This is a genomic window from Enterobacter cloacae complex sp. OE43NF, assembly GCF_023544405.1.
Lineage (GTDB): Bacteria > Pseudomonadota > Gammaproteobacteria > Enterobacterales > Enterobacteriaceae > Enterobacter > Enterobacter cloacae.
In genome coordinates this window covers 1-55829 of record NZ_JAMJFW010000007.1, presented here as the reverse complement: position 1 = coordinate 55829, position 55829 = coordinate 1, and the positions used below count along the sequence as shown (strand labels likewise).

The window sequence follows — 55829 nt, the reverse complement described above, 5'->3', positions numbered from 1 at the left end:
CTGGCAGATCCATCAGTTTAACCGCGCGTTTGACGCCCTGTGCCAGAAGGGCCGCGTGGGCGTCGGGCGCTCCGGGGGGCGCTTTAAACCGCGCGTTGTGGTTGCAATTGCGCTGGATGAACAGAATCGGGTATGCGACTCCCTCATCATGCGCGGGATGACAGTGTTTGCCCGCCCGGTGAAAATTCAGGCAATTAACGGCATATCGTTGCAGGCATTACAGCCTGATGTGATCTTCCCCCACGATCCACTCTGTCAGAATGCACTATCATTAGCGCTTAAATTGAAACATGGATAATTTCGTTGTGAACGCGATAAGCTTGCGAAATTATCATTTCGCAACGTAAGGAACGAAGCGCCTATGAAACCTCGTCAGCGGCAGGCGGCCATTCTTGAGCATCTGCAAAAGCAGGGAAAATGCTCAGTAGAAGAGCTGGCCCACTACTTTGACACCACCGGCACAACGATACGCAAGGACCTGGTATTGCTCGAAAACGCAGGCGCGGTCATTCGAACCTACGGTGGGGTGATGCTCAACAAAGATGAAGCCGACCCACCTATCGATCACAAAACCCTGATCAACACCCACCAGAAAGCGCTGATAGCCGAAGCCGCGGTGAAATTTATCCATGATGGTGACTCCATTATTCTTGATGCGGGCAGCACCGTCCTGCAGATGATCCCGCTGCTCAACCGCTTTAACAACATCACGGTGATGACCAACAGTCTGCACATCGTCAACGCCCTGGCAGAGTTCGACAGCGAACAAACCATTCTGATGCCCGGCGGTACCTTCCGTAAAAAATCGGCGTCCTTTCACGGCCAGCTGGCGGAAAATGCCTTCGAACACTTCAGCTTTGACAAACTGTTTATGGGCACCGACGGCATCGACCTGAACGCTGGTGTTACCACGTTCAACGAGGTGTTCAGCGTCAGTAAAGCCATGTGCAACGCCGCCCGGGAGGTGATTTTGATGGCGGATTCCTCGAAGTTTGGCCGTAAAAGCCCCAACATTGTCTGCAGCCTTGAAAGCGTCGATACGCTGATTACCGACGCAGGGATCGATCCGGCGTTCAAAAAAGCGCTGGAAGAGAAAGGCATCGATGTGATCGTAACGGGAGAAAAAGATGAGTGATTTTCTGTTAAACGCAGGCCGTCAGACCCTGATGCTGGAGCTACAGGAGGCCAGCCGCCTGCCGGAACGGCTGGGCGACGATTTTGTCCGCGCCGCCAACACCATCATCCAGTGCGAAGGCAAAGTGATTGTCTCCGGGATCGGCAAGTCCGGCCACATCGGCAAGAAAATTGCCGCGACGCTGGCGAGCACCGGGACACCGGCGTTCTTTGTGCACCCGGCTGAAGCCCTGCATGGCGATCTGGGGATGATCGAAAGCCGCGACGTGATGCTGTTTATCTCTTACTCCGGCTCGGCCAAAGAGCTGGATCTCATCATCCCGCGCCTGCAGGAAAAATCGATCGCCCTGCTGGCCATGACCGGTAAATCCCGCTCGCCGCTGGCGCTGGCGGCCAAAGCGGTGCTGGATATTGCCGTGGAGCGCGAAGCCTGCCCGATGCACCTCGCCCCCACCTCCAGCACCGTCAACACCCTGATGATGGGCGACGCGCTGGCGATGGCGGTCATGCAGGCTCGCGGTTTCAATGAAGAAGATTTCGCCCGTTCACACCCTGCCGGGGCACTCGGCGCCCGCTTGCTGAATAACGTTCACCATCTGATGCGTACCGGCGATGCCATCCCGCAGGTCAAACTCGACACCAGCGTGATGGACGCGATGCTGGAACTGAGCCGCACCGGGCTGGGACTGGTCGCCGTCTGCGACGATACGCGGCAGGTTAAAGGCGTCTTTACCGACGGCGACCTGCGCCGCTGGCTGGTGGGCGGCGGCAAGCTGGAGGCACGCGTCTCAGAAGCGATGACCTCTGGCGGGTTAACGCTGAATGCCAACAGCCGCGCCATTGAAGCCAAAGAGGTGCTGATGAAACGTAAAATCACCGCCGCGCCGGTGGTGGATGACGCTGGCCGCCTGTGCGGCGCCATCAACCTGCAGGATTTCTACCAGGCAGGCATTATTTAACCCTTCAGTCCCAGACGCTTCGCCAGCCGGTGCAGGTTGGCGACGTCCATTTCCAGCGCCCGCGCGCACGCCGCCCAGCTGCGGTTGTTCTGTTCCAGCGCGCGGGTAATCATCTGACGCTGAAATTCTTCCGTCGCTTCACGCAGATTCTCGTTCACGCTTTCAGGCGCAGCGGGCTTCACGGACGGTATATTTTCATCATGCAGGGCAAAATGGCGCGCATGAATCACGATGTCATCCCCCGAGCGCGTCGCCCGCGCCAGCACCACCGCGCGATGGATGGCGTGCTCCAGCTCGCGTACGTTACCCGGCCAGCCGTAGGTCAGCAGATGGCCTCGCGCCCCCGGGCTTAATACCACGCGCGACAAGCCCATTTTGAGCCGACACTGTTCGCAGAAAAAACCCGCCAGCAGCACCACATCGTCCCCACGCTCGCGCAGCGGCGGCACGGTAAGCGGAAAAACACTCAGACGATGGAACAGATCGGCGCGGAAATTGCCGTTCAGCACCGCTTCGCGCAGGTCGCGGTTGGTTGCCGCCAGCACGCGCACGTTGACCCGTAAGCTGCGGTCGTCTCCCACGCGCTGAATATCACCGTACTGTAATACGCGCAGCAGCTTGGCCTGCAGCGACAGCGAAAGCTCGCCTATTTCATCGAGGAACAGCGTGCCGTTATCGGCCATTTCAAACTTGCCGCTGCGGTTGCTGATAGCCCCGGTAAATGCCCCTTTGACGTGACCAAACAGCTCGCTTTCCGCCACGCTTTCCGGCAGTGCGGCGCAGTTAAGGTAGACCAGCGGGTTGGCCGCACGCGGTGAAGCTTCGTGAATGGATTTCGCCACCAGCTCTTTACCGGTGCCGGTCTCACCGAAGATCAGCACGTTCAAATCGGATGCCGCGACGATCTCAATCTCTTTTTTGAGTTGTACCATGCCTGGCGAGAGGCCAATCATCTCCGTATGCGCGACCTGTTCAAACGCCGCCGGGCTGCCGGGAAGAATATTCTGGCTCTCCAGCTGTTCAATCAGCAGAGCATTGTTCAGCGCCCCGGCCGCCAGGGCCGCAATCAGGCGCAGCTCCTCGTCGCTGAAGGTATCGAACTGGTCCGGCGACATGCCGTCGAGGGTCAACGCCCCAATCAGGTTTTGTCCGGCAAACAGCGGCAGGCCGATACAGGCGTGCACCTTCAGGCTCTCCTGTCCGGGTATAAGGCCGTCGTACGGGTCGGGCAGATCGCTGTCTGCCGGAAAACGCACCACGTCACCCGCCCGGGCGATGGTTTCCAGCCGCGGGTGGCCTTCCAGCGTAAAGCGTCGCCCGAGCACGTCCTGCGCCAGCCCGTCGATGGCCAGCGGAATAAACTGCCGTCCCTCGTAGCGCAGCAGCGCCGAAGCATCGCAGTCCAGCACGTGGCGCAGCGTGGAGATCAGCCGCTGAAAACGATCCTGATGCCCGATGCCGGTTTGCAGTTCAATGGCGATTTTCGCCAGCACGTCTACGGAAAAGCTCATGTCTGCCTCGCTGTCATTTTGACAATACATAGTGTCATATTGACATCTTTAACGATAGTCATAATGACTACCCATTCGGGGGGGGATAAAAAATTAATTCATAAAAATCAATAAAATAAAAGTTGGCACGCAAGTTGATATAGACAAAACAACTTTTTCAACACGCCGTATTATTTGAGGTTGCTATGTCTATTCTGGTTAAAAATAACATTCATTGGGTTGGTCAACGTGACTGGGAAGTGCGTGATTTTCACGGAACGGAATATAAAACGCTGCGCGGCAGCAGCTATAACAGCTATCTCATTCGTGAAGGTAAAAACGTGCTGATCGATACCGTCGATCATAAATTCAGCCGCGAGTTCGTGCAGAACCTGCGCAGTGAAATCGATCTGAACGACATCGACTACATCATCATCAACCACGCGGAAGAGGATCACGCCGGGGCGTTGACCGAGTTGATGTCCCACATTCCGGATACCCCGATCTACTGCACCACCAACGCCATCGACTCCATCAACGGTCACCATCACCATCCGGAGTGGAACTTCCACACCGTGAAAACCGGCGACACGCTGGATATCGGTAACGGTAAACAGCTGATCTTCGTAGAAACCCCGATGCTGCACTGGCCGGACAGCATGATGACCTACCTGACCGGCGATGCGGTGCTGTTCAGCAACGACGCCTTTGGTCAGCACTACTGCGACGAGCGCCTGTTTAACGATGAAGTGGATCAGACCGAGCTGTTTGAACAGTGCCAGCGCTACTACGCCAACATCCTGACCCCGTTCAGCCGTCTGGTGACGCCCAAAATCACCGAGATCCTCAGCTTCAACCTGCCGGTGGATATGATTGCCACCTCCCACGGCGTGGTATGGCGTGAAAACCCAACCCAGATCGTTGAGCTGTACCTGAAATGGGCGGCGGATTATGAGGAAGACCGCATCACGATTTTCTACGACACCATGTCCAACAACACCCGCATGATGGCAGACGCCATCGCCCAGGGCATCAACGAGGTGGACCCAAACGTGGCGGTGAAAATCTTCAACGTGGCGCGCAGCGATAAAAACGAGATCCTCACCAACGTCTTCCGCTCTAAGGGCGTGCTGGTGGGCACCTCCACCATGAACAACGTGATGATGCCGAAAATTGCTGGCCTGGTGGAAGAGATGACCGGCCTGCGCTTCCGTAACAAACGTGCCAGCGCCTTTGGCTCCCACGGCTGGAGCGGCGGCGCGGTAGATCGTCTCTCCACCCGCCTGCAGGATGCCGGTTTTGAGATGTCCATGAGCCTGAAGGCCAAATGGCGCCCGGATCTTGACGCGCTGGAAGTCTGTCGTCAGCACGGCCGCGATATTGCTCGTCAGTGGGCGCTTGCACCGCTTCCTGAGGCCGCAGCACTCCCCGCCGAACAGCCGCAAACCTGTGCCGGGGCAGCCAGCGCCGATCTCGGTCCACGCATGCAGTGCAGCGTCTGCCAGTGGATCTACGACCCGGAACTGGGCGAGCCGTTGCAGGACGTGGCTCCAGGTACGCCGTGGAGTGAGGTACCGGACAACTTCCTCTGCCCGGAATGTTCCCTCGGAAAAGACGTCTTTGACGAACTGGCAACGGAGGCAAAATGAGCAACGGTATCGTCATCATCGGCTCGGGCTTTGCCGCCCGCCAGCTGGTGAAAAATATCCGCAAACAGGACGCTAACGTGCCGCTGACGATGATCGCGGCCGACAGCATGGACGAGTACAACAAGCCCGATTTAAGCCATGTGATTAGCCTGAACCAGCGCGCCGACGATCTCACCCGCCAGACGGCGGGGGAGTTCGCGGAGCAGTTCAACCTGCGTCTGTTTCCGTACACCTGGGTCACCGATATTGACGCCGATGCCCACGTGGTAAAAGCGAAAGATAAAACCTGGCAGTACGACAAGCTGGTGCTGGCGACGGGGGCCTCTGCGTTCGTGCCGCCGGTTACCGGCCGCGAGCTGATGATGACGCTCAACAGCCAGCAGGAGTATCGGGCCAGCGAAACGAAGCTTCGTGATGCAAAACGGGTAATGATTGTTGGCGGCGGTTTGATTGGCACCGAGCTGGCGATGGATTTTTGTCGGGCGGGTAAAGCCGTCACCCTGGTCGACCACGCAGCAAGCATTCTGTCGGCCTTGATGCCTGCAGAAGTAAGCAGTCGCTTACAGCACCGTCTGACCGACATGGGTGTGCATCTGCTGTTGAAATCGCAACTGCAACATCTGAGCGAAACCGAAGGCGGCATTCGCGCGACGCTTGACCGCAATCGCAGCCTGGAAGTCGATGTGGTGGTTGCCGCGACGGGGTTGCGCCCGGAAACGGCGCTGGCGCACCGCGCAGGCGCTGAAACAGGCCGTGGCGTGAAGGTGAATAGCTACCTGCAAACCACGCAGCCCGACATTTACGCCCTGGGGGACTGCGCGGAAATCAACGGCCAGGTACTGCCTTTCCTGCAGCCGATCCAGCTTAGCGCCATGTATCTGGCAAAAAACCTGCTCGGCAACAGCGCGCCGCTGAAATTACCGGCCATGCTGGTGAAGGTGAAAACGCCAGCGTTGCCGCTGCATCTGGCAGGTGAAACCCAGCGCCAGGATCTGAACTGGCAGATCGCTGTGGAAGCTCAGGGAATGGTCGCGCGCGGCTCTGACGCCGATGGCCAGCTCCGCGCTTTTGTGGTTAGCGAAGATCGGATGAAGGAGGCTTTCGCGCTACTGAAATCGCTGCCCGCTTAACCCTTAACCTTTTACCACGCTTACTTAACCCTGGGATTCTATTATCCGCAGCCCCGATGTCCCGGGGCTTTTTTTTACGTAATTTATTAGCAATATAAATACAAAAGAGGTAAATCATCGCCATCTGTCCTTAACTTATCATTTTACTGAATATAAAAGAGTGAAAACCTTCATAAACAGCAATATATGCATTCCATTTTTCCAGCAAAACGCACCCTGCTTCGCTTTACCGGAACGACATCATGGCGATTTTACCCCTCAAACACAATGGTTTTAGCGCAGCGCTCAGGAATGTATGACCAGCGCGTCGTAGCCGCGCCAGCGGTAGTTGATCATGGAGATCAGCCAGCAGGCGACAAACAGCCCAACCACCACAAAACCGGCGTTGCCGAGGTTATCGTTGACGGCACCAATGCGATCCCAAATGCCGCCGCTGAGGGCAAATTTTTCCATCAGCAGCCCCAGCGCTTCCAGCCCGCCGATAAACACCGCCACCACCACAGAGGTACCGGTAATGGTCATGTTGTAGTAGAGCTTGCGCTGCGGCTTGTTAAATGCCCAACCGTAAGCCCCCACCATCAGCAGGTTGTCGAGGGTATCCACCAGCGCCATGCCGCTGGCGAAAAGCGCCGGGAAGATCATGATTGACCACACCGACATACCGTTTGAGGCGCTGGCGGCAGAGATCCCGAGCACGCCGATTTCAGTGGCGGTATCAAAACCAAGCCCGAACAGAAAACCGACCAGATACATCTGCCAGCTTTTGTTGACCAGGCGGAAAGTCGCGCCAAACAGCCAGTTCATTATTCCGCCCTGCGCCGGGAGGGAGATGTCTCCCTGCACCGTCTGCCCGTTTTTCAGCGCCTGAAAATTGCGCCAGACACCGCGTAAAATCACCATATTGACTAACGCCATCGCCAGCAGGAACGTCGCGGAGACGGCCGTGCCAATCAGGCTGCCGGTTTCATGAAACCAGGCCATATTTTTCTGAAACGCGGTCGCCGTCGCGGCTATGGCGATGGAGGCCAGCACCACAATGGTGGAGTGCCCCAGTGAGAACCACGCCCCGACGCCTGAGGGGCGCTTGCCCTGCTGCATCATCTTGCGTGTCACGGTATCAATGGCCGCGATGTGGTCAGCATCCACCGCGTGACGCAACCCATAGCACCAGGCAAGCAAGCTTGCGGCCATTAACGCAGAACTGCTGCTAAAGGCGTTCCACGCCCAGCCCCACGCCAGAAGATTAGCCATTACCAGCGCCAGCAGCAGGAGCGCGGCGCGAGGTTCATTGCGTAAGCGTCGTAACATTTTACATCCTTTTTGAACATGACCGGGCTGCGGCAACTACCGCCTGCCCGAAGGAGATAGCCCCGTCACCCGCAGGCAGATGATGGGAAAAAAGAAGCGTGAAATCAGAGAGGTGTACCCGCAGACGCGCCCGCAGCAGGCGGTTATGCAACACGCCGCCGCTGAAACAGACGGTAGAGAGCGACAGGCGTCGGGCATGGTGTCGGGCTAACGCCGCCAGCCCTTTTGCCAGCGCGTCGTGAAAGGCCCACGCGCGCTCACAGGGTTGCGCCTGCCAGGCCAGCCACTGCCGCCAGAAGAGCGCAAGGTTTTCAACCTGAAGCGTCACCGGGTGCTCAACACCCGGGCACTGCGCGGCCAGCGCCTCCAGCCTGCAGGCGGCTTCGCCTTCATAGCGTTGTGTTTCAATACCCAGAGCACAGGCCACCGCATCAAACAACCGCCCGCAGGACGACGCCAGCGGCGCGTTAAGGCCGCGCTGAACGGCGGTCGCTAAAAGCGGCCAGTTTTGCGAACGTACGGCACGGGTTTCCGGGTAGCGTTGCCAGTCAGGAACAAACGCCAGGCAGTGTGCCAGCAGATTTCGCCAGGGCTGCATGGCCGCGAGATCGCCGCCCGGCATCGCCACGGCGGGCAGGCCGCCCAGATGCTCGCACTCAAGGTAGTTCACCCGCAGACACTCCCCGCCCCACAGCGCGCCGTGCTCGCCCATGCCGATCCCGTCCAGCGTCAGGGCGATGGCGTCGCCACCGTCGAGCGGCCAGCCGTTTTCGGCAAGGCAGGCCGCGGCATGCGCGTGATGATGCAGTACGGTATCGACCGGCAGCGCCTGCTCCTGTGCCCAGTGCCGGGCGTGATAGCCAGGATGGGCATCGCACACCAGCCGCTCTGGCTGAAAGGCGTAGATCTGCTGCATCAACGACAGTGCCGACCGCCACTGGGCCTCGACACCGTCGTCACTGAGATCGCCAAAATGCTGGCTCAGCACCGCCTGGTTACCGCGCACCAGACAGAAGGTATTCTTCATGTCGGCACCGGTCGCCAGAATAGAGGGAACAGGGCTAAAACCGGCGGGTAACGTGATGGCATCCGGCACGAATCCACGCGCCCGACGCAGCATGGCCCCGTCCTGATCCAGTACGGAATCGTCCATCCGCTGCAGGATGTCGCGGTTATGGAGCAGAAAACCGTCAGCAATCTCTGCGAGCTGTTCCAGTGCCTGGGGATTACTGATGGCAGGCGGTCTGCCGCTGAGGTTGCCGGAGGTCATCACCAGCGGGCGTTGCGTCTCCTGCATCAGCAAATGCTGCAGCGGATTGGCCGGGAGCATCACACCGAGGCTATCCAGGCCCGGCGCGATGTCGTCCGGGAAGGCCGGCAGCCAGGCTTTAGGGATCAGCACGATGGGCGCGGCAGGCGAGCGCAGCCGTGTTTGCACCGGCTGCGGAAGGCCGTCGGCGTTCGGGATCATCACCGCCAGCGGTTTCCCCGGACGCTGCTTACGTGCCCGCAGCATTGCCACCGCCTGCGGGTTAAGCGCGTCGCAGGCCAGATGAAATCCGCCCAGCCCTTTGATAGCCACGATGCCACCGTTTTTCAGCATCTGCACCGCCGCGTTCAGCGCCAGCTCGCGGGTGACAACCCGATCGGCCGCACGCCACTCAAGCTCAGGGCCGCAGTCCGGGCAAGCCACGGGCTGGGCGTGAAAACGTCGGTCCGCAGGGTTGCGGTATTCCGTTTCGCACGGCGAGCAGAGCGGGAATGGCGCCATGGCCGTGGCCGGGCGGTCATACGGCATGGCGCGGATAATGGTAAAACGCGGGCCGCAGTGGGTGCAGTTAATAAACGGGTAACGATAGCGGCGCTCGTGCGGATCGTTCATCTCCGCAAGGCACGCGGGACAGGTGGCGGCATCCGGTACAATCTGGGTGTCCATTGCTCCGCCCGCGCTGTGGCGAATGGTGAATGTCTCCGGCAGCGTTGACCAGTGGAACGGCTGCGTGTCGATACTTTCGATGCGCGCCAGCGGCGGGCAGTCCTGGCGCAGCCTCGCGGTGAAATGCCCCCCATTACCCGCGAGGCGCACCAGCACGCCCTCTCCGTCGTTGCAGACATCGCCGGTCAACTGCAGCGCCTGAGCCAGTTGCCAGACGAAGGGCCGAAAGCCCACGCCCTGCACCTTGCCACGCACCCGCAACTGTACGCCGTTACCGCCCATGACGGATCAGAACAGCAGAGATGAGGTGGTATCGAACGCTGCGCGACGGCGCTTCTCGGCGCTCATCTGCTCGAGCTTATCGCGATCCACGCAAACCAGTGCGTGTGTCGGGCAGGCCTCCATACAGGCCGGACCGGCGTCACGGTGATAGCAAAGATCGCATTTGTTGGCTTCGGCTTTTTCCGCCCGCACATTCAGCCCCATGCCGCTGTTGCGGACCACCGGACGAACCACCACCTCCATCGCGCCATACGGGCAGGCGACCACGCAGGTTTTACAGCCGATACAGCGCGCCTGCATCACATGCACAAAGCCTTTTTCACGTTTGATTGCCCCGTTAGGGCAGACGTTGGCGCACGGCGCGTCTTCGCACTGACGGCAGATAGCGGCAGTGGAAATATTCACGCCTTTGATGACGTGGATCCGCGGCAAAAAGGTCTCTGGCGTAAGCGAAGCGCAATCCTGCTCCGCCTGATGAGACACCACGCACGCCACTTCACAGGTACGGCAGCCAATGCATTTACTGGCATCAGCCATAATAAAACGGTTCATCTGCTTCTCCAGCATTACAGTCATGCGCGGAGATATTCATAAACCGTGCCAGTTTTTAACTCGTTGATTTATAGTGATTTAGAAAATGACGCCGGGGCTGTCATCGTCACTTCTGACGATGACAGCTGTCGACATCAGCGGTGCGGGCCGCCGATGACAGAGTCGCGCAGGATAAGCTCACCCGAGAAGGTTTGCTGATACTTAAACTCGCCGCCGTCGAGCATAAAAATCAGGCGGCTGATGGTCTCTTTAATCATCTCCGTGACCGGAATACGTACGCTGGAGAGCGAGGGCACGATGTAGGGCGCAATCGCCACATCGTCGAAGCCTACCACCGACACCGCATCAGGCGTGGCGACGCCGCTGTCGTGAAGCTGTTTCATGGCGCCAATCGCCATATCGTCGTTACTCGCCACCAGCGCGGTAAAGGTTTCGCCGCGCGAGAGCAGCTCAGACACGGCCGCCGCGCCGCTGGCCGGGTTCCATTTGCCGTGGGCGATCAGCGTCGGACGCAGCGGGATCTGGTGTTGCGCCAGGGCATCTTTGTAGCCAGAAAGACGCTCCACGCCCGTGGGCGAATCCAGCGAGCCGGTGATAAACGCAATGTCACGGTGCCCTTTCTCAATCAGCTGTGACACCGCTTCCTGACAGGAGGCTTTATGATCTGACCAGACGCTGTGGCTGCTGTTTTTACGCAGGCGACGGTTCAGTACCATGATCGGCTGCTCGTATTTCTCGACGATCTCGTCCATCTCTTCCACGCTCAGAAAACGCGGATAGATAATGACCGCGTCACAGCGCATATCAAGCAGGTACTGGATGGCTTCGCGCTCTTCATCGGCGCTGTGCTTGCCGTCCGCCAGGATCAGCTGCCGCCCCTTCTCTTCCGTCATGCGGGCGGCGTGAAACAGCAACTCACTAAAATAGACGCCGTGATACAGGGTGTTGGTCACCACCAGTCCCAGCGTCTGGGTGCGTTTGGTCGCCAGGTTGCGCGCCAGCAAATTGGGGCGATAGCCGCTCTCTTCGATGGCCTGAAACACCCGGTCTTTGGTCTCCTGGCTGACATAGCCATTCCCCGACAGCACCCGGGAAACCGTCGCTTTCGAAACGCCTGCCCGCTTCGCCACTTCAAGCATCGTGGTCATGTTGTTATTCCCTTTCATACTGATGGCACGCAGTGTACTGCACTGCAAAACAATTGTCGCAACGACGCGCTCACGCTTTTTGAACCGTCTGGTGATCGCCATCACGAAATGAAAAAATGGTCAAAATGCGATCTTGTTTCATTCAAAGAAACTCATGATGATTGTGTGGAACCGGTTTCCTACATACTCTCACAACGACAACAGGATCACATCCGATGGCCAAAAATTATGCCGCGCTGGCGCAAGACGTTGTCAGCGCGCTTGGCGGCAAAGACAACATCGTCGCCGTCACCCATTGCATGACGCGACTGCGTTTCGTCCTGAAAGACGAAACCGCTACCGATACCGCACGCCTGAAAAATATCAGCGGCGTACTGGGCGTGGTACGTAACGACAACCAGTGCCAGGTGATTATCGGCAATACCGTTTCTCAGGCTTACCGTGAGGTGGTGAGCCTGCTGCCAACCGACCTGCAGCCTGCCGTACCGGAAGGCCCACAGAAATTGACCCTGCGCCGCATCGGTGCCGGGATCCTCGACGCGCTGATTGGCACCATGTCGCCGCTGATCCCGGCGATCATCGGCGGCTCGATGGTCAAGCTGCTGGCGATGATCCTTGAGATGACCGGCGTGCTGGAGAAAGGCGCGCCGACGCTCACCATTTTGACCGTCATCGGCGACTGGGCGTTCTTCTTCCTGCCGCTGATGGTGGCAGCATCTGCCGCGGTGAAATTCAAAACCAACATGTCGCTGGCGATCGCCATTGCAGGCGTGCTGGTGCACCCGAGCTTTATCGAGCTGATGGCGAAAGCCGCGCAGGGTGAGCACGTCGAATTCGCGTTTATCCCGGTGACGGCGGTGAAATACACCTACACCGTGATCCCGGCGCTGGTGATGACCTGGTGCCTGTCGTATATCGAACGCTGGGTGGATCGCATTACGCCTGCGGTGACGAAAAACTTCCTCAAGCCGATGCTGATCGTGCTGATTGCCGCCCCGCTCGCCATCGTGCTGATTGGGCCGCTGGGGATCTGGATCGGCAGCGCCATCTCCGCGCTGGTCTACACCATCCACGGCTATCTGGGCTGGCTCTCCGTGGCGATCATGGGCGCGCTCTGGCCGCTGCTGGTCATGACCGGAATGCACCGCGTCTTTACCCCGACTATCATTCAGACCATTGCCGAAACAGGTAAAGAGGGAATGGTGATGCCGTCGGAAATCGGTGCCAACCTGTCGCTCGGCGGTTCATCCCTGGCGGTGGCATGGAAAACAAAAAACCCGGAGCTGCGCCAGACGGCGCTGGCCGCGGCGGCTTCCGCCATCATGGCGGGCATCTCTGAACCGGCGCTGTACGGCGTGGCGGTTCGCCTGAAACGCCCGCTGATTGCCAGCCTGATTAGCGGCTTTATCTGTGGCGCGGTGGCCGGTATTGCGGGGCTTGCCAGCCACTCGATGGCGGCGCCGGGGCTGTTTACCAGCGTGCAGTTCTTCGATCCGGCCAACCCGATGACCATTGTCTGGGTATTCGGCGTCATGGCGCTGGCGGTCGTGCTCTCCTTCGTGCTGACCCTGATATTAGGCTTTGAAGATATCCCGGTCGAAGACGAGGCTGAAAAAGCCCGCGCCCTGCAGAGTGCGCCGGTGCAGGCCAAAACCGCACAAGTTTAACCGTATAACGAGGTAGAAATGTCTGTTTTTCCACAAGGATTTTTATGGGGCGGCGCGCTTGCCGCCAACCAGAGCGAAGGCGCTTACCGTGAAGGCGGCAAAGGGCTGACCACGGTCGACATGATCCCTCACGGCGCAAACCGCCTGGCGGTGAAGCTTGGTAAGGAAAAGCGTTTTTCGCTGCGTGACGACGAGTTTTACCCAAGCCACGAGGCGATCGATTTTTACCATCGCTACAAAGAGGACATCGCCCTGATGGCGGAGATGGGCTTTACGGTGTTCCGCACCTCGATTGCCTGGAGCCGCCTCTACCCGAACGGCGACGAACCGCTGCCGAACAAAGAGGGCATTGCCTTCTATCGCGCGGTGTTTGAAGAGTGCAAAAAGTACAACATTGAGCCGCTGGTCACCCTGTGCCACTTCGACGTGCCGATGCATCTGGTGACGGAGTACGGCTCCTGGCGCAACCGCAAGATGGTCGATTTCTTTGCCCGCTACGCCCGCACCTGTTTCGAAGAATTTAACGGTCTGGTGAAATACTGGCTCACCTTCAACGAGATCAACATCATGCTGCACAGCCCGTTCTCCGGCGCGGGGCTGGTGTTCGAAGAAGGTGAAAACGAAGATCAGGTGAAATACCAGGCCGCGCACCACGAGCTGGTCGCAAGCGCGCTGGCGACCAAAATCGCCCACGAGGTAAACCCGGAAAACCAGGTCGGCTGCATGCTGGCGGGCGGGAATTTCTACCCTTACTCCTGCAAGCCGGAAGACGTATGGATGGCGCTGGAGAAAGATCGCGAGAACCTGTTCTTTATCGACGTGCAGGCGCGCGGCAGCTATCCGGCCTACTCCGCCCGCGTGTTCCGCGAAAAAGGGGTGGTGATTGTGAAAGATCCGGGCGACGACGAAATGCTGAAAAACACCGTCGATTTTGTGTCGTTCAGCTATTACGCCTCGCGCTGCGCGTCGGCCGATATGAACGCGAACAATACCAATGCGGCGAACATCGTCAAATCCCTGCGCAACCCGCATATTCAGGTGAGCGAATGGGGCTGGGGCATCGATCCGCTCGGCCTGCGCATCACCATGAACATGATGTACGACCGTTATCAGAAACCGCTGTTCCTGGTGGAAAACGGCCTCGGCGCAAAAGATGTCATTGATGAAAACGGCGAAATTAACGATGACTACCGCATCAGCTATCTGCGCGAGCATATCCGCGCGATGGGCGATGCCATTGAGGACGGTGTGCCGCTGATGGGCTATACCACCTGGGGCTGCATTGACCTGGTGGCGGCCTCAACGGGCGAAATGAGCAAGCGCTACGGGTTTGTCTACGTTGACCGCGACGATGCCGGAAACGGCACGCTGGAGCGCAAACGCAAGAAATCGTTCTGGTGGTATAAGAAGGTGATTGCGAGTAACGGAGGGGATCTGGAGTAACCCCTCACCCCGGCCCTCTCCCCATAGGGGAGAGGGTGTGTTTTGTCCCCTATGGGGAGAGGGTTAGGGTGAGGGGTTCAAATCCACCATTTCCAACCCACCCGGCTAGCCTTGAATAAACCACTTCCACCGCCTCTTTCACCGGCGGCGTCATCGGGTAATAAAACCCGACAATGTCCGGCTGAATGCCTAAAAACAGCACCTCGCCAACGTCCTCTTTGATCTGATCCACCAGATAGTTAAGCGGCATATTATGCGTGGTCATCATGAACATGTCGGCAATGTCGTCCGGGTCGATCAGGCGGATGTCCCCCGGGTTCAGCCCCATATCCGTAGCATCGACAATCAACAGCCGATCAGGGTGCAGCTCGCGGATGGCCACCACGTCGTTTTCCGGCGCGCTGCCGCCGTCAATCACCACCCAGTTGCCCTGCGGATTCGCGGCACACATCTCTGCCAGCAGCGGGCCTGCGCCGTCGTCGCCCATCATGCTGTTGCCGACACACAGTAAAACGTCAGTCACGTAATCTCCTCACCATCAGGTAGATGGCACTTTCCTGATGAATATCATGCAGCATGCTGAGCAGCGTTTTGCTCCACGCCTGCTGTTCGGGGGTTTGCCGTTTCAGCGCCGCGTCAAACGCGTTCGCCAGCATCGCAATATGGTTGGCGTCGATAACGATTTCACCGTACTTCGGTACCCCTTCCATTTTGCGCCGCGCCGTACTGCCCTCTTCCAGCGTGGCGATCCACGCCAGATAGTCGGACCACGGGCAGCTCAGTGCCGCCTCCAGGCAGTCGATCACCCCGAGGTGATGCCCAATCGCCAGGCTGTAATAGACCACCTGCTGCGCCGCGTCCGGCGTGGCATCGTTCTCATCAATAAATTTACGGCTCAGCTGACTGAACACCACCGTCTCACTCATCGGATACGCGCCTCATCCACAATGCTGTTCAGGTTCGCCACAATCTCATTGAGACGCGGATCGTTTTCCGCCTCCAGCCAGCGCGCCACCTGGTGCTCGCCCTGGCTCAGCAGGCGCAGGTAATCGTCGGCAATCTGACGGCCATAGCGATAACCCGCCAGCCTGCGCGCCGTGCGATCGACCTTCACCCGCAGCGGCTGCACCATGTCCGGGTGCAGGATCATCGCAGGCTGATTGTCGGGTTCACCCGGTTCACGGGCATGGATTTTCTGCTCCAGCAGGCCGAGCGCCATGGCAAAGCCATACAGCGTGGCGGCAGGCGTCGGCGGACAGCCCGGAATGTAGACGTCCACCGGCACGATTTTGTCGGTGCCGCCCCACACGCAGTAGAGGTCATGGAAGATGCCGCCGCTGTTACCGCACGCCCCATAGGAGATACAGATTTTCGGATCGGGCGCAGACTGCCAGGCGCGCAGCGCGGGCGATCGCATGGCGCGGGTGACGGCCCCGGTGAACAGCAGAATGTCGGCATGACGCGGAGACGGCACCACTTTGATGCCGAAGCGTTCGGCGTCAAACAGCGGTGACAGCGTGGCGAAGATCTCAATCTCGCAGCCGTTGCAGCCGCCGCAGTCCACGCGGTAAACGTAGGCCGAGCGTTTGATTTTTTTCAACAGCGACGCCTTCATGCTGGCGATGGACTCCTCCACCGTCATTGGCACCGGAATGCCCCGCTCGTCGCGCGGACCGAGTAAGTTTTCCATCAGCTGGCCTCTCTCATATGACGGGTGATATCGATGCGGTCGGACGGCAGCAGGCATTTCTGCCGTTTGCATTCCGGGCAGGTTTCAAAGCTTTCGCGATGATGCTCCGCGCGGGCGTCGCCGTTGTGCTTAAGCAGCGCGATGGCATAGTCGATCTCTTTTTGCACGGCGAACGGACGTTTGCAGACGCGGCAGTTACACAGGGCAAAACGCGACTGCTGCAAAAAGTCCTCTTTCTTCCACACCGCCAGCTCGTACTCCTGAGACAGACGAATGGCGACCGTCGGGCAAACCTCTTCGCAGCGGCCGCAGAAGATGCAGCGACCGAGGTTAAACTGCCAGGCCAGTTGGCCGGTTTTCAGATCCGTTTCCACCGTCAGGGCATTCGACGGACAGGCGTTGACGCAGGCCGCACAGCCGATGCACTGCTGCGGGTTGTGTTCCGGCTTGCCGCGAAAGTTTTTATCCACCGGCATCGGCTCCAGCGGGTAGCGGCTGGTGGGCGTGCCAGTTTTGATCACTTTTTTGATAAAGGTAAACATGACGAGTCCTTATTTCAGCGGCGAGTTCTTACGCTCGATGCTGTAGCGCTCAAGCTCTTTGTACGGCACCACCTGGCTTTTCTTCTTGCGCACGTCCACCACGGTCATGCGGTCGGTGCAGGAGTAGCACGGGTCGAGGCTGCCGATGATCAGCGGCGCGTCGGAGACCGTGTTGCCGCGCAGCATATAGCGCAGGGTTGGCCAGTTGGCGTAGGTGGCCGCACGGCAGCGCCAGCGATAAAGCTTCTGGTTATCGCCGGTCATGCTCCAGTGGATGTCGTCCCCGCGCGGCGCTTCGGCAAAGCCGAGGGCAAAGCGGTTCGGGATGTAGGTGAAGCCCTCCACCATCAGCGGACCGCCCGGCAGGTTATCGAGCCCAAAGTCGATCATATTCAGCGCGGTGAAGACCTCGTTGATACGCACCTTCAGGCGGGAGATGACGTCGCAGCCCTGTTCGCTGTGTATGGTCATTGGCAGCAGGCCGTAACCAACAAACGGGTGATCGGCGCGGGTGTCGCGGGCGTGGCCGCTGGCGCGCACCATCGGGCCAACGTTGCTGAAGTCGCGGGCGATCTCCGGATCAAGACGGCCGATCCCCACGGTACGCTGCTCGATGTTGGGCGTGCTGAGCAGCATATCCACCAGCTCCTGCACGTCGCGACGCATCTGCTGTGCCAGCTGTCGGGTCTGGATCATGTCGTTTTTAAGCAGGTCACGGCGGATCCCACCGATCAGGTTCAGACCGTAGGTTTTACGCGCCCCGGTGAGGATCTCCGCCATCTTCATCGACGCCTCGCGCACGCGGAAGAACTGCATAAACCCGGAGTCGAAACCGACAAAGTGACAGGCCAGACCGAGATTCAGCAGGTGCGAGTGCAGACGTTCCACTTCCAGCAAAATGGCGCGGATCATCTGCGCGCGCTCCGGCACCACGATCCCCATGCCGTTCTCCACCGAGGTGGTATAGGCGGTGCTGTGGGCGAAGCCGCAGATGCCGCACACGCGGTCCGAGAGGAATGTCACCTCGTTATAGCCCATCCGGGTTTCCGCCAGCTTCTCCATTCCGCGATGGACGTAGAACAGGCGGTAGTCGGCGTCGATAATGTTTTCGCCATCAACAAACAGGCGGAAGTGGCCTGGTTCATCAGAGGTGACGTGCAGCGGGCCAATCGGCACCACATTGTTCTTTTTGTTGCCGAGTTCGTTAATGAACTCGTAGGTTTCGCTGTCGGTGGTCGGGGCCGGACGCTGGCGGTAATCCATGCTGTCCTTGCGCAGCGGATACAGTTCGTCCGGCCAGTCGTCCGGCAGCACCAGGCGGCGTTCATCCGGCAGCCCCACCGGCACCAGGCCATACATGTCACGCACTTCGCGCTCGCCCCAGACGGCGGCAGGCACGCGCGGTGTGACGGACGGGTACTCCGGCTTGTTCGGGTCGACTTCCACGCGTACGGTAAGCCAGCACTTATCGCCCTTCTCCATCGACATCACGTAGTACACCGCGTAATTGCCGCACAGCTGACGCTCGTCATTGCCGAACAGCACCGACAGCCAACCGCCCTGCTGGTAGTAAAGAAACTCCACCACTTCCGGCAGATAGTTCACCTTAATGGTGACGGTTACCTGGTCTTTGGTCTGCCATCCTTCATCCAGCACAACACCCGGAAAAGCCTGATGCAACGCGGCGAGATACTGCTGACCTTTCTTTTCTTCAGACATAAATACTCTCTTTAATCACGCCACCAGCAAGGAGACGAACGCTAAAAATGCAAAACCAAAACCGGCCCAGGTGATGCGCGAGGTCGCGACAAAGCGCAGACGTGCCATGCTGTTTTCAAACAGGGCAATCACCAGCACGCCGACCAGCAATTTGAGCGCGGCAACCACCACGGCCAATACCAGCCCCCCAGCGGAGAAATGCGTCATCTGCCCCCACGGGAAAAAGACGCCGAGGAACATCTGCAATACCACCAGCTGCTTGAGGCTGATGCCCCACTTAAGCACCGCAAAGCCGTAGCCGCTGTATTCGGTGAGCGGTCCTTCCTGCAGCTCCTGCTCGGCTTCTGCGAGGTCAAACGGCAATTTGCCCATCTCAATAAAGGTGGCGAACGCGCAGGCGCAAAGGGCCAGCACTAGCGGGAGGGTACGTGACACCGGCCAGTGGTAAACGGTGTGGGTGATAAAGCTGATATGGGTGGAACCCGCGACCTGCGCGGCCACCCATAGCCCCAGCAGCAGGATCGGTTCGACCAGCACGCCCAGCATCGCCTCGCGGCTGGCGCCGATACCGGTAAACGGGCTGCCGGTATCCAGGCCCGCAATAGCAAAGAAGAAGCGGGCAATGGCGAAGAGGTAAATCAGCGTAATCAGATCCCCAAGTGCAGGCAGCGGCGAGCCCACCGTCACCACCGGCAGCGCGGTGGCGATGGTCAGCATCACGCCGACCATCACGAACGGCGTCAGGCGGAAGACCCAGCCTGCGGCATCCGGCGCCACGCTCTGGCGGGAGAGCAGCTTGAAGAGATCGCGGTACTCCTGGAGCACGCCAGGCCCGCGACGGTTGTGCATCCGGGCGCGCGCCACGCGCGTGATGCCCGACAGCAGTGGCGCAACGGCGAACAGCACCAGCGCCTGAAGTATTGCCAGTAACAGACTCATGTCAGGCTCCTCGTGAAATCACAATGACCACCAGCACCGCCAGTTCGATCAGCGCCAGACGGCGGAACAGCGCAGGTACGGCGGCGCTCTGCCAGCCCGGCATCCAGCCCACCGGGTTCAGCCAGTGGCGCAGCTTCAGCACGGCAGCGAAGTTCTCTTTCACCGGCATGGCAAAACCGTGGGCGGTGATGACCATCGATTGTTCGTGTTCGTAGCCGCAGGCCCAGGCCGCCCCGCGCGAGCGGGAGGGGAGTCGGTCGCGCCTGAAGAACAGCATCAGCACAAACGGCAGCAGCGGTGCAGCAATCAGCAACAGCGCCATCATCGGCTGGGAGACGGTGGTATGCGCAAGGGTCAGCGGCAGTGGAATGGCGTTATCCAGCAGCGGCAGCAGCCATGGGGCGGCGACCCCGCCCGCGATGCAGCACAGCGCCAGCGCGACCACGCTGGCACACATCAGTACCGGGGCGCAGCAGGCGTTTTCCGCTTCCCGCGTGCGCGGTGCGCCGAGGAAGGTGACGCCGTAGACTTTTGCCATACACATCACCGCCAGCGCCCCGGTTATCGCCAGCCCAACCGCCAGCAGCGGGCCGAGCAGCCGGGCGATAAAGGCATCGCTCTGACCGAGCGCGAAGAAGGACTGGTAGATCACCCACTCGCCCGCAAAGCCGTTCAGCGGCGGCAACGCGGCCATCGCCATCAGCCCGACCAGCATGGCGAGAGAAATCACCGGCATCTTTTTGCCGATGCCGCCGAGTTTTTCGATATCCCGATGACCGGTACGGAACCAGACGCTGCCCGCGCCCAGGAACAGGGTGCTTTTAAACAGGCTGTGGTTAACGAGGTGATACAGCCCCCCGATAAACCCGGCGGCAATCAGCGCCGGTTGATTAAGTGCCAGGCCGGTCACGCCTGCGCCGATGCCGAGCAGGATAATGCCGATATTTTCCAGGGTGTGGTACGCCAGCAGACGCTGAATGTTGTGCTCCATCAGCGCATACAGCCCGCCGACAAAGGCGGTAATCATACCTGCGATAAGCAGCGCGACACCCCACCACAGCGGCGGCTGGCCGCCGGTCAGGGTGATCGTCAGAACGCCGAACAGACCGACTTTCATCACCACGGTGGAAAACAGCGCGGCGGCGGGTGCAGAGGCATTCGCGTGCGCCTGCGGCACCCAGCCGTGCAGAGGGATGACCCCGGCCAGCAGGCCAAAGCCCACCACGCCCAACAGCCAGACGTCGTTTCCCAGCGGCTGACCGTTAAGCGCTGCGAAGTCGAGCGTGCCGAAACGTTGCCACACCAGCCAGCAGGCCAGCGCCAGCAGCAGCGTGCCGAGGCGACCGAGCGCAAACCACAGCTTGCCGGAGGCGCTACATCCCGTCAGGAATACACCGCAGAGCGCCATGATCTCCGCCATCACTACCAGCGCGCCGAGGTTGCTGGCAATGACGGTGCAGACCGCCGACGCCATCAGCAGGTTAACCAGCAGACCATTCGCGCGGGTGTGCTGATGGCGGTGCCAGTCAATATTGAACAGGCTGATAAACACCCCGCACAGGCCAAAAGTCACCAGCCAGATGGCGTTCAGCGGCGTGAGCTGAACGGTATGACGGACGATCGGAATCATTGCTTCGGCGGTCTGGCCGCTGAGTAACACTGCCGTACCTGCTGCCAGCGTCATCAGGCTGCCCACCGCCCCGCCGATACCGGCGATCCAGCCGCTCAGGGTTTTATGGAATGACAGGAGCCACGCCAGCACAGCAGCGGCGGCAAAGTACGCCACGGCGCTGTTAATCATGAATATCGCGTTCATTTCGCCCCCTCGTTAAGCGCCTGAAGCAGAGAAAGATCGCCGACGTCGGTATTAATGGTCAGCTCGCGCTTGCGTTTGCTGGTACGGGCAATATCGCGAATGTTGACCAGAATCAGCGCTTTGGTCGGGCAGGTGCGCACGCAGGCCGGGCCCTGCTCATCGAAGCTGCACAGGTCGCACTTCACCGCCACCGCACGCACGCCGGGCACCCAGTCAAGCAGCGTACTGACACGTGCCGGAGCCGGGGGAGCAGGTGGCGCTTTTGGGGTGTTGGCATTCGCCGGAATATGCAGCGGACGGCTGCCGGAAAATTCAATCGCACCGAACGGGCAGGCTATGCCGCACAGCTTGCAGCTCACGCACAGGCTTTCGTTCAGCTGTACCGCGCCGTCAACGCGGGTGATGGCATTCACCGGGCAGACACCTGCGCACGGCGCATCTTCACAGTGGTGGCAGAGCTGCGGGGCAGACTCTTTTTCATTACGCATGACGCGCAGGCGCGGCATGGACTGGAGCCCGTGCAGGCGGTGCGTTTCCGAACAGGCCGCCTCACAGGTTCGACAGCCAATACAGACCGTCGAGTCAGCAATTACAAAACGGTTCACCGGGTCATCCTCTGGTGATAGTCATTTTCGACGAAAAACTGTCATGTCGACACTTCTCGACACGTGATGATCAGGCCACGTCCGCTGAGGCGTGTTCATCCATCAGCTGTTTCAGATTGACCGGGAGATCGTGTTCTACGGCGGTGTACAGACCGTTATAAACCGGCGCGATTTTTTCCAGATAGTGCTCCAGCACCTGCTGGCGATCGCGGTTGCTGACGTGACCGTCAACCATGCCGTCGGCCATCAGTTGCGCCTTCGCAATACACTGTTTTTCACCCTCTTTTGTCTCGACGTAGTACTCAATGGTGTGGCTGTTGAAGGTGTCGGCCAGGGTGACGTAAATCGTGAAATGGCCGAACAAAACAAAGCGCATATCCCCCTGCGCCGCACAGCTCATGGCGTGGTGAAGACGGGCTTTGGAGAGGGTGATCCCCTGGACCAGTGAGTTGCAGTAAAGGTGCCACTGGTCCTGTAACTGCTGGTGACGCTGCGCGATGTAATCCGCTTTTTCGCTAATTTCCCAAATAGTCATAGAAGGTATCCGGTTAATGGAGATAGCGGCTGTTAAGCAGATTCCATGCCAGTTTTTAATGCATTGATATTTAATGGATTTAATTCAAAACAGGCTGTCAACAAGAGGGTGTCGACGTGTCATTTCGACAGCGTTGACATCGTCACCCCCTAACCAAAACCAGGCTGGCATTGTTATTGCATTAACGGGGCAATTCATTAAGGAGGCGTCATGCACGAAATCACCCTCTGCCAGCGGGCACTGGAACTCATCGAACAGCAGGCAGCGCAAAACCACGCGACGCGCGTGACCGGCGTCTGGCTGAAGGTCGGGGCCTTTTCCTGCGTCGAAACCAGCGCCCTCACCTTCTGTTTTGAGCTGGTGTGCCGCGGCACGCTGGCGGAAGGCTGCGAGCTTCATATTGAAGAGCAACAGGCGGAGTGCTGGTGCGAGCAGTGTCAGCAGTACGTCACCCTGCTGTCGTCGAAGGTCCAGCGCTGCCCACAGTGTCAGCACACCGGCCTTCGCATCGTGGCGGATGACGGGATGCAGATCCAACGCCTTGAAATCGAGAAGGAGTAAAGTATGTGTAGTACCTGCGGTTGCGCCGAAGGCAACCTGTATATCGAAGGGGATGAACACCGTCCTCACTCCGCGTTTCGCTCCGCCCCTTTTACCCCCGCACCGCGTCCGGCAGCGGCACTCACCGGCATTCGCTTTGCGCCTCAACGCTCCGATATGGGCGATCTTCATTACGGCCACGGCGAGGCGGGTACCCATGCGCCGGGCATGAGCCAGCGCCAGATGCTGAACGTAGAAATCAACGTACTCGATAAAAACAACCAGATCGCCGCCCGCAACCGCGCCCGGTTTGCCGCACGTCAACAGCTGGTGCTCAACCTCGTCTCCAGCCCCGGCTCCGGCAAAACCACGCTGCTGACAGAAACGCTCAAACGCCTGAACGAACGCGTCTCCTGCGCGGTGATCGAAGGCGATCAGCAAACGGTCAACGATGCCGCCCGTATTCGTGAAACCGGCACCCCGGCGATACAGGTCAATACCGGTAAAGGCTGCCATCTGGATGCGCAAATGATTGCCGATGCCACACCGCGTCTGCCGCTGGCGGATAACGGCATTCTATTTATCGAAAACGTCGGCAATCTGGTCTGCCCGGCCAGCTTCGATCTCGGGGAGCGGCATAAAGTGGCGGTCCTCTCGGTGACCGAAGGAGAAGACAAGCCGCTCAAATATCCGCATATGTTTGCCGCCGCGTCGCTGATGCTGCTGAACAAAGTCGACCTGCTGCCGTACCTGAATTTCGACGTGGATAAATGCCTGGCTTATGCCCGTGAAGTGAACCCGGACATTGCGATCCTGCTGGTCTCCGCCACGCGCGGCGACGGCATGGCGCACTGGCTAAACTGGCTGGAGAGTGAACGATGTGCATAGGCGTCCCCGGACAAATCCATTCCATTGACGGAAACCAGGCCAAAGTGGAGGTCTGCGGCATATTGCGTGACGTCGATTTAACGCTGGTGGGCAGCACCGATGAGACGGGCGTCTCGCGCCTTGGTCAGTGGGTGCTGGTACACGTGGGGTTTGCCATGAGCGTGATTAATGAAGCGGAAGCGCGCGACACGCTGGATGCCCTGCAGAACATGTTCGATGTGGAGCCGGACGTCGGCGCGCTGCTGTACGGCGAGGAACGGTAATTATGCGTTACGTTGATGAATACCGCGCACCTGAGCAGGTGATGCAGCTTATCGGTCATCTGAAAACGCGGGCCGCCCTGCTGAAGCACACGGCGGAAAAGCCGCTGCGGATCATGGAAGTCTGCGGCGGGCACACCCATGCCATTTTCAAATTTGGCCTCGATCAACTGCTGCCGGACAACATAGAGTTTATCCACGGCCCGGGCTGCCCGGTTTGCGTGCTGCCCATGGGGCGCATCGACAGCTGTATCGAGATCGCCAGCCAGCCTGACGTCATTTTCTGTACCTTTGGCGACGCGATGCGCGTGCCGGGGAAAAAGGGCTCGCTGCTGCAGGCCAAAGCGCGCGGCGCGGATGTGCGCATCGTGTACTCGCCGATGGATGCCCTGAAGCTTGCAACCGATAACCCTGGCCGAAAGGTGGTATTTTTCGGGCTGGGTTTTGAGACCACCATGCCCGCTACGGCGATCACGCTGCAGCAGGCAAAACGCAGCAATGTCACCAATTTTTTCTTTTTCTGTCAGCACATTACGCTTATCCCGACGCTGCGCAGCCTGCTGGACGCCCCGGACAACGGCATTGACGCGTTCCTGGCACCGGGCCATGTCAGCATGGTGATCGGTACCGGGGCCTACGGCTTTATCGCTGACGATTACCATCGCCCATTAGTCGTCGCTGGTTTCGAACCTCTTGATCTACTGCAAGGCGTCACCATGTTGGTTGAGCAGAAAATAGCAGCCCTGAGCGCGGTGGAAAATCAGTACCGCCGCGTGGTGCCGGATGCCGGAAATGAACGGGCGCAGCAGGCGATAGCTGACGTATTTAGCGTTGAGGGCGACAGCGAGTGGCGCGGGCTGGGGTTGATTGCTGAATCCGGCGTGCGCCTGACCCCAGCCTACCGGTCGTTTGATGCAGAAACGCATTTCCGCCCACAGCCACAACAGGTTTGCGACGATCCCCAGGCCCGCTGTGGCGAGGTCCTTACCGGAAGATGTAAACCCCACCACTGCCCGTTATTTGGCAACACCTGTAACCCGCAAACGGCATTTGGCGCGCTGATGGTCTCTTCCGAAGGGGCATGTGCCGCGTGGTATCAGTACCGCAACCAGGAGAGTGAAGCATGAACACGGTTGAAATGGCGCACGGCAGCGGCGGTCTGGCGATGCAGCAGCTGATAAACCGGCTGTTTATGGAGGCCTTTGATAACCCCTGGCTCGCCGAGCAGGAAGACCAGGCCCGCATTGACCTCGCTTCCCTCACCGCCCATGGCGACAGGCTGGCCTTCTCCACCGACAGCTATGTGATTGACCCGCTGTTCTTCCCCGGCGGCGATATCGGCAAGCTGGCCGTCTGCGGTACCGCGAACGATATCGCCGTCAGTGGTGCCATTCCGCGCTACCTCTCCTGCGGATTTATCCTTGAAGAAGGTTTGCCGATGGAGACGCTCGCGGCGGTGGTCAGCAGCATGGCGCACACCGCGCGCGAGGCAGGGATTGCTATCGTCACCGGCGATACCAAGGTGGTGCAGCGCGGCGCGGCGGATAAGCTCTTTATCAACACCGCCGGGATGGGGGCGATCCCCGCCGATATTCACTGGGGCGCGCAGCAACTGGCCGTGGGCGACGTGCTGCTGGTCAGCGGCACGCTGGGCTGTCACGGGGCGACCATCCTTAACCTGCGCGAAGGGCTGGGGCTGGACGGGGAACTGCGCAGCGACTGCGCGGTGCTCACCCCGCTTATCCAGACGCTGCGGGCGATCCCCGGCGTGAAAGCCCTGCGGGATGCCACCCGTGGCGGCGTCAATGCCGTGGTGCATGAGTTCGCGGCCTGCTGCGGCTGCGGTATTGAACTTACTGAGCGCAGCCTGCCCGTGAAGCCTGCGGTTCGCGGACTGTGCGAGCTGCTGGGTCTGGATCCGCTCAATTTTGCTAACGAAGGCAAGCTGGTGATAGGCGTTGAGCGCACCGCGGCCGAAGCCGTACTTGAACAGTTGCGGGCGCATCCGTCAGGAAAAGAGGCCGCGATAATTGGTGAGGTGGTTGAGCGCAAAGGGGTGCGCCTGGCCGGACTGTATGGCGTGAAGCGCACGCTGGATCTGCCGCACGCGGAACCGTTACCCCGCATTTGCTAGAACCGCGCGAAAAGCGGTCGGCACGGAATTTATTTTTTTGCCCGTTTCTACTGGAAAGCACTATGCCGTATACACCGATGAGCGATCTCGGACAGCAGGGTCTGTTCGACATTACGCGAACACTTTTACAGCAGCCCGACCTGGGTGCGCTGAGCGATGCCCTGACGCGTCTGGTCAGGCAATCTGCAATGGCAGACAGCGCCGCCATTGTGCTCTGGCATAGCGGGAGCCATCGTGCGAGCTACTTCTCCACACGAGAAAACGGAAAAGCATTTGAATACGAAGACGAAACGTATCTCGCTCACGGGCCGATACGCCGTATTCTTTCCCGGCCGGAAGCGCTGCACTGCAATTTTGAGGAGTTCCGTCAGGCGTGGCCGATGCTGGCCCGGAGCGCCTTATATCAGCCGTTTGGTCATTACAGCCTGCTGCCGCTGGCGGTGGAAGGCCACATTTTTGGTGGCTGCGAGTTTATCCGTAATACCGACCAGCCATGGAGCGAGGCGGAATATGAGCGTCTGCACACCTTCACCCAGATAGTGGCCGTCGTCGCCGAGCAGATCCAAAGCCGCGTAAGCAATAATGTGGATTACGACCTGCTGAGCCGTGAGCGTGACAACTTCCGCATTCTGGTGGCAATCACCAACGCCGTGCTCTCCCGTCTCGACATGGATGAGCTGGTCAGCGAAGTGTCGAAGGAGATCCATCACTACTTCAAAATTGACGCCATCAGCATTGCCTTGCGCGGCCATCGCAAGGGCAAGCTCAACATCTACTCCACGCACTATCTCGACGAAGCGAACCCGGCCCATGAGCAGAGCGAGGTGGATGAAGCGGGAACCCTTTCTGAACGGGTGTTTAAAAGCAAGGAGATCCTGCTGCTCAATCTCAGCGAGCAGGATGTGATGGCGCCTTACGAGCGAATGCTGTTTAACATCTGGGGCAACAAAATTCAGACTCTGTGCCTGCTGCCGTTGATGTCCGGTAACACCATGCTGGGCGTTCTGAAGCTGGCGCAGTGTGAGGAAGGGGTGTTCACCACCGCCAACCTGAAGCTGCTGCGTCAGATTGCCGAGCGTATCTCCATCGCGCTGGATAACGCGCTGGCGTATCAGGAGATCCACCGTCTGAAAGAACGGCTGGTGGATGAAAACCTGGCGCTGACGGAACAGCTTAACAATGTCGACAGCGAGTTTGGCGAAATCATCGGACGCAGTGATGCCATGTACAGCGTGCTCAAACAGGTGGAGATGGTCGCGCAAAGCGACAGTACAGTGCTGATCCTGGGCGAAACCGGTACGGGTAAGGAGTTGATTGCCCGCGCGATCCACAATCTCAGCAACCGCAACAGCCGCCGGATGGTGAAAATGAACTGTGCCGCCATGCCTGCGGGTCTGCTGGAAAGCGATCTCTTTGGCCATGAGCGCGGCGCGTTTACCGGTGCCAGCAGCCAGCGCCTGGGCCGTTTCGAACTGGCGGATAAAAGCTCGCTGTTCCTCGACGAAGTGGGCGATATGCCGCTGGAGCTACAGCCTAAACTGCTGCGTGTGCTGCAGGAACAGGAGTTCGAACGTCTTGGCAGCAATAAGCTGATTCAGACCGACGTGCGGCTGATTGCCGCCACCAACCGCGATCTGAAAAAAATGGTCGCCGACCGCGAGTTTCGCAGCGACCTCTACTATCGCCTGAACGTGTTCCCGATTTGCCTGCCGCCCCTGCGCGAGCGCCCGGAAGATATCCCGTTGCTGGTCAAAGCGTTTACCGCCAAAATTGCCCGCCGGATGGGACGCAACATCGACAGCATTCCCGCCGAGACGTTACGCACCCTTTCCTCGATGGAGTGGCCCGGCAACGTGCGCGAGCTGGAAAACGTCATTGAGCGTGCGGTGCTGCTGACGCGCGGTAATGTGCTGCAACTCTCCCTGCCGGAGGTTTCTCTGCCGGACTCTCCCGCGGCCGCGACCGACGTGGCCCAGGACGGGGAAGATGAATATCAATTGATCGTCCGCGTACTGAAAGAGACCAACGGCGTGGTGGCCGGGCCGAAAGGGGCAGCCCAGCGTCTGGGGTTAAAACGCACCACCCTGCTGTCGCGCATGAAGCGCCTTGGAATAGATAAAGAGAGCCTGATTTAAGGCGCATTCCGGCGGTGCTTTCTGGCACCGCCTTTTGTCACCCTGCGTTATTGTCCCTCATTGACACACAATATTTTCCTCTGTATAAAATTCCGCCTTAATAATGAGTTTCATTTGCATCAAAAATAACTTTAATGAAGGGTAGCGTTTAATGAAGAAGGTCATCTGCGCGTTAGGCCTGGCGGTTGCGTCGGTCAGTTCTGCTCTGGCAACCACTTATCCTCTGACCATTGAAAACTGCGGTTATAAAGAGACCTTCACCAAAGCGCCGGAACGCGTCGTGGCCCTTGGTCAAAATACCGTTGAGATTTTGCTTCTGCTGGGCCTGGAAGATAAGGTGAAGGCCAGCGCCTTCTGGCCGACCAAAGTGCTGCCGCAGCTGGCGGAACAGAATGCCAAAATCAAAACGCTCACCGTCGAAATTCCTACGCTGGAATCTATCCTTGCGCAAAACCCCGATTTTGTTCCTGCACAATTGCCGCTGCTGCTCGGGCCAGAAAGTAAGGTCGCAAAACGTGAGGATCTGGCTACCGTCGGCGTGAACAGCTATTTATCACCGGGCATGTGCGCCACTAAAAAAGCCTCGGGCGATATGTACGGCAGCCGCCAGAAGCTGTGGGACATGACATACCTTTATAAAGAGATTGAAGATTTCGCCAAAATTTTCAACGTTGAAGACCGTGGTCAGGCCGTTATCGCCAGCTTCAAAAAACGTGAGGCAGACCTGCGCAAAGAATTTGGCAAAAGCAAAAAAGACCTCTCCTTTGTGTTCTGGTTCTCAAGCGCCTCTCCTTCTGCTGATGCCTACGTGGGCGGTAAAAACAGCGCCTCAGGCTTTATCGCTGACGTACTGGGTGGCCATAACGCCATCACCGCCGAGGCCGAATGGCCAACCGTGGGCTGGGAAAGCATCATTGCCGCTAACCCGGACGTGATTGTGGTCTCAAGCCTCGACCGTAACCGCTGGGCGCTGGATAACGCGGAAGAGAAAATCAAATTCCTGAAAAGCGATCCGGCCGTCAGCCAGCTTGAGGCCGTCAAAAAAGGCCATATCGTGGTGATGGACGGCCAGGCAATGAACCCGACGATCCGTACCATTTATGGCGCTGAACAGGTGGGCGAACAGCTCAGAAAACTGGGGCTGAACTGATGACGGCAGCCGTACTTCAGGCCCGACAGGGCCTGTTCCTGACCACTTCCGCTCTGCTGGCTATTGTCCTGCTGTTTCTGGTGATCGCCCTTGGCGTAAGCGTCGGAGAGTTGTCGATTCCGCTGTCCAATGTCTTTTATGCTATCGGTAATAAGCTGGGGCTGACCGCGGTTCCGCTCAACCGCATCTATGAGAGCGTGATCTGGGACTTCCGCCTGAGCCGCGCGCTGGTGGCGGCCTGCTGCGGCGCGGGGCTGGCTATCTGCGGCGCGGTTTTGCAGAGCCTGCTGAAAAACGCGCTGGCTGAACCTTACGTGCTCGGCGTCTCTGCGGGGGCGTCCACCGGCGCGGTTTCCGTCGTGGTGCTGGGGATGGGGACCGGCGCGGTGTCGCTCTCTGCGGGCGCGTTTGCCGGCGCATTCGCCGCCTTTGCGTTTATCGCCTTTCTGACCAACGGCGCGCGCGGCGGCAACGAGCGCACCATTCTGGCGGGCGTAGCCGCCTCTCAGCTCTTCAACGCCATCACCGCCTATACCATCAGCACCTCTGCCAGCGCGCAGCAGGCGCGTGATGTGATGTTCTGGCTGCTGGGCAGCTTTAGCGGTGTACGCTGGCCTGAATTCCAGCTGGCACTGGTTGTGGTGCTGATTGGGTTAGCCATTTGCCTCTACTATTCCCGGGCGCTGGATGCCTTTACCTTTGGTGACGACGCCGCGGCCTCGCTGGGGATTGCCGTCCCCTGGGTGCGCCTGGCGCTCTTTACCACCACCGCATTGATTACTGCAACCATCGTCAGTATGGCGGGCTCAATCGGCTTTGTCGGGCTGGTGGTTCCGCACGTCATGCGTTTCTTGTTCGGTCCTCTGCATCGAACCCTGCTGATTGCCAGCGCACTGGCGGGGGCGATCCTGATGGTGCTGGCAGATATCGCCTCGCGCATGCTGATTGCCCCGCAAAGTCTGCCCGTCGGGGTGGTAACCGCCCTGGTTGGCGTGCCGTTCTTTGCCGTGATCATCTACCGCTCAAGGAATAAGTAATGAGTATCTGCGCTGAAAATATTACCTGGAAGGTAGGCAAAAAGGTCATCGTCAATAACGTGTCGCTCAAGGTGGCGCGCGGTGAAACGGTAGGACTGCTTGGCCCTAATGGTTGCGGTAAATCATCGCTTCTGCGCATTCTGGCTGGCCTGCGCCGCCCGGATGCGGGCTGTGTGACGCTGGACGGTCAGGACATTTCCCGCATCGCCAAAAAGCAGCTTGCGCGCCGGGTGGCCTTCGTTGAACAGCACGGCATGACCGATGCCAATATGCGCGTTCGCGATGTCGTCAAACTTGGTCGCATCCCGCATCACTCCCCGTTCTCGAACTGGAGCAAGCAGGATGACGAGACCGTTACCGCCGCCCTGCAGCGGGTGGATATGCTGGAAAAAAGCGATCAGGGCTGGCTGAGCCTCTCCGGCGGGGAGCGCCAGCGCGTGCATATCGCCAGGGCGCTGGCGCAGACGCCTACAGAAATTTTGCTGGATGAACCGACCAACCACCTGGACATTCACCATCAGATGCAGCTGATGCACCTGATAAGCGACCTGCCGGTGACCAGCATTGTGGCTATTCACGATCTCAACCATGCATCGATGTTCTGCGATTCGCTGATTGTGATGCAGCAGGGGCAAATCGTGGCCACCGGAACGCCGCAGGAGATCCTCTCTGAGACGTTGCTCTGGGACGTTTTTCGGGTCAAAACCAAAATCGAGATCTCGCCGTTCCATGGCAAAAAACACATTCATTTTATCGTTTAAGCGCCCGTAACATGATGCCCCTGCGCCCTGCCACAACGCTCTGGCCGCCCGTCTTACTGGGCAGCCAGTTTGTGTTTAACATCGGTTTTTACGCGGTCGTCCCCTTCCTGGCGATCTTTTTGCGCGACGACATGCTGCTTTCCGGCGGCCTTATCGGGCTGATTCTGGGGCTGCGTACCTTTTCGCAGCAGGGGATGTTCATCGTCGGCGGTGCGCTCTCAGACCGCTTTGGTGCCAAAATCATTATCCTCTGCGGCTGCGTCATCCGCGTTGCGGGTTATCTGCTGCTGGCATTTGGACACGCGCTCTGGCCCATCATCCTTGGCGCCTGTCTGACCGGCATTGGCGGCGCGTTGTTCTCTCCCTCCATCGAAGCGCTGCTGGCCAGGGCGGGTACGCATAGCGAGACTAAAGGTCAACGCAGCCGTGCAGAGTGGTTTGCGCTGTTTGCCGTCTGCGGTGAACTCGGCGCGGTGCTGGGCCCGGTTGTCGGGGCGTTGCTCACGGGGCTGGGGTTTCGCCAGGTGGCGCTGGCGGGGGCGGGGGTCTTCGTCGTCGCGCTGATTGTGCTCTACTTCTGCCTTCCGGCTGCGCAACACAGCAAGCAGGCACTCAATATTGTTCCCTGGTGGACAACCTTCCGTCAGCCGCGCTTTGTCGCCTTTATCATCGCCTACAGCTCGTGGCTGTTGAGCTACAACCAGCTCTATCTGGCGCTGCCCGTAGAGATCCAGCGTGCCGGTGGTAACGAGAAAGATCTCGGCCCCCTGTTTATGCTGGCCTCTGTGCTGATCATCACCTTGCAGCTTCCGCTGGCCCGCTTTGCACGACGCGTGGGCGCGGTGAGAATTTTGCCGGTGGGCTTTTTACTGCTCTCGGCATCTTTTGCGAGCGTGGCGGTGTTCGCCCCGACGGTGCCGCCGGAAGGCTGGCTGCGCTTGCTGCCGTCGGTATGTTTTGTGGCGCTATTAACGCTTGGGCAAATGCTGCTGGTGCCCTCGGCGAAAGATCTGGTTCCACGCTTTGCGGAGGAATCGACACTTGGCGCGCACTACGGGGCACTCGCCACCGCAGGCGGTGTTGCGGTGCTGCTGGGGAATTTGCTGTTTGGCAGTCTGCTGGATCGTGCGCTTGTGCCTTCGCCGCAGGCGATGTTCCCCTGGCTGCTGCTGGCCCTGTTCCCGCTATGCAGCGCGATCGCCATGAAGATCATTTGTCGCCCTTTCACACGCTGAGACGGTTACTTTTTCGGGCGATACTTTTCCGGTAATTCCGGTACCGGGCGACGATCGTCAAGCAGATGGCGTACCGTCAGAATGGGGTGACGCCACAGCATGCGGGGCCCCGCCCAGCGCATAATCTGCTTCATCTCTTCACGCCGGGCGGGCTGGTAGCAGTGTACCGGACACTGTTTACAGGCCGGTTTTTCCTCACCAAAGACGCACTTATCCAGACGCTTATCTGCATAGGCATTCAGCGCCTGATAATGCCCCTCTTCCTGAGAAGCCTGCGGGCACTGTTTTTCATACAGAGCGATCATTCTGGCGATCGTCTTTTTTTCCCGTGAAATACGTTTACCAGACATAGCGGCTCACCGACTAAAAACATGCATTAATAATACTCCTTTATCTGCCACTTTTCAGTCGTTGCATTTCGTTTTCTGAAGCCGCCTTCCACTATTAAGCCCACCCCCACCCTTTTTTACTGGTATTTTATACAGGCATTAACAACACGCGTCGCTCATCGTTACGGAGGCTATATGCAAGAGATCGCCACGACCAAACACTATCGCCACTTAAAAGTCGGTTATTTCAGAAAGCGTCACGAAGACCGGAAGACCAAAATCCCGCGACGTTACAGCGTACATGCGGCGTTGAGCTTAAAAGGCGACTGGCTGGAGCAGGCAGGGTTTACTACCCACTCTCAGGTCAGGGTGGGGGTTGAACAGGGGAAAATTGTCATCGAACTACTGAAAGAAGATCTCAGCGAGAGCAGAAGAAAATAGGACGCTTACCGACGGTAAATAGAAACCCTCTGGGCCCTTGTTTCAGAATGGTATAGTTCAATTTATGGTTCGGATAAATAAAGAAATCAGGCAATACGTCGCCGAGTACATTATCCGGCAGGGAGTCTTCATTAACCTCATGGATCTTCACGGAGGTAAACTGGAAAGAGTCTTTGTTTTCGGTCCAGATATAAGACACATCCCGGCGGATAGAGGCTATCGCCTTCTCATTTTTAAAATATGTCCCGCTTAGCGCGATGACCCCGGTCTGCTTTTGCATGGTGTACATAAAATCCAGCGTCAGGTTTGCGCGGGCATCTTCATGGTAAACAACAACAGAAACTGAACAGGCTTCCGTATTTTGTTTTTTTTCTAAGTGATAATGATAAAGCCAGGACGTCAGCGCCCCAACGGCAAACAGGACGAGACACAGGATGGCAGTAGACTTTTTAGTCACTGATTGTACCCCCTAAAATAAAGCGTAACGCATCCTGCATCTTCTTCTTGCTCATACGGTTTTCTGCAAATGAGTACAGAAAGTGCCGGAGCCGTGCTGGATGAAGAGAAGTAGGCCCAGGGGTATTTTTTACAATCGAGCCCTGTTCGCATGATAATTTGCTTATAACGCGTGAAGTTACCCCTGCTTTTAATATCATCGTTTCGTGAGAAAAAATGGCAGCCATTTTCCGTACTGCTTATGGTGTAGTCTTTAAAAAAGTCTTTTCTGGAATAGTCATGGACCGCCAGATGAAGAATAAAATAGCCCAGCCCAAAAGAGAGGGCCATAAAAAGCAGTGGAAGATAGCGACGATAGTGATGACGCGGGGTCTTATCTTTCACCTGAACGGCAGCAGTTTCCGCAATCACCTCTTTCGAGCCGCTGACAGGCTGGGCTTCTGCTATCGCGCTTTCTGATTCTGTTACGTCGTTTTCAATTCGGCTGACCTTAACTTCTTTTTTAATCTGGAACCCTTTTCTGGGTACCGTGGCAACCAGCGTGTCGTCAGTCTCTCCCGTCGTGCGCAGCCCACGCCGGATAATGGAGATATTCTGATAAAGGGTATTGGCCGGAACTAACATTCCGTCTTCACCCCAAACTTTAGTGAAGAAATCCCTTTGATTAACCACTTCCGGGGCGGACTCAAGCAGAAGAACCAGGCAACGACTGGCTGGCGTCGTCAGAATGACGCTCAACTCCGGTCGGGTCATAGAGACAAGTAAGTTTTTCTCTGGACAAAATTTAATATTATCGTTAATTATCCAGAACATATGAGACTCACTATGCAATAAACAGAATCAGAAAACTGTTGCCAGAGTTAGCAAGTATACTCTGCGAATATTCCTTGTCAAAGCAGTAAGTTATGGTGTTTGTTCAGCAGTAACACCGAAATAAAATAATATGAGCATAATAGAATATTATCCCCACATCGAAGACAAATACGTTTCTGAAACAGAAAAAAAGGATGACGTTATATTCTGACGCCTTTATTCCCGTTTACGTTTAATGCGCAAGGAATATCGCGCGGTGTTCCTTTAGCGTTACCGGACCAGCGTGCCTGTCGCAATTGCGGCAAGACAGGCCCACGTCTTCAGTATCGCTGGAATCAGGTACGCATTTTAGTCGAAAGAGCCTGCACGTCTGTTTTCCTGTCCAGCAGAGTCCGTTATCATGGTCCGTGAACGATTCATGATAAGAAACGCAGGCTGTCATGCGTTCCAATGAGAGAGTAAGAAACCTGACAATAAAAAAGACAACTCATTGAAATTGAAAAAAAAATGGACACGGTAACCTAATGAGTACACTTGAAAATTTTGACGCCCATACCCCAATGATGCAGCAGTACCTGAAGCTGAAAGCGCAGCATCCGGAAATCCTGCTGTTTTACCGCATGGGCGATTTTTACGAGCTGTTTTATGACGATGCTAAACGGGCATCGCAGCTGCTCGACATCTCTCTGACCAAACGTGGCGCATCGGCAGGTGAACCCATCCCGATGGCAGGCATTCCGCATCATGCGGTAGAAAACTACCTGGCCAAGCTGGTGAATCAGGGCGAGTCGGTTGCCATCTGTGAGCAGATCGGCGATCCGGCCACCTCAAAAGGCCCGGTTGAACGCAAGGTCGTGCGTATCGTCACGCCAGGCACCATTAGCGACGAAGCCCTGCTCCAGGAGCGTCAGGATAACCTGCTGGCGGCCCTGTGGCAGGACGGCAAAGGGTTTGGTTACGCCACGCTGGATATCAGCTCCGGGCGTTTTCGTCTGAGCGAGCCGGCTGACCGGGAAACCATGGCAGCCGAGCTGCAACGCACCAACCCGGCGGAACTGCTGTATGCCGAAGATTTTGCCGAAATGGCGTTGATCGAAGGTCGTCGCGGCCTGCGCCGCCGTCCGCTGTGGGAATTTGAAATTGATACCGCTCGCCAGCAGCTCAACCTGCAGTTTGGTACCCGCGATCTGATTGGCTTTGGGGTGGAAAACGCCCCGCGCGGATTGTGCGCCGCGGGCTGCCTTTTGCAGTATGTGAAAGATACCCAGCGCACCGCCCTGCCGCATATCCGCTCTATCACCATGGAGCGCCAGCAGGACAGCATCATTATGGATGCGGCCACGCGTCGGAATCTGGAGATCACCCAGAACCTGGCGGGTGGCGTTGAGAACACGCTGGCATCCGTCCTCGATAACACCGTGACGCCGATGGGCAGCCGCATGCTGAAGCGCTGGCTGCATATGCCCGTCCGCGATACGGATACGCTCGTTTGTCGTCAGCAGACCATTGCCGCGCTGCAGGATCGCTACACCGAGCTGCAGCCTGTGCTGCGTCAGGTGGGCGATCTGGAGCGTATTCTGGCTCGCCTGGCACTGCGCACGGCGCGGCCTCGCGACCTTGCACGAATGCGTCATGCCTTCCAGCAGTTGCCGGAACTGCGTGCTCAACTGAGCGACGTTGACAGCGCACCGGTTCAGAAACTGCGCGAAACCATGGGCGAGTTTGCTGAACTCCGCAATCTGCTGGAGCGCGCTATCATAGATGCGCCGCCGGTTCTGGTGCGCGACGGTGGCGTAATTGCCCCTGGCTACAACGAAGAGCTGGACGAATGGCGCGCGCTGGCGGACGGCGCAACGGATTACCTCGACAAGCTGGAGATCCGCGAGCGCGAACGTCTCGGGCTCGATACCCTGAAAGTCGGCTATAACGCAGTCCACGGTTACTATATTCAGATCAGCCGCGGGCAGAGCCATCTGGCGCCGATTCACTATGTGCGTCGCCAGACGTTGAAAAACGCTGAGCGCTACATCATTCCTGAACTGAAAGAGTATGAGGACAAAGTTCTCACCTCGAAAGGCAAAGCGCTGGCCCTGGAAAAGCAGCTTTACGACGAGCTGTTCGACATGCTGATGCCACACCTCGCGGACCTGCAGTTAAGCGCTGGCGCGCTGGCGGAGCTGGATGTGCTGGTGAATCTGGCTGAGCGTGCTGAAACGCTGAACTATACCTGCCCGACCTTTACCGACAAGCCCGGCATTCGCATTACCGAAGGCCGCCACCCGGTGGTGGAGCAGGTACTGAACGAGCCATTCATCGCTAACCCGCTGAGCCTGTCGCCGCAGCGAAGAATGCTGATCATTACCGGTCCGAACATGGGCGGTAAAAGTACCTATATGCGCCAGACGGCGCTTATCGCCCTGCTCGCCTACATCGGCAGCTACGTTCCGGCGCAGAAAGTTGAGATTGGCCCCATCGATCGTATCTTCACCCGCGTGGGTGCGGCGGACGATCTGGCCAGCGGCCGTTCCACCTTTATGGTCGAAATGACGGAAACCGCCAATATCCTGCACAACGCGACAGAACACAGCCTGGTGCTGATGGACGAAGTCGGACGCGGCACCTCAACCTACGACGGACTGTCGCTGGCATGGGCGTGTGCGGAAAACCTGGCGAATAAAATCAAGGCCATGACGCTGTTCGCGACGCACTACTTTGAACTGACGCAGTTGCCGGAGAAAATGGAGGGCGTGGCAAACGTCCACCTGGATGCGCTTGAGCATGGCGATACCATCGCCTTTATGCACACGGTGCAGGAGGGGGCCGCGAGCAAGAGCTATGGCCTGGCCGTCGCGGCACTGGCGGGTGTGCCTAAAGAGGTAATTAAACGCGCGCGTCAGAAACTGCGCGAGCTGGAAAGCCTGTCACCGAATGCGGCGGCCACCCAGATTGACGGTACACAGATGTCGCTGCTGGCACCTGCGGAAGAGACGTCACCCGCCGTTGAAGCGCTGGAGAATCTCGACCCGGATTCACTGACGCCACGTCAGGCGCTGGAGTGGATTTATCGGCTGAAAAGTCTGGTTTAGTTTTCTGCGGTCTGTTTTGTCGGGTGGCGGCTTCGCCTTACCCGACCTACAAAACCCGTAGGCCCGGTAAGCGTAGCGCCACCGGGCAAAGGACCGCACGATGTTACCGCCCGGTAAGCGCAGCGCCACCGGGCTTTTTTTTTACATCAATGGCGGAATGGTCGGTACCTGCGGCGCCTCATCAATATCCTTCTGCGTCATGCGGAACGCTTCAGGGTAATGTTCGCGGCTGGTACGACGCAGCGGCTCAGTATCGCGCCAGGTATACAGGCAATGCTGGCACTGATAAACCGTCCAGATCCCTTTCACCGGTGATGTGGCCATCACCTCAATTTGCTCATCGGCACAACGTGGACAAATCATCTTTTCCTCCTTATTGGCGTGCTGCCAGCATCGCAGTCAGCTTTTCAGCCCAGGCTTTGGTTTCAGGTAAATCCTGCACCGGCTGGCTGTAGTGACCGCGGTTATCCGGCGCAACAGGCGTGGTGGCATCAATAATCAGCTTGTCGGTGATGCCTGCCGGGCTGGACCCAGGATCAAGCTCAAGAACCGACATGTTCGGCAGTTGCACCAGATCCCCTGCCGGGTTCACTTTCGATGACAGCGCCCACATCACCTGCGGCAGGTTGAACGGATCGACATCTTCATCCACCATAATCACCATCTTCACATAGCCCAGGCCATGCGGCGTGGTCATGGCGCGTAAACCGACCGCGCGGGCAAAACCACCGTAGCGTTTTTTGGTGGAGATGATCGCCAGCAGACCGTGGGTGTACATCGCGTTCACCGCCTGCACTTCAGGGAACTCCGCTTTCAGTTGCTGGTAAAGCGGCACACAGGTGGCTGGCCCCATCAGGTAGTCGATCTCGGTCCAGGGCATCCCGAGATAGAGGGATTCGAAAATCGGTTTGGTGCGGTACGAGACTTTATCAATACGGACCACCGTCATATTGCGTCCGCCCGAATAGTGCCCGGTAAACTCACCGAACGGCCCTTCAATTTCACGTTTACGGCCTTCAATCACCCCTTCCAGGATCACTTCAGACCCCCACGGCACATCGAAGCCGGTCAACGGTGCGGTCGCAATCGGGTACGGGCTTTCACGCAGCGCCCCGGCCATTTCATACTCGGACTGATCGTATTTCAGCGGCGTTGCGCCCATCAGGGTGATGATCGGATCGTTGCCCAACGTAATCGCAATCGGCAGGTCTTCACCACGCTCTTCGGCTTTATGCAGATGCAGGGCGATATCATGCATCGGCACCGGCTGCAGGCCGAGCTTACGTTTGCCCTTCACTTCCATGCGGTAAATACCGACGTTCTGCTTGCCAAAATGGTCCGGGTCGAGCGGATCGCGCGAGACAACGCACGCTTTGTCGAGATAAAAACCGCCGTCCCCGTCGTTCAGGCGAAACAGCGGCAGGATGTCGAACAGGTTAATCTCTTCACCGTCCACCGTATTCTGCGCCCATGCGGGGCTGGCCCGGCGCTCCGGTGCGACCGGGAATTTATCCCAGCGGCGAATAAACTCATCGATTTGCTTTTTGACCGGGGTATTCGCTGGCAGCCCCATCGAAATGGCGTGGTTCTGCCAGGAGCCGATGGTGTTCATCACCACCCTGGCATCGGTAAACCCGCGAATGTTATCGAACCACAGCGCAGGCGCACCGTCACCGATACGTCCCGTCGCGTTAGCGGCCGCCGCCAGATCCGGCTCCGCATTGACCTCTTCTTCAATTTTCAGCAGTTGCCCTTGCTCATCGAGCGCCTGCAGGAAGCTTCTCAAATCATCAAATGCCATCGTTATTCTCCTGTGAAAAATGTTTCGCCGCCTGCAGGCCGTTCCAGCGACGCGCCTTTTTGTGCTCCAGACCAAACTGGTCGAGCACGCGGGTCACGATATGCTGGGTGATATCATCGGCGGTTTGCGGGTGGTTGTAATACGCAGGCATGGGCGGCACCATCGCCACACCCATGCGGGAAAGCGCGAGCATGTTCTCCAGATGAATGGTGCTGAGCGGCGTTTCACGCGGGACCAGCACCAGCTTGCGCCCCTCTTTCAGCACCACGTCTGCCGCACGGCCCACCAGCCCTTCGGCATAGCCCGCGCGGATACCCGCCAGCGTTTTCATGCTGCAGGGAATGACGATCATGCCGTCGGTACGAAACGAGCCGGAGGAGATGGTGGCAGCCTGATCGGCAGGACTGTGAACGACATCTGCCAGGGCGGCGACATCCTGCGCGGTATAAGGCGTTTCCAGCTCAATGGTGGTTTTCGCCCATTTCGACATCACCAGATGGGTTTCAACCTCTGGCATGTCCCGTAACGCCTGCAGTAAAGCCACCCCCAGCGGAGCACCTGTTGCTCCCGTCATTCCCACGATCAATCTCATTCAGCACCTCAATTAATTTGTTCGCATACGAACATAATGACTACGTTACTCCCGGTGAGCTGAGCTGACAATATTGTTCGTACACGATCACACGTAATGCTAAAAACTGCTGCGTTAAAATCGCAGGCAATAGCGGCTATCATAGGGGGGAGATTTTTTTCGTCGGAGTGTTCATGGAACTGAGACAAGAAGCGTTCCACCTGCTACGGCAGCTTTTTCAACAGCATACTGCCCACTGGCAACATGCTTTACCGGCGCTGACCAAGCCGCAATATGCGGTGATGCGATCTGTTTCTGAAAATCCGGGGATCGAGCAGGTCGCCCTGACGGAAGTTGCCGTGAGCACAAAAGCGACGCTGGCCGAAATGCTGAGCCGCATGGAATCGCGTGGGCTGGTGAAGCGCGAACACGATCCTGCGGATAAGCGCCGCCGGTTTGTCTTCCTCACGCCTGAAGGGGAAGCCCTGCTTGCAAGCTGTAAACCGGTCGGCAATGAGGTGGATGAGGCGTTTTTAGGGCGTCTCAGCCAGGACGAGCGGGAACAATTTACGGCACTGATCAAAAAGATGATGCATGACTAGTTCACCCGGGCACGCATAAAATCAATAAATGTCCGAACCTTAGCGGGCACATGCTGGGCATCTGGATAAACGGCATAGATGCCCTGCTGAGCAAACGTGTATCCCGGTAAAAGCGATACCAGAACCCCCGAATTCAGTGCGTTTCGCACCAGCCACTCCGGCAGCAGCGCCACACCACATCCCGCATGCGCGAAAGCCATCAGCGCCTGGGCGCTATCTGCGTACAGGCGCGGGGCTTTTTTAATCTCAAAGGCAACCAGATTGCCATCTGCATCTTTTACCTGCCAGTGCAGCGGCGAAGGTAAACGCTCGTGAACGATCCACTCTGCCTGCGCCAGGTGTTCGAGAGATTCAACGGGATGGTTAGCCAGCCACCCGGGGGCGGCAACCGGCAGGATAGTAAAGTTTGAAATCAAGGCGGCGTGGTAGCGCGAATCAGCGAGTGTTCCCAGCCGGATGGCGACATCAAAGCGCTCCGAGATAAGATCGGCATGCTGAGACGACGAAACATGACGAACGCGAAGCTCCGGATGCTGCTGGCTAAATTCGGCCAGCAAAGGCACAACCACCTGCGAACCGTATTCGGGCGTGGTGGTGATCCGCAATTCGCCGGTCAGGCCGGCATGGTTAGCGCGAACGTCATCCTGCAGGCGTTCAGCCTCCTGTAAAAGCCTGACGCTTCGCTGATGAAAAAGCACGCCCGCCTCGGTTAACGTCAGGCGACGGGTGGATCGCAACAGCAGCGTGACTCCCAGCTCATCTTCCAGCTGGCGAATATTGAAGCTGACCACGGCCTTTGTCAGCCCCATCGACTCTGCGGCGGCAGTAAAACTGCCCGCATCTGCTACCGCCACAAACATCGCCGTTCGCTGGAGATTCAGCATCGTTAACCTTCAAAATTGTCAAAATAGTTTTGACAGTATATCGCGAATTGTTGCGTTTATCGGCACCGGACAAGCCGATACGATACGCCCCCTCACCGGAGGATCCACCATGACGTATCGCAGCAAAGTCGCCGTAGTCTATCTGCTGGGCTTTTTTCTTGATTTGATCAACATGTTTATCGCCAGCGTCGCCTTTCCGGCAATGGCGCAGACCTATCACGCCACGCCCTCTGCACTCGCCTGGGTCAGTAACGGGTATATTGCCGGCCTGACGCTGGTGATCCCGTTCAGCAGTGCCCTGACGCGCCGCATCGGGGCAAAGCACGTCATCCTTCTCTCGCTGGTTCTCTTTAGCGTAGCCTCCACCGCGGCAGGCTTGTCTGCCACACTTGAAAGTCTGATTGCCTGGCGGGTGCTGCAGGGCGTGGGCGGTGGCTTATTGATCCCCGTAGGGCAGGCGCTGACCTGGCAACAGTTTAAAGCGCATGAACGCGCCAGGCTCTCTTCCGCCGTCATGCTGGTTGCACTGCTTGCCCCCGCATGCTCACCAGCGTTAGGGGGCGTACTGGTTCAGGCGTTAAGCTGGCGGTGGGTATTTTTTGCTACCCTCCCGGTTGCTCTCCTGACCTTTGCGTTGGCCTGTCTGTGGCTTAAGCATGAAATGCCCGCGATGAAAGCAAACCGACTGCTGAACCTGAGTTTGATCGCCGATCCGCTTCTGCGCGTTTCCATGATGGTTTATGTATGTGTCCCCGGCATGTTTATCGGAATAAACGTCACCGGCATGTTTTATCTGCAGAGCGTGGCCAACATGACGCCAGCCGCGACGGGCATGCTTATGCTGCCGTGGTCTCTGGCATCGTTTATGGCCATCACCGCAACGGGCCGTTACTTTAACCGTGTCGGCCCCCGACCTCTGTTGATCGCGGGTTGCCTGCTTCAGGCGTCAGGTATTCTGCTTTTGCTCAGCGTCAGTGCGACCACGGGCACGCTGCCAGCGATCGTTGCGTTTGCATTAATGGGCACAGGAGGCAGTCTTTGCAGCAGTACGGCGCAGAGCAGCGCATTTCTGACAACGCGTCGGGAAGAGATGGCTGATGCCAGCGCGCTGTGGAATCTTAATCGTCAGCTGAGTTTTTTTGCGGGTGCCTTTCTGCTGGCACAGGTGCTGGATCTGGCCCAGAGGTATTTGCCCCCCGTCGCCGCGTGGCACGGGATGTTTCTGGTTGCTTCGGCCATCACCCTGGTGCCCGTCATCTCTGTATTTCGTCTTAACAACCCGCAGGTGCTTGCACAACTGCAACAGGAGAAACCATGACGCCTTTCGAACACGACATCATTGATATTCATATCGCACTGGAAAACTGGCTGGGTGCCGGTGAAGGTAATATTGATGCCCTGCTCGCCCGTTTCCAGCCAAACTTTCTGATGGTTCCCCCGAGTGGGGCGCATTTAAACCATGACGCCCTTGTCCGTTTTCTGCACGCCCAGCGTGGAAGCCGACCCGGCCTTAAAATCATCATTGATGAGTTAGCCACGATTCAGTCATGGGATAACGGTGCGGTGCTTCATTACCGGGAGACGCAGACCCGCCCGGACCAGCCCGTCAACGTACGCTGGTCAACCGCGGTGCTCAATCGGGATGGCGAGAAAATCAGCTGGCGTCTGCTGCACGAAACGGCGCAGCCGTAAGAGATAAAAAAGGCCCGTCTCACGACGGGCCTTTTTTTGACGAAAGGTTGCTTATTCGCGGAACAGCGCTTCGATATTCAGACCTTGCCCCTGCAGAATTTCACGCAGGCGGCGCAGACCTTCAACCTGAATCTGACGAACACGTTCACGGGTCAAGCCAATTTCACGGCCGACGTCTTCCAGTGTCGCAGCTTCATACCCCAGTAAACCGAAACGACGTGCCAGCACTTCACGCTGTTTGGCGTTCAGTTCGAACAGCCATTTGACGATGCTCTGTTTCATGTCATCGTCCTGCGTGGTGTCTTCCGGGCCGTTGTCTTTTTCATCGGCCAGGATATCCAGCAGCGCTTTTTCGGAGTCGCCACCCAGCGGGGTGTCAACCGAGGTAATGCGCTCGTTGAGACGCAGCATGCGGCTTACGTCATCAACCGGTTTGTCGAGTTGCTCAGCAATCTCTTCTGCGCTTGGCTCGTGGTCCAGTTTATGGGACAACTCGCGCGCGGTACGCAGATAGACGTTCAACTCTTTGACGATGTGAATCGGCAGGCGAATCGTACGGGTTTGGTTCATAATGGCCCGTTCGATGGTCTGACGAATCCACCAGGTCGCGTAGGTGGAGAAGCGGAACCCACGTTCTGGGTCAAACTTCTCTACTGCGCGGATGAGACCTAAGTTGCCCTCTTCAATCAGATCCAGCAGAGCCAGACCACGATTGCCGTAACGACGGGCAATTTTCACGACCAGACGCAAGTTACTTTCAATCATGCGACGGCGCGAGGCAACATCACCACGCAAAGCACGACGTGCGAAATAGACTTCTTCTTCGGCCGTTAACAGTGGGGAGTAACCAATCTCCCCAAGGTAAAGCTGAGTCGCGTCCAGTACACGCTGTGTGGCACCCTGCGATAACAGCTCTTCTTCAGCCAAATCGTTATCACTGGGTTCCTCTTCTACTAAGGCTTTTTCGTCAAAAGCCTCTGCTCCGTTCTCATCAAATTCCGCATCTTCATTTAAATCATGAACTTTCAGCGTATTCTGACTCATAAGGTGGCTCCTACCCGTGATCCCTGAACGAGACACCCTGGCTGGCATGCCCCGTCAATTTATCGCTGCGGCAAGTACTGCAGCGGGTTTACGGATTTCCCCTTGTAACGAATTTCAAAATGCAAGCGTGTAGAACTGGTTCCGGTGCTACCCATGGTAGCGATTTTTTGCCCCGCCTTAACTTCTTGTTGTTCCCGGACCAGCATTGTGTCGTTATGGGCGTAGGCACTCAGGTAATCATCGTTGTGTTTGATGATAATAAGATTACCGTAACCGCGCAGAGCGTTACCGGCATACACAACGCGTCCGTCTGCGGTCGCGATGATAGCCTGTCCCTTACTTCCTGCGATATCGATCCCTTTGTTCCCTCCTTCGGAGGAAGAGAAGTTCTCGATAACCTTACCGTCAGTTGGCCAGCGCCAAGTTGAGATTGGCGAACTGGAACTCATACTGCTGGCAGTCGGTTCAGTAGAGCTAACCACAGGTGCCGTAGCCGGTGCTGTGACAACAGTCGCAGTCCCTTTATTATTCGGCAACATTTTGTTAGCAGTCTGATCACCTGAATCTTCAGAATACGTAATTACAGGTTGTGAAGCAACCACCGTGGTGGATTTTTGTGCAGGCTTAACGCTGTTATTTTGCGCGGTCACGTCGGCTGCAGAAACGGTATTGCCAGGCGTAAGCGGCGTACCCGTTGCGTTGCCCACCTGGAGCGTCTGCCCGACTTCCAGCGCATACGGTGCCTGGACGTTGTTGCGCTGCGCGAGGTCACGGAAATCGTTCCCGGTGATCCACGCGATATAGAACAGCGTATCGCCACGTTTCACGGTATAGGTGCTGCCGCCGGTATAGCTGCCTTTCGGAATGTTCCCATACTGACGGTTATATACTATGCGGCCATTTTGGGTCTGAACAGGTTGTTCGACTGGCTGAATCTGTGTTGGCTGTGTAACAGGATGTTGCACAGGCTGAATTTGTGGTGTTTGCTGCGGCGCAGCAGTGCCCATTTTAGGTGGCGGCGTGATCAACATTCCGCTGGACGTGTTACCGGAGCCGCTGTTTCCGCCAACAGAACTGACAGGCGCAGGTGCATTGTTAGAACTCGAACAGCCTGCCAGCCAGAGCGAAACCAGTGATAATGCCGCAACACGGCTGATGGTGAATTTAGGGCTTCCCGCGCTCATTTATCCCCCAGGAATGTGTTAACTACCAGTGACTTAAAATTAACCGTGATGGCACGACTCTTTCGCGCCACACCATACGCTGAATTTGCCTTAATAACCCTGGATAATTCCGAGTCTTAGGCCAGTTCCCCCTTTACCAGAGGCACAAAGCGCACGGCTTCTACGGTATCGATAATAAACTCGTCGCCACGTCGACGAACGCGCTTTAACAGCTGCTGCTCATCGCCAACAGGCAATACAAGAATGCCCCCCTCATCCAGCTGCGACAACAGGGCCGCAGGGATCTCCGGTGGAGCCGCCGTCACGATGATTGCGTCAAACGGGGCGCGAGCCTGCCAACCCTGCCATCCATCACCGTGTCGTGTCGAAACATTGTGTAAATCAAGTTGTTTCAGGCGACGACGCGCCTGCCACTGTAAACCTTTGATCCGCTCAACCGAGCACACATGATGCACCAGATGCGCCAGAATCGCAGTTTGATACCCGGACCCGGTGCCAATCTCCAGCACGCGGGAGTCGGGGGTGAGCTCCAGCAGCTCCGTCATGCGCGCCACCATGTAGGGCTGCGAAATCGTCTGGCCCTGCCCGATGGGCAAGGCCACGTTTTCCCACGCTTTGTGTTCAAACGCCTCATCTACAAATTTCTCACGCGGAACCTGGGCGAGCGCGTCAAGCACATGCTCGTCGCGGATCCCCTGTGCGCGAAGTTGTTCCAGAAGAGTTTGTACACGTTTGCTTACCATTGCGCGATCACTCCTGCGCGATCAAGCCAGCCCGACACCACATCATGCGCGCTATACGCGGTTAAATCTACGTGCAGCGGCGTTACCGAGACATAGCCTTCATCCACAGCGGCAAAGTCAGTATCCGGCCCCGCATCGCACTTATCGCCAGGAGGGCCAATCCAGTAGAGCGTGTTGCCGCGCGGATCCTGCTGCGGGATGACCTGATCGGCCGGATGACGGCTTCCGCAACGCGTGACGCGAATGCCCTTGATTTCATTCAGCGGGAGATCCGGCACGTTGATGTTGAGGATGCGTCCGGTACGCAGCGGTTCACGGCTAAGTGCCCGCAGGATAGAACAGGTTACCGCTGCCGCCGTGTCGTAATGAGTGTGACCATTTAACGATACCGCCAGCGCCGGAAAGCCAAGATGACGGCCTTCCATTGCGGCCGCCACGGTACCAGAGTAGATAACGTCATCACCCAGATTCGGCCCGGCGTTAATCCCGGAAACGACGATATCCGGGCGCGGGCGCATCAGCGCATTCACCCCCAGAAAAACGCAGTCCGTTGGCGTGCCCATCTGCACGGCAATATCGCCATTTTCAAAAGCAAAGGTGCGAAGCGACGACTCCAGCGTCAATGAGTTAGACGCTCCACTGCGGTTACGATCGGGAGCCACGACCTGCACATCCGCAAATTCGCGAAGGTGTTTCGCCAGCGTCTGAATGCCTGGGGCATGGATCCCGTCATCGTTACTCAGCAATATTCGCATAATCACCCGACGTGTTGATAAGTTCCCTGACAACACTGGTGGCAAAGCTACCTGCCGGCAGCCAGAAGCGTAACTCAACGGTTACGTCATCCCACCAGTTCCAGCTTAACTGCTGCGGGTAGAGCAACATCGCCCGGCGTGCTGCTTCGACTTTTTCCCGCACCAGCAATGATTGTAATTCTTGCGCTTCGGCCACGGCTGCCTGCTCCGCGGCCAGCGCGTCATCCTGCGTTCCCCAGTCGCCCGTGCCGGGCAAGGCTGCGGTGATCATCAGCGTTTTAGCGTCCACGCGCGACTGTACATCGGCCATTTCTTCGGCCGTTGCCACAAACCAGCTACCGCGTCCCGCTAATTGTAGCGCATCGCCGACAACAACTTGATTCGCGTCCGGTTTTTTCAGCCGTTCGCTTACGATCTGATTAAACAACGCACTGCGGGCCGCCGACAACCAAAAACTGCGTTTATTCCTGTCGCGCACCGGCGCATCGCTCTGCGCCCAGCGCAGTGCGCCCTGCAGGTTACTGCCGCCGATGCCAAAACGCTGTGCACCAAAGTAGTTAGGCACACCGCGTTCACTGATGGCCTGCAAGCGTTTTTCCACGTCGTCACGGCCGGTCACTTCACGCAGTACGAGGGTAAAGTTGTTACCTTTCAACGCCCCCAGACGCAGTTTGCGCTTGTGACGGGCGTACTCCAGCACCTTACAGCCCTCAAGCTCAAATTTGCTTAAATCAGGCATCGCATTGCCGGGAACGCGCGCGCAAAGCCACTGTTCGGTGACCGCGTGTTTGTCTTTCTGCCCGGCGAAGCTCACTTCGCGGGCATGGATTTTCAGGAATTTAGCCAGCGCATCGGCCACAAAGCGGGTATTGCAGCCATTTTTGAGGATGCGCACCAGAATATGCTCGCCTTCGCCGTCCGGCTCAAAGCCCAAATCTTCCACGACCACGAAATCTTCGGGGCTGGCTTTCAGCAGACCACTCCCCAGCGGTTTACCGTGCAGGTAGGTCAGGTTGTCAAAATCGGTCATTTGCTCGCCTTTACCAGCAGCGCCACGGCTTCGCAGGCGATGCCTTCGCCGCGACCGGTAAAGCCCAGTTTCTCCGTGGTGGTCGCTTTGACGTTAACGTCATCCATATGGCAGCCCAGATCTTCAGCGATAAATACGCGCATCTGAGGAATATGCGGCAGCATTTTGGGGGCCTGAGCGATGATCGTCACATCGACGTTACCCAGGATGTAGCCCTTCGCCTGAATACGGCGCCAGGCTTCACGCAACAGCGCACGGCTGTCTGCGCCTTTAAACGCCGGATCGGTGTCCGGGAACAGCTTGCCGATATCGCCCAGCGCCGCCGCGCCCAGTAAGGCGTCGGTTAAGGCGTGTAATGCCACGTCGCCATCAGAATGCGCCAGCAGCCCTTTTTCATAAGGAATGCGCACGCCGCCAATGATAATTGGGCCAACGCCTCCAAAGGCGTGTACATCAAAACCGTGTCCAATTCGCATTATGCCTTCTCCTGATGGGTCGAACGGGTAAGATAAAATTCCGCGAGCTGTAAATCTTCCGGGCGCGTCACTTTTATATTATCAGCGCGCCCTTCAACAAGCGTTGGGTGGAAACCGCAATACTCCAGCGCAGAGGCTTCGTCGGTGATGGTCGCACCTTCTTTAAGCGCGCGCGTTAAGCAGTCGTGGAGTAATTCGCGGGGGAAAAATTGTGGCGTCAGCGCGTGCCAGAGATCGACGCGCTCAACGGTATGCGCGATAGCCTGTTTGCCAGGCTCGGCACGCTTCATGGTGTCGCGTACCGGCGCGGCCAGAATGCCACCGACTTTACTGGTTTCACTCAGCGCCAGCAGGCGCGCAAGATCGTCCTGATGCAGGCACGGGCGCGCAGCGTCGTGGACCAGCACCCACTGGGCATCGCCAGCGGCCTGGATGCCCGCCAGCACGGAATCGGCGCGCTCGGCACCGCCATCAACGACGGTGATCTGCGGATGAGCAGCCAGCGGTAACTGTGCGAACCGGGCATCGCCCGGACTGATGGCGATGATGACACGCGTCACTCGGGGGTGCGCCAGCAGCGCCGCCACGGCATGTTCGAGGATCGTTTTATCGCCAATAGAGAGGTATTGCTTGGGACATTCTGTCTGCATGCGCCGGCCAAAACCCGCGGCCGGCACCACGGCGCATACGTCCGAAAAAGTCACTGCCATGTCGTAATCCTGGGCCTGATTATCGATTGTTTTGTGCTGAGCCCTGATTGCGTTTAGACGCATCCGGAACCAGACGATAAAAGGTTTCGCCCGGTTTAGTCATACTGAGTTCATTGCGTGCGCGTTCCTCAATCGCCTCCTGCCCGCCATTGAGGTCATCAATTTCAGCAAAGAGTTGATCGTTTCGCGCCTTAAGTTTGGCGTTAGTTGCCTGCTGAGCCGCGACGTCATCGCTTACCCGGCTATAGTCGTGCAGTCCGTTTTTACCGAACCACAGCGAATATTGCAGCCAGACCAGCAGAGCCAGCAACAGCAGCGTTAGTTTACCCATCCTGCCCCCTGAAAAACGGCATCTTCATCCCACAACGCCCCCGGCGCTCTATGCCGGAGTAACAGAGATGCCGCAACATCGCGGGCAAATGTACCACATTTTTTCCGCAGAATCGCCCTGCTCAATATCGTCACACAGTTGGTTACGGTTTGAATTATGGCTGAAGTTAGCCCATGAGCCACAAAAATAACAGACCAAACATCAGGACCACCGTCACAATCGTGACAACGGTGCTGTACAGCAGTTTGCCGTTAAGCAGTGAATGCAGGGCGATGCCGACGACAACCGCCACGGGCATCAGCGCCAGGAAGAAGGGCCAGGTGTAGAGAAAGAAGAACAGCGTGTTACCGCCGTAGATGAGAAACGGGATGCCCAGCGCCAGCAACCACGAGACGAAGCCGACGAAGGCCCCGGGAAAGGACCAGGTCGTCTCGTCGTCGGTCGCTATCGGATCCGACCCGGTGGTAATCATGTAGTTTTCACTGTTGCGCATAGCTAATCCTGTGACCGTGACTCATCGTTCGGGAAGACAGCTCCCGAACGATACCGTCTCAGGATCTGATAATATCGTCCCGTCTGAGCAGGTCTAATAATTGGCTTACTAAATTTGTTACCAATTGTTGACCTTCCAGGTGGATCTCAGGGGATTCAGGCGCTTCGTAGACCGAGTCGATGCCGGTGAAGTTTCGCAGCTCACCCGCGCGGGCTTTTTTATACAGCCCTTTCGGATCGCGCGCTTCGCAGATTTCCAGCGGCGTATCGACAAACACCTCGATAAATCGATCCTGACCGACGCGCTCGCGTACCATCTGCCGCTCGGCGCGGTGAGGCGAGATAAACGCGGTCAGCACCACCAGCCCGGCATCCGCCATCAGGCTGGCCACTTCCCCAACCCGACGGATATTCTCCTTGCGGTCTTCATCGCTAAACCCTAAATCACTGCACAGGCCGTGACGCACGTTGTCGCCATCCAGCAGATAGGTGCTCACCCCCTGCTGATGCAGCGCCTCTTCCAGCGCGCCCGCGACCGTCGATTTACCGGAGCCGGACAGCCCGGTAAACCACAGCACAACCCCACGGTGGCCGTGGAGTTGCTCCCGCTGAGCGACGGTAACCGGATGAGGATGCCAGACGACGTTCTCATCATGGGCGGCCATTACTTGCCTCCCAGCAGATCGCGTGCACCCCAGTGCGGGAAGTGCTTACGCACCAGCGCATTCAGTTCAAGCTCAAAGGCGCTGAATTCAGACACCGCTGCCGCCTGTTGATTAGGCTCGCGCACCATGCCTGCACCAACGGTAACGTTGGTCAGGCGATCGATAAAGATAAGTCCACCCGTTACCGGATTTTGCTGATATTTATCCAGCACCAGCGGCTCGTCAAAGGTGAGATCCACCAGGCCAATACCGTTCAGCGGCAGTTCGCTCACTTCACGCTGGGTCAGATTGTTGATGTCCACCTGGAACTGGATACCGTCCACGCGGGCGCGGGTTTTCTTACCGGCAATTTTGATGTCGTAGCTTTGGCCTGCGGTCAGCGGCTGTTCAGCCATCCACACCACATCCACGGCAGCACCCTGCACCGCCGCCAGCGTTTCCTGCGCATCCACCAGTAGATCGCCGCGGCTGATATCAATCTCATCTTTCAGCACCAGCGTCACCGCTTCACCGGCACCCGCTTCCTGCAGATCGCCATCAAATGTGACTATACGGGCAATGGACGACTCCACACCCGACGGCAGCACTTTGACGCGCTGCCCCACCGTGACGGTGCCCGATGCGAGGGTGCCGGAGAAGCCGCGAAAATCGAGGTTCGGGCGGTTCACATACTGCACCGGGAAGCGCATTGGCTGGGTATCCACCACGCGCTGAATTTCAACCGTCTCCAGCACTTCCAGCAACGTCGGGCCGCTGTACCACGGCATGTTGGCGCTCTGGGAGGCAACGTTATCCCCTTCCAGCGCCGAGAGCGGCACAAAGCGAATATCAAGGTTACCCGGCAACTGTTCAGCAAAGGTCAGGTAGCTCTGGCGGATCTCCTCGAAGGTCTCTTCGCTGAAGTTCACCAGATCCATTTTATTCACCGCCACCACCAGGTGTTTGATCCCCAGCAGCGTGGAGATGAAGCTGTGACGACGGGTTTGATCCAGCACGCCTTTACGGGCGTCGATCAGCAGGATCGCCAGCTCACAGGTTGATGCACCGGTGGCCATGTTGCGGGTGTACTGCTCATGCCCCGGCGTGTCGGCAATAATAAATTTGCGTTTCTCGGTGGAGAAATAGCGGTACGCAACATCAATGGTGATGCCCTGCTCGCGCTCCGCCTGCAGGCCGTCCACCAAAAGCGCCAGGTCGAGCTTTTCGCCCTGAGTACCATGACGTTTGCTGTCGTTATGCAGGGAAGAGAGCTGGTCTTCATAGATCTGACGCGTGTCGTGCAGTAGGCGACCAATCAGCGTGCTTTTACCGTCATCAACGCTACCGCAGGTCAGAAAGCGCAGCAGGCTCTTGTGTTGTTGTGCGTGCAGGTATGCTTCTACGCCGCCTTCGTTGGCAATTTGTTGGGCAATCGTGGTGTTCATGGCGGCTCCTTAGAAATAACCCTGACGTTTCTTCAGCTCCATCGAGCCTGCCTGGTCGCGGTCAATGACGCGGCCCTGTCGCTCGCTGGTGGTCGATACCAGCATCTCTTCGATGATCTCTGGCAGCGTTTGCGCGTTGGACTCCACCGCGCCGGTCAGCGGCCAGCAACCAAGAGTACGGAAACGCACCATCTGTTTTTTGATCACTTCGCCCGGCTGTAAATCAATGCGATCGTCGTCGATCATCATCAGCATGCCGTCGCGCTCCAGCACCGGGCGTTCAGCCGCCAGGTAAAGCGGAACGATCTCGATATTTTCCAGATAGATGTACTGCCAGATATCCAGCTCGGTCCAGTTGGAGAGCGGGAAGACGCGAATGCTTTCGCCTTTGTTGATCTGGCCGTTGTAGTTGTGCCACAGCTCAGGACGCTGGTTTTTCGGATCCCAGCGGTGGAAGCGGTCACGGAAGGAGTAAATACGCTCTTTGGCGCGGGATTTCTCCTCGTCACGGCGCGCACCGCCGAAAGCGGCGTCAAAACCGTACTTGTTCAGCGCCTGCTTCAGCCCTTCGGTTTTCATGATGTCGGTGTGTTTGGCGCTGCCGTGAACAAACGGGTTAATGCCCATCGCCACCCCTTCCGGGTTTTTATGCACCAGCAGCTCACAGCCATAGGCTTTGGCGGTACGGTCGCGGAACTCATACATCTCACGGAATTTCCAGCCGGTATCCACGTGCAGCAGCGGGAACGGCAGCGTACCCGGATAAAACGCTTTACGCGCCAGATGCAGCATCACGCTGGAATCTTTACCGATGGAGTACATCATCACCGGGTTAGAGAACTCGGCGGCCACTTCGCGGATAATATGGATACTTTCCGCTTCAAGCTGTCGCAGGTGAGTAAGTCGTTTTTGGTCCATAACCGTTCCTTAAGCCAGATTCACCACAGAGGAGCCAAACCCCTCTGAGTCTGTTGTATGTTGAAACCAGGCGAGCGTGCTGTGCAGCTGTACCACTTCGCCCACCACGATAAGCGCGGGCATCGGGGCGTCTTTCGCCAGGACTGCAAGGTCTTGTAGCGTACCGGTCACCACACGCTGATCGACGCGGGTACCGCGAGAAATCACGGCCACCGGCGTTGTCGCCTCGCGACCGTGCTGAATAAGTTGTTCACTGATGTCCGCCGCCTTCATGGTGCCCATATAGATGGCCAGCGTCTGTCGGCTCTGGGCGAGATGCGACCAGTCAAACGGCGTACTGTCGGCCTTATAATGACCAGTCACAAAGGTCACGCTCTGGGCGTAATCGCGGTGCGTAAGCGGAATACCTGCGTAGGCCGTTACCGCGGAGGCCGCCGTAATCCCCGGCACCACCTGGAACGGCACGCCCGCTTCGGCTGCCGCCTGCAGTTCTTCGCCACCGCGACCAAAGATGAACGGATCGCCCCCTTTAAGGCGCACCACGGTTTTGCCTGCTTTCGCTGCGGCAACCAGCATCTGATTGGTGTCGTGCTGCGGTACCGAGTGCTCGCCTGCGCGTTTACCCACGCAGATTTGCTCGGCATCGCGACGAATTAGCTCGCGCACACCGTCGGTGACCAGATGGTCATAGAACACCACGTCCGCGTCCTGCAGCACCTGCAGTCCGCGTAAGGTCAGTAACCCGGCATCACCCGGACCAGCACCTACCAGAATGATCTCGCCGCCCGTGCTGCCGGGGTTATCCAGCTCGTCTTCGAGGATTTTTTGCGCTGCCGTCTCATTACCGGCGTGCATCAGGCTGGCAAAGCGGCCACGGAATACCCGCTCCCAGAAGCGACGGCGTTCCGTTACGCTGGTCAGGCGGGTTTTCAGATGGTTGCGCCAGTAGCTCGCTTTCTCTGCCATACGTCCGAGACTGGTTGGTAACAGCGCTTCAATCTTTTCCCGCAGCACGCGCGCCAGCACCGGTGCGGTACCGCCGGAGGAGATCGCCACCAGCAGCGGCGAGCGGTCGACAATCGACGGGAAGATAAACGAGCACAAAGGCTGGTCGTCGACCACGTTCACCAGGCGGTAACGCGCCTGAGCGGCCTCGGAAACGCGTCGGTTGAGTTCGCGATCCTCCGTCGCTGCAATCACCAGCACCACGCTGTCGATTTGTGACTCGTCGAACTCCGCTTCTGCGACAACCCGCACCTGCGCGCCCGCGCGCTGCAGAAACGCGATTTTGCGATCGGCAATTTCACCCGTACCCACAACCAGTACCGGTTTTTCTTTAATCGCAGCAAAAAGGGGCAGATAGTCCACAAGCAACAACTCACTAACAACGAGGAATAGAGGGACTATAGGGGGCGGCTTAGACCGAATGAAATTACGAATTGGAATGAGTAGTTACTCAATGGAATAACGCGATGAAAAAGCAAATATCAAAAAGTGCTTAACACGCGAAATTTCGGGCATTTAAGAGCAATTCAAATTGTGTATGGCCGATCACAGTTTCATACTAAGCGGGTTATAATTTTGCTCTGTTTTTAAGGACTCACTATGTTTTCCGCAATGCGCCACCGATACGTTGCCCTGGCGCTCGGCGTTTGCTTTATCCTTCCGGCTCAGGCAAAAAATCAACCGTATGGTGAAATCGCCAATATGCAGGCGCGGCATATTGCCACCGTTTTTCCCGGACGCATGACCGGTTCCCCTGCGGAAATGCTTTCCGCTGACTATCTTCGCCAGCAGTTTGCCGATATGGGCTACCAGAGCGATATCCGCTCGTTTCACAGCCGCTATATCTACACCTCACGAAATAAAACAAAAAACTGGCATAACGTGACCGGCAGTACCGTTATTGCGGCACATGAAGGTAGCGCGGCTGAGCAGATCATTATTATGGCGCACCTGGACACTTACGCGCCCATGAGCGACGCCGATACCGATAACAAGGGCGGGCTGACGCTGCAGGGGCTGGACGATAACGCGGCGGGTCTGGGCGTGATGCTTGAACTGGCCGAGCGAATGAAAAACATTCCGACAAAATACGGTATTCGCTTTGTGGCAACCAGCGGCGAAGAGGAAGGCAAACTCGGCGCGGAGAATTTCCTTAAGCGCATGAGCGCTGAGGAGAAGAAAAATACACTGCTGGTGATTAACCTCGATAATTTAATCGTTGGCGATAAGCTCTATTTTAATAGCGGACAGAGTACGCCGGGTACCGTGCGTAAACTGACCCGTGACCGGGCGCTGGCAATTGCGCGCAGCCATGGCGTGTATGCCACGACCAATCCTGGCGGCAATCCGGCTTATCCGCGCGGAACGGGCTGCTGTAACGATGGTGAAGTGTTCGATAAAGCGGGCATCCCGGTGCTGTACGTCGAAGCCACCAACTGGGCGTTAGGCAAGAAAGATGGCTATCAGCAGCGGGCTAAAACGAAAGCCTTTCCGGACGGGACGAGCTGGCATAACGTGATGCTGGATAATCAGCAGCATATTGATAGCGCACTGCCGCAGCGCATTGAGCACCGCAGCCGCGATGTGGTGAAAGTGATGCTGCCGCTGGTGAAGGAGCTGGCGAAAGCGGGGAAAGCCTGAGGTTTTTGAACGCTGTGCGGCCTGATGCCCTCACCCCAACCCTCTCCCACCG

The 55829-nt window shown here is 57.7% G+C and carries 57 protein-coding genes (1 of these 57 running past the window's edge); 23 read left to right on the top strand and 34 right to left on the bottom strand.

Annotated features, from left to right (window positions below; all coding sequences use genetic code 11):
- The 3 genes from gutM to gutQ all read left to right on the top strand — a co-directional run.
- Positions 1-298, top strand: partial view of a transcriptional regulator GutM gene (gene gutM / locus M8370_RS05150; RefSeq protein WP_250020601.1) — the 3' portion only. The gene continues 62 nt to the left of window position 1, outside the view; 298 of the gene's 360 nt are visible here — the last part of the coding sequence; the start codon falls outside the window, past its left edge; the stop codon is at positions 296-298.
- Between the two features lie 63 nt (positions 299-361).
- Positions 362-1135, top strand: a complete 774-nt coding sequence (gene srlR / locus M8370_RS05145; protein ID WP_013098449.1) for a glucitol operon DNA-binding transcriptional repressor SrlR — start codon at positions 362-364, stop codon at positions 1133-1135.
- Positions 1128-2093: an arabinose-5-phosphate isomerase GutQ gene (gene gutQ / locus M8370_RS05140; protein ID WP_250020599.1), complete on the top strand. Its 966-nt coding sequence runs from the start codon at positions 1128-1130 to the stop codon at positions 2091-2093. The genes srlR and gutQ overlap by 8 nt, the downstream gene beginning before the upstream one ends.
- On the opposite strand, the gene norR is transcribed toward gutQ, so the two are convergent.
- Positions 2090-3604: a nitric oxide reductase transcriptional regulator NorR gene (norR, locus tag M8370_RS05135; RefSeq protein ID WP_150058256.1), complete on the bottom strand. Its 1515-nt coding sequence runs from the start codon at positions 3602-3604 to the stop codon at positions 2090-2092. The genes gutQ and norR overlap by 4 nt on opposite strands.
- Positions 3605-3789: 185 nt before the next feature.
- On the opposite strand from norR, the gene norV reads away from it, so the two are divergent.
- Both norV and norW read left to right on the top strand, forming a co-directional pair.
- Positions 3790-5232: an anaerobic nitric oxide reductase flavorubredoxin gene (norV, locus tag M8370_RS05130; RefSeq protein WP_250020598.1), complete on the top strand. Its 1443-nt coding sequence runs from the start codon at positions 3790-3792 to the stop codon at positions 5230-5232.
- Positions 5229-6362: an NADH:flavorubredoxin reductase NorW gene (gene norW / locus M8370_RS05125; protein ID WP_029883945.1), complete on the top strand. Its 1134-nt coding sequence runs from the start codon at positions 5229-5231 to the stop codon at positions 6360-6362. Before norV ends, norW begins: the two co-directional genes overlap by 4 nt.
- Positions 6363-6647: 285 nt before the next feature.
- Here norW and M8370_RS05120 read toward each other — a convergent pair whose 3' ends face one another.
- The 4 genes from M8370_RS05120 to M8370_RS05105 form a co-directional block, all read right to left on the bottom strand.
- Positions 6648-7670, bottom strand: coding sequence for a HoxN/HupN/NixA family nickel/cobalt transporter (locus M8370_RS05120; protein ID WP_139936987.1), 1023 nt, complete (start codon positions 7668-7670; stop codon positions 6648-6650).
- Between the two features lies 1 nt (position 7671).
- A complete protein-coding gene (gene hypF / locus M8370_RS05115) occupies positions 7672-9888 on the bottom strand; it encodes a carbamoyltransferase HypF (protein ID WP_250020597.1) in 2217 nt (738 codons plus the stop codon).
- A gap of 6 nt (positions 9889-9894) precedes the next feature.
- Complete coding sequence (gene hydN / locus M8370_RS05110) at positions 9895-10440, bottom strand: electron transport protein HydN (protein WP_014833044.1); 546 nt, start codon at positions 10438-10440, stop codon at positions 9895-9897.
- Between the two features lie 134 nt (positions 10441-10574).
- Positions 10575-11588: a LacI family DNA-binding transcriptional regulator gene (locus M8370_RS05105; protein WP_250020595.1), complete on the bottom strand. Its 1014-nt coding sequence runs from the start codon at positions 11586-11588 to the stop codon at positions 10575-10577.
- Between the two features lie 215 nt (positions 11589-11803).
- On the opposite strand from M8370_RS05105, the gene ascF reads away from it, so the two are divergent.
- Both ascF and M8370_RS05095 read left to right on the top strand, forming a co-directional pair.
- A complete protein-coding gene (gene ascF / locus M8370_RS05100; protein WP_250020593.1) occupies positions 11804-13255 on the top strand; it encodes a PTS cellobiose/arbutin/salicin transporter subunit IIBC in 1452 nt (483 codons plus the stop codon).
- 18 nt (positions 13256-13273) lie between these two features.
- Positions 13274-14698 (top strand): 6-phospho-beta-glucosidase, encoded by a 1425-nt coding sequence (locus M8370_RS05095; protein ID WP_040023788.1) that lies wholly within the window; start codon positions 13274-13276, stop codon positions 14696-14698.
- Between the two features lie 49 nt (positions 14699-14747).
- Here M8370_RS05095 and hycI read toward each other — a convergent pair whose 3' ends face one another.
- The 9 genes from hycI to hycA form a co-directional block, all read right to left on the bottom strand.
- On the bottom strand, positions 14748-15221 hold the full coding sequence (hycI, locus tag M8370_RS05090) for a hydrogenase maturation peptidase HycI (RefSeq protein ID WP_250020591.1): 474 nt from the start codon (positions 15219-15221) through the stop codon (positions 14748-14750).
- On the bottom strand, positions 15214-15624 hold the full coding sequence (locus M8370_RS05085) for a formate hydrogenlyase maturation HycH family protein (protein ID WP_014833049.1): 411 nt from the start codon (positions 15622-15624) through the stop codon (positions 15214-15216). Before M8370_RS05085 ends, hycI begins: the two co-directional genes overlap by 8 nt.
- Positions 15621-16388, bottom strand: coding sequence for an NADH-quinone oxidoreductase subunit B family protein (locus tag M8370_RS05080; protein WP_014833050.1), 768 nt, complete (start codon positions 16386-16388; stop codon positions 15621-15623). Before M8370_RS05080 ends, M8370_RS05085 begins: the two co-directional genes overlap by 4 nt.
- Positions 16388-16930: a formate hydrogenlyase complex iron-sulfur subunit gene (locus M8370_RS05075; protein WP_023620172.1), complete on the bottom strand. Its 543-nt coding sequence runs from the start codon at positions 16928-16930 to the stop codon at positions 16388-16390. Before M8370_RS05075 ends, M8370_RS05080 begins: the two co-directional genes overlap by 1 nt.
- 9 nt (positions 16931-16939) lie before the next feature.
- The gene (gene hycE, locus M8370_RS05070) at positions 16940-18649 is read right to left on the bottom strand and encodes a formate hydrogenlyase subunit HycE (protein ID WP_250020589.1); all 1710 of its coding nucleotides are present in this window, start codon (positions 18647-18649) and stop codon (positions 16940-16942) included.
- A 15-nt stretch (positions 18650-18664) separates the two neighbouring features.
- Positions 18665-19588 carry a respiratory chain complex I subunit 1 family protein gene (locus M8370_RS05065; RefSeq protein ID WP_062730074.1) on the bottom strand — a complete coding sequence of 308 codons (924 nt, stop codon included), beginning with the start codon at positions 19586-19588 and terminating at the stop codon, positions 18665-18667.
- A 1-nt stretch (position 19589) separates the two neighbouring features.
- Entirely contained in the window at positions 19590-21404 is a 1815-nt protein-coding gene (gene hycC, locus M8370_RS05060) for a formate hydrogenlyase subunit 3 (protein ID WP_250020588.1), read from the bottom strand.
- Positions 21401-22009, bottom strand: a complete 609-nt coding sequence (locus tag M8370_RS05055; RefSeq protein ID WP_013098468.1) for a 4Fe-4S dicluster domain-containing protein — start codon at positions 22007-22009, stop codon at positions 21401-21403. Before M8370_RS05055 ends, hycC begins: the two co-directional genes overlap by 4 nt.
- Positions 22010-22079: 70 nt before the next feature.
- Positions 22080-22544 (bottom strand): formate hydrogenlyase regulator HycA, encoded by a 465-nt coding sequence (hycA, locus tag M8370_RS05050; RefSeq protein WP_013098469.1) that lies wholly within the window; start codon positions 22542-22544, stop codon positions 22080-22082.
- 210 nt (positions 22545-22754) lie between these two features.
- Here hycA and hypA point away from each other — a divergent pair, with 210 nt between their 5' ends.
- The 10 genes from hypA to M8370_RS05000 all read left to right on the top strand — a co-directional run bounded on the left by hypA (position 22755) and on the right by M8370_RS05000 (position 32684).
- Positions 22755-23105: a hydrogenase maturation nickel metallochaperone HypA gene (gene hypA / locus M8370_RS05045; RefSeq protein WP_014833056.1), complete on the top strand. Its 351-nt coding sequence runs from the start codon at positions 22755-22757 to the stop codon at positions 23103-23105.
- 3 nt (positions 23106-23108) lie between these two features.
- A complete protein-coding gene (hypB, locus tag M8370_RS05040; protein WP_058678798.1) occupies positions 23109-23972 on the top strand; it encodes a hydrogenase nickel incorporation protein HypB in 864 nt (287 codons plus the stop codon).
- Entirely contained in the window at positions 23963-24235 is a 273-nt protein-coding gene (locus tag M8370_RS05035) for a HypC/HybG/HupF family hydrogenase formation chaperone (RefSeq protein WP_020689280.1), read from the top strand. The genes hypB and M8370_RS05035 overlap by 10 nt, the downstream gene beginning before the upstream one ends.
- A gap of 2 nt (positions 24236-24237) precedes the next feature.
- The gene (gene hypD, locus M8370_RS05030; RefSeq protein ID WP_020689281.1) at positions 24238-25359 is read left to right on the top strand and encodes a hydrogenase formation protein HypD; all 1122 of its coding nucleotides are present in this window, start codon (positions 24238-24240) and stop codon (positions 25357-25359) included.
- Positions 25356-26366: a hydrogenase expression/formation protein HypE gene (gene hypE / locus M8370_RS05025; RefSeq protein WP_250020587.1), complete on the top strand. Its 1011-nt coding sequence runs from the start codon at positions 25356-25358 to the stop codon at positions 26364-26366. The genes hypD and hypE overlap by 4 nt, the downstream gene beginning before the upstream one ends.
- Positions 26367-26428: 62 nt before the next feature.
- A complete protein-coding gene (gene flhA / locus M8370_RS05020) occupies positions 26429-28501 on the top strand; it encodes a formate hydrogenlyase transcriptional activator FlhA (RefSeq protein WP_250020585.1) in 2073 nt (690 codons plus the stop codon).
- A gap of 151 nt (positions 28502-28652) precedes the next feature.
- Positions 28653-29651: a siderophore ABC transporter substrate-binding protein EitA gene (gene eitA, locus M8370_RS05015; RefSeq protein ID WP_029883187.1), complete on the top strand. Its 999-nt coding sequence runs from the start codon at positions 28653-28655 to the stop codon at positions 29649-29651.
- Positions 29651-30688 (top strand): FecCD family ABC transporter permease, encoded by a 1038-nt coding sequence (locus M8370_RS05010; protein ID WP_250020584.1) that lies wholly within the window; start codon positions 29651-29653, stop codon positions 30686-30688. The genes eitA and M8370_RS05010 overlap by 1 nt, the downstream gene beginning before the upstream one ends.
- Positions 30688-31449, top strand: a complete 762-nt coding sequence (gene eitC, locus M8370_RS05005) for a siderophore ABC transporter ATP-binding protein EitC (RefSeq protein WP_038984751.1) — start codon at positions 30688-30690, stop codon at positions 31447-31449. Before M8370_RS05010 ends, eitC begins: the two co-directional genes overlap by 1 nt.
- A 14-nt stretch (positions 31450-31463) precedes the next feature.
- The gene (locus M8370_RS05000) at positions 31464-32684 is read left to right on the top strand and encodes an MDR family MFS transporter (protein WP_129253333.1); all 1221 of its coding nucleotides are present in this window, start codon (positions 31464-31466) and stop codon (positions 32682-32684) included.
- A gap of 5 nt (positions 32685-32689) precedes the next feature.
- Here M8370_RS05000 and M8370_RS04995 read toward each other — a convergent pair whose 3' ends face one another.
- A complete protein-coding gene (locus M8370_RS04995; protein WP_038420491.1) occupies positions 32690-33034 on the bottom strand; it encodes a nitrous oxide-stimulated promoter family protein in 345 nt (114 codons plus the stop codon).
- Positions 33035-33208: 174 nt separating this feature from the next.
- On the opposite strand from M8370_RS04995, the gene M8370_RS04990 reads away from it, so the two are divergent.
- Positions 33209-33454 carry a SymE family type I addiction module toxin gene (locus M8370_RS04990; RefSeq protein WP_013098482.1) on the top strand — a complete coding sequence of 82 codons (246 nt, stop codon included), beginning with the start codon at positions 33209-33211 and terminating at the stop codon, positions 33452-33454.
- On the opposite strand, the gene M8370_RS04985 is transcribed toward M8370_RS04990, so the two are convergent.
- Positions 33432-33911 carry a YqeJ family protein gene (locus tag M8370_RS04985; RefSeq protein WP_023621089.1) on the bottom strand — a complete coding sequence of 160 codons (480 nt, stop codon included), beginning with the start codon at positions 33909-33911 and terminating at the stop codon, positions 33432-33434. The genes M8370_RS04990 and M8370_RS04985 overlap by 23 nt on opposite strands.
- Positions 33908-34723 (bottom strand): winged helix-turn-helix domain-containing protein, encoded by an 816-nt coding sequence (locus tag M8370_RS04980; RefSeq protein ID WP_038984748.1) that lies wholly within the window; start codon positions 34721-34723, stop codon positions 33908-33910. The genes M8370_RS04985 and M8370_RS04980 overlap by 4 nt, the downstream gene beginning before the upstream one ends.
- Before the next feature lie 524 nt (positions 34724-35247).
- On the opposite strand from M8370_RS04980, the gene mutS reads away from it, so the two are divergent.
- A complete protein-coding gene (gene mutS, locus M8370_RS04975) occupies positions 35248-37809 on the top strand; it encodes a DNA mismatch repair protein MutS (RefSeq protein ID WP_129253321.1) in 2562 nt (853 codons plus the stop codon).
- Between the two features lie 141 nt (positions 37810-37950).
- Here the strand turns inward: mutS and M8370_RS04970 are convergent, their stop codons facing one another.
- Genes M8370_RS04970 through M8370_RS04960 form a run of 3 tightly spaced genes read right to left on the bottom strand, consistent with a single transcriptional unit; the run spans position 37951 to position 40202 of the window.
- On the bottom strand, positions 37951-38172 hold the full coding sequence (locus M8370_RS04970) for a non-oxidative hydroxyarylic acid decarboxylases subunit D (RefSeq protein WP_230136622.1): 222 nt from the start codon (positions 38170-38172) through the stop codon (positions 37951-37953).
- A gap of 10 nt (positions 38173-38182) precedes the next feature.
- The gene (locus M8370_RS04965) at positions 38183-39610 is read right to left on the bottom strand and encodes a non-oxidative hydroxyarylic acid decarboxylases subunit C (RefSeq protein ID WP_062730081.1); all 1428 of its coding nucleotides are present in this window, start codon (positions 39608-39610) and stop codon (positions 38183-38185) included.
- Positions 39600-40202 (bottom strand): non-oxidative hydroxyarylic acid decarboxylases subunit B, encoded by a 603-nt coding sequence (locus M8370_RS04960; RefSeq protein ID WP_013098488.1) that lies wholly within the window; start codon positions 40200-40202, stop codon positions 39600-39602. Before M8370_RS04960 ends, M8370_RS04965 begins: the two co-directional genes overlap by 11 nt.
- Positions 40203-40375: 173 nt before the next feature.
- On the opposite strand from M8370_RS04960, the gene M8370_RS04955 reads away from it, so the two are divergent.
- A complete protein-coding gene (locus M8370_RS04955) occupies positions 40376-40783 on the top strand; it encodes a MarR family winged helix-turn-helix transcriptional regulator (RefSeq protein WP_020689291.1) in 408 nt (135 codons plus the stop codon).
- On the opposite strand, the gene M8370_RS04950 is transcribed toward M8370_RS04955, so the two are convergent.
- Complete coding sequence (locus tag M8370_RS04950; protein WP_020689292.1) at positions 40780-41667, bottom strand: LysR family transcriptional regulator; 888 nt, start codon at positions 41665-41667, stop codon at positions 40780-40782. The genes M8370_RS04955 and M8370_RS04950 overlap by 4 nt on opposite strands.
- A 109-nt stretch (positions 41668-41776) precedes the next feature.
- Here M8370_RS04950 and M8370_RS04945 point away from each other — a divergent pair, with 109 nt between their 5' ends.
- The gene (locus M8370_RS04945; RefSeq protein WP_040023579.1) at positions 41777-42985 is read left to right on the top strand and encodes an MFS transporter; all 1209 of its coding nucleotides are present in this window, start codon (positions 41777-41779) and stop codon (positions 42983-42985) included.
- The gene (locus M8370_RS04940) at positions 42982-43359 is read left to right on the top strand and encodes a DUF4440 domain-containing protein (protein ID WP_029883177.1); all 378 of its coding nucleotides are present in this window, start codon (positions 42982-42984) and stop codon (positions 43357-43359) included. Before M8370_RS04945 ends, M8370_RS04940 begins: the two co-directional genes overlap by 4 nt.
- A gap of 51 nt (positions 43360-43410) precedes the next feature.
- On the opposite strand, the gene rpoS is transcribed toward M8370_RS04940, so the two are convergent.
- From rpoS to cysG, 13 genes are all read right to left on the bottom strand, one after another.
- Positions 43411-44403: an RNA polymerase sigma factor RpoS gene (gene rpoS, locus M8370_RS04935; RefSeq protein WP_013098493.1), complete on the bottom strand. Its 993-nt coding sequence runs from the start codon at positions 44401-44403 to the stop codon at positions 43411-43413.
- Positions 44404-44462: 59 nt separating this feature from the next.
- A complete protein-coding gene (gene nlpD / locus M8370_RS04930; protein WP_023620533.1) occupies positions 44463-45587 on the bottom strand; it encodes a murein hydrolase activator NlpD in 1125 nt (374 codons plus the stop codon).
- A 116-nt stretch (positions 45588-45703) separates the two neighbouring features.
- Entirely contained in the window at positions 45704-46330 is a 627-nt protein-coding gene (locus tag M8370_RS04925) for a protein-L-isoaspartate(D-aspartate) O-methyltransferase (protein ID WP_013098496.1), read from the bottom strand.
- Positions 46324-47085, bottom strand: a complete 762-nt coding sequence (gene surE, locus M8370_RS04920) for a 5'/3'-nucleotidase SurE (RefSeq protein WP_044157517.1) — start codon at positions 47083-47085, stop codon at positions 46324-46326. The genes M8370_RS04925 and surE overlap by 7 nt, the downstream gene beginning before the upstream one ends.
- Entirely contained in the window at positions 47066-48115 is a 1050-nt protein-coding gene (gene truD / locus M8370_RS04915; protein WP_250020583.1) for a tRNA pseudouridine(13) synthase TruD, read from the bottom strand. The genes surE and truD overlap by 20 nt, the downstream gene beginning before the upstream one ends.
- Positions 48112-48591 carry a 2-C-methyl-D-erythritol 2,4-cyclodiphosphate synthase gene (ispF, locus tag M8370_RS04910; RefSeq protein WP_038984739.1) on the bottom strand — a complete coding sequence of 160 codons (480 nt, stop codon included), beginning with the start codon at positions 48589-48591 and terminating at the stop codon, positions 48112-48114. Before ispF ends, truD begins: the two co-directional genes overlap by 4 nt.
- Positions 48591-49301, bottom strand: a complete 711-nt coding sequence (gene ispD, locus M8370_RS04905) for a 2-C-methyl-D-erythritol 4-phosphate cytidylyltransferase (protein ID WP_013098500.1) — start codon at positions 49299-49301, stop codon at positions 48591-48593. The genes ispF and ispD overlap by 1 nt, the downstream gene beginning before the upstream one ends.
- Positions 49302-49320: 19 nt before the next feature.
- Positions 49321-49632: a cell division protein FtsB gene (ftsB, locus tag M8370_RS04900; protein WP_003862095.1), complete on the bottom strand. Its 312-nt coding sequence runs from the start codon at positions 49630-49632 to the stop codon at positions 49321-49323.
- A gap of 166 nt (positions 49633-49798) precedes the next feature.
- Entirely contained in the window at positions 49799-50125 is a 327-nt protein-coding gene (locus tag M8370_RS04895; protein ID WP_013098502.1) for a DUF3561 family protein, read from the bottom strand.
- A gap of 58 nt (positions 50126-50183) precedes the next feature.
- The gene (cysC, locus tag M8370_RS04890) at positions 50184-50789 is read right to left on the bottom strand and encodes an adenylyl-sulfate kinase (RefSeq protein WP_013098503.1); all 606 of its coding nucleotides are present in this window, start codon (positions 50787-50789) and stop codon (positions 50184-50186) included.
- The gene (gene cysN, locus M8370_RS04885; protein ID WP_020689300.1) at positions 50789-52213 is read right to left on the bottom strand and encodes a sulfate adenylyltransferase subunit CysN; all 1425 of its coding nucleotides are present in this window, start codon (positions 52211-52213) and stop codon (positions 50789-50791) included. The genes cysC and cysN overlap by 1 nt, the downstream gene beginning before the upstream one ends.
- Before the next feature lie 9 nt (positions 52214-52222).
- A complete protein-coding gene (cysD, locus tag M8370_RS04880) occupies positions 52223-53131 on the bottom strand; it encodes a sulfate adenylyltransferase subunit CysD (RefSeq protein ID WP_008499613.1) in 909 nt (302 codons plus the stop codon).
- 9 nt (positions 53132-53140) lie between these two features.
- Complete coding sequence (cysG, locus tag M8370_RS04875; RefSeq protein ID WP_161496891.1) at positions 53141-54490, bottom strand: siroheme synthase CysG; 1350 nt, start codon at positions 54488-54490, stop codon at positions 53141-53143.
- Positions 54491-54736: 246 nt separating this feature from the next.
- Between cysG and M8370_RS04870 the strand changes: the two genes are divergently transcribed.
- The gene (locus M8370_RS04870) at positions 54737-55777 is read left to right on the top strand and encodes an aminopeptidase (protein ID WP_250020581.1); all 1041 of its coding nucleotides are present in this window, start codon (positions 54737-54739) and stop codon (positions 55775-55777) included.
- Positions 55778-55829 lie beyond the last annotated feature (52 nt).

Excerpts from the sequence above, each read along its gene's own strand:
- srlR (WP_013098449.1), top strand. The coding sequence starts at position 362 with ATGAAACCTCGTCAGCGGCAGGCGGCCATTCTTGAGCATCTGCAAAAG.
- gutQ (WP_250020599.1), top strand. The coding sequence starts at position 1,128 with ATGAGTGATTTTCTGTTAAACGCAGGCCGTCAGACCCTGATGCTGGAG.
- norR (WP_150058256.1), bottom strand. The coding sequence starts at position 3,604 with ATGAGCTTTTCCGTAGACGTGCTGGCGAAAATCGCCATTGAACTGCAA.
- norV (WP_250020598.1), top strand. The coding sequence starts at position 3,790 with ATGTCTATTCTGGTTAAAAATAACATTCATTGGGTTGGTCAACGTGAC.
- norW (WP_029883945.1), top strand. The coding sequence starts at position 5,229 with ATGAGCAACGGTATCGTCATCATCGGCTCGGGCTTTGCCGCCCGCCAG.
- M8370_RS05120 (WP_139936987.1), bottom strand. The coding sequence starts at position 7,670 with ATGTTACGACGCTTACGCAATGAACCTCGCGCCGCGCTCCTGCTGCTG.
- hypF (WP_250020597.1), bottom strand. The coding sequence starts at position 9,888 with ATGGGCGGTAACGGCGTACAGTTGCGGGTGCGTGGCAAGGTGCAGGGC.
- hydN (WP_014833044.1), bottom strand. The coding sequence starts at position 10,440 with ATGAACCGTTTTATTATGGCTGATGCCAGTAAATGCATTGGCTGCCGT.
- M8370_RS05105 (WP_250020595.1), bottom strand. The coding sequence starts at position 11,588 with ATGACCACGATGCTTGAAGTGGCGAAGCGGGCAGGCGTTTCGAAAGCG.
- ascF (WP_250020593.1), top strand. The coding sequence starts at position 11,804 with ATGGCCAAAAATTATGCCGCGCTGGCGCAAGACGTTGTCAGCGCGCTT.
- M8370_RS05095 (WP_040023788.1), top strand. The coding sequence starts at position 13,274 with ATGTCTGTTTTTCCACAAGGATTTTTATGGGGCGGCGCGCTTGCCGCC.
- M8370_RS05085 (WP_014833049.1), bottom strand. The coding sequence starts at position 15,624 with ATGAGTGAGACGGTGGTGTTCAGTCAGCTGAGCCGTAAATTTATTGAT.
- M8370_RS05080 (WP_014833050.1), bottom strand. The coding sequence starts at position 16,388 with ATGGAAAACTTACTCGGTCCGCGCGACGAGCGGGGCATTCCGGTGCCA.
- M8370_RS05075 (WP_023620172.1), bottom strand. The coding sequence starts at position 16,930 with ATGTTTACCTTTATCAAAAAAGTGATCAAAACTGGCACGCCCACCAGC.
- hycE (WP_250020589.1), bottom strand. The coding sequence starts at position 18,649 with ATGTCTGAAGAAAAGAAAGGTCAGCAGTATCTCGCCGCGTTGCATCAG.
- M8370_RS05065 (WP_062730074.1), bottom strand. The coding sequence starts at position 19,588 with ATGAGTCTGTTACTGGCAATACTTCAGGCGCTGGTGCTGTTCGCCGTT.
- hycC (WP_250020588.1), bottom strand. The coding sequence starts at position 21,404 with ATGAACGCGATATTCATGATTAACAGCGCCGTGGCGTACTTTGCCGCC.
- hycA (WP_013098469.1), bottom strand. The coding sequence starts at position 22,544 with ATGACTATTTGGGAAATTAGCGAAAAAGCGGATTACATCGCGCAGCGT.
- hypA (WP_014833056.1), top strand. The coding sequence starts at position 22,755 with ATGCACGAAATCACCCTCTGCCAGCGGGCACTGGAACTCATCGAACAG.
- hypB (WP_058678798.1), top strand. The coding sequence starts at position 23,109 with ATGTGTAGTACCTGCGGTTGCGCCGAAGGCAACCTGTATATCGAAGGG.
- M8370_RS05035 (WP_020689280.1), top strand. The coding sequence starts at position 23,963 with ATGTGCATAGGCGTCCCCGGACAAATCCATTCCATTGACGGAAACCAG.
- hypD (WP_020689281.1), top strand. The coding sequence starts at position 24,238 with ATGCGTTACGTTGATGAATACCGCGCACCTGAGCAGGTGATGCAGCTT.
- hypE (WP_250020587.1), top strand. The coding sequence starts at position 25,356 with ATGAACACGGTTGAAATGGCGCACGGCAGCGGCGGTCTGGCGATGCAG.
- flhA (WP_250020585.1), top strand. The coding sequence starts at position 26,429 with ATGCCGTATACACCGATGAGCGATCTCGGACAGCAGGGTCTGTTCGAC.
- eitA (WP_029883187.1), top strand. The coding sequence starts at position 28,653 with ATGAAGAAGGTCATCTGCGCGTTAGGCCTGGCGGTTGCGTCGGTCAGT.
- M8370_RS05010 (WP_250020584.1), top strand. The coding sequence starts at position 29,651 with ATGACGGCAGCCGTACTTCAGGCCCGACAGGGCCTGTTCCTGACCACT.
- eitC (WP_038984751.1), top strand. The coding sequence starts at position 30,688 with ATGAGTATCTGCGCTGAAAATATTACCTGGAAGGTAGGCAAAAAGGTC.
- M8370_RS05000 (WP_129253333.1), top strand. The coding sequence starts at position 31,464 with ATGCCCCTGCGCCCTGCCACAACGCTCTGGCCGCCCGTCTTACTGGGC.
- M8370_RS04995 (WP_038420491.1), bottom strand. The coding sequence starts at position 33,034 with ATGTCTGGTAAACGTATTTCACGGGAAAAAAAGACGATCGCCAGAATG.
- M8370_RS04990 (WP_013098482.1), top strand. The coding sequence starts at position 33,209 with ATGCAAGAGATCGCCACGACCAAACACTATCGCCACTTAAAAGTCGGT.
- M8370_RS04980 (WP_038984748.1), bottom strand. The coding sequence starts at position 34,723 with ATGTTCTGGATAATTAACGATAATATTAAATTTTGTCCAGAGAAAAAC.
- mutS (WP_129253321.1), top strand. The coding sequence starts at position 35,248 with ATGAGTACACTTGAAAATTTTGACGCCCATACCCCAATGATGCAGCAG.
- M8370_RS04970 (WP_230136622.1), bottom strand. The coding sequence starts at position 38,172 with ATGATTTGTCCACGTTGTGCCGATGAGCAAATTGAGGTGATGGCCACA.
- M8370_RS04965 (WP_062730081.1), bottom strand. The coding sequence starts at position 39,610 with ATGGCATTTGATGATTTGAGAAGCTTCCTGCAGGCGCTCGATGAGCAA.
- M8370_RS04960 (WP_013098488.1), bottom strand. The coding sequence starts at position 40,202 with ATGAGATTGATCGTGGGAATGACGGGAGCAACAGGTGCTCCGCTGGGG.
- M8370_RS04955 (WP_020689291.1), top strand. The coding sequence starts at position 40,376 with ATGGAACTGAGACAAGAAGCGTTCCACCTGCTACGGCAGCTTTTTCAA.
- M8370_RS04950 (WP_020689292.1), bottom strand. The coding sequence starts at position 41,667 with ATGCTGAATCTCCAGCGAACGGCGATGTTTGTGGCGGTAGCAGATGCG.
- M8370_RS04945 (WP_040023579.1), top strand. The coding sequence starts at position 41,777 with ATGACGTATCGCAGCAAAGTCGCCGTAGTCTATCTGCTGGGCTTTTTT.
- M8370_RS04940 (WP_029883177.1), top strand. The coding sequence starts at position 42,982 with ATGACGCCTTTCGAACACGACATCATTGATATTCATATCGCACTGGAA.
- rpoS (WP_013098493.1), bottom strand. The coding sequence starts at position 44,403 with ATGAGTCAGAATACGCTGAAAGTTCATGATTTAAATGAAGATGCGGAA.
- nlpD (WP_023620533.1), bottom strand. The coding sequence starts at position 45,587 with ATGAGCGCGGGAAGCCCTAAATTCACCATCAGCCGTGTTGCGGCATTA.
- M8370_RS04925 (WP_013098496.1), bottom strand. The coding sequence starts at position 46,330 with ATGGTAAGCAAACGTGTACAAACTCTTCTGGAACAACTTCGCGCACAG.
- surE (WP_044157517.1), bottom strand. The coding sequence starts at position 47,085 with ATGCGAATATTGCTGAGTAACGATGACGGGATCCATGCCCCAGGCATT.
- truD (WP_250020583.1), bottom strand. The coding sequence starts at position 48,115 with ATGACCGATTTTGACAACCTGACCTACCTGCACGGTAAACCGCTGGGG.
- ispF (WP_038984739.1), bottom strand. The coding sequence starts at position 48,591 with ATGCGAATTGGACACGGTTTTGATGTACACGCCTTTGGAGGCGTTGGC.
- ispD (WP_013098500.1), bottom strand. The coding sequence starts at position 49,301 with ATGGCAGTGACTTTTTCGGACGTATGCGCCGTGGTGCCGGCCGCGGGT.
- ftsB (WP_003862095.1), bottom strand. The coding sequence starts at position 49,632 with ATGGGTAAACTAACGCTGCTGTTGCTGGCTCTGCTGGTCTGGCTGCAA.
- M8370_RS04895 (WP_013098502.1), bottom strand. The coding sequence starts at position 50,125 with ATGCGCAACAGTGAAAACTACATGATTACCACCGGGTCGGATCCGATA.
- cysC (WP_013098503.1), bottom strand. The coding sequence starts at position 50,789 with ATGGCCGCCCATGATGAGAACGTCGTCTGGCATCCTCATCCGGTTACC.
- cysN (WP_020689300.1), bottom strand. The coding sequence starts at position 52,213 with ATGAACACCACGATTGCCCAACAAATTGCCAACGAAGGCGGCGTAGAA.
- cysD (WP_008499613.1), bottom strand. The coding sequence starts at position 53,131 with ATGGACCAAAAACGACTTACTCACCTGCGACAGCTTGAAGCGGAAAGT.
- M8370_RS04870 (WP_250020581.1), top strand. The coding sequence starts at position 54,737 with ATGTTTTCCGCAATGCGCCACCGATACGTTGCCCTGGCGCTCGGCGTT.